Source organism: Neisseria sp. HMSC066H01 (assembly GCF_001837375.1).
Taxonomy (GTDB): Bacteria; Pseudomonadota; Gammaproteobacteria; order Burkholderiales; family Neisseriaceae; genus Neisseria.
Genome location: NZ_KV832195.1, coordinates 60,657 through 116,288, shown reverse-complemented (window position 1 = coordinate 116,288; position 55,632 = coordinate 60,657). Strand labels below are relative to the sequence as shown.

The following is a 55,632-nucleotide window of genomic DNA, read 5'->3' as shown; positions in this document are numbered from 1 at the left end:
AAATATCGGTTGCGGCCGTCTGAAAAAGTTTCAGACGGCCTCATCAGTCGTCAAGGACGGCCGGTTAAGCCAGAGCTTCCTTAATGATGTCTTTCACTGCCGTCGCATTATTAGGGACAACACGGACCCGTTGTGGCAGATTTTCCAAGCCTTCCAATGCGGCAGGGCGGGGGATGGAAACTTCTCCGACCGCTTCATGGATGGTGGCTTCAAATTTGGCGGCCAGTGCGGTTTCGAGGCAGACGATGGTTTCGCCGGCTTCGCGGACTTCACGGGCAACTTTGACGCCATCGGCTGTATGCGGATCAATCAATTCATGATCTTGCTCGTAAACCTGTTTGATGGTGGCAAGGCGGTTGGCATGGGTTGATTTGCCGGAAACAAAGCCATATTGTTGATGTACTTTGTTTAAGGCAAATTCCAAATTGAAGCCTTTGCCGGAGGCTACTTCCGCCCATAAGGTTTGGATTTCGTCCGCATCGCGGTCCATCAGGTCAAACACAAAACGCTCGAAGTTGGAGGCTTTGGAAATATCCATGGACGGACTGGAAGTAACGTGGGTATGTTCGCTGTTGCGCGGACGGTATGCGCCGGTTTTGAAAAATTCGTCCAATACGTCGTTTTCGTTGGTGGCGACAATCAAGCGGTGGATGGGCAGGCCCATTTGGCGGGCGATATGGCCGGCGCAGACATTGCCGAAATTGCCGCTTGGTACGCAGAAGCTGACTTTTTCGTCATTGCTCGACGTGGCGTTGAAATAACCGGCAAAGTAGTACACGACTTGGGCGACGATACGGCCCCAGTTGATGGAGTTGACTGTGCCGATATGGTATTTGGCTTTGAATTCGGCATCGTTTTGTACGGCTTTGACGATGTCTTGGCAGTCGTCAAACATGCCTTCAACGGCGATGTTGTGGATGTTGGCATCTTGCAGGCTGAACATTTGCGCGCGTTGGAATGCGCTCATTTTGCCTTCCGGAGACAGCATAAAGACGTTGACGCCTTTTTTACCGCGCAGGGCGTATTCGGCGGCAGAGCCGGTATCGCCGCTGGTGGCACCCAAGATATTGAGTTCTTTGCCTTCTTTATTCAATACATATTCAAACGCATTGCCCAAGAATTGCATGGCCATGTCTTTGAATGCCAAAGTCGGACCATTGGACAGGGCTTGGATTTTGATGCCGTCTGAAAGTGTGCGCACCGGAGTAATGGCTTTGGTACCGAATACTTCTTCGGTGTAGGTGCGGTTGATAATGTCGCGTAAATCATCAGCAGGGATGTCGGTGGCAAACAGGCTCATGACTTCAAACGCCAGCTCGGGATAGCTGAGTGTGCGCCATTGGTCTAAAGTAGCTCGGTCGATTTGAGGGTATTGCTCAGGCAGCATCAAACCGCCATCAGGAGCCAAACCCATCAATAAAACTTCGCTAAATTGCTTGCGTGCGGTCGCACCGCGGGTGCTGATGTATTTCATGGTTTCTTCTCTATGTATTTAAAATTCAAATAGAAAGTCAAAACGAATTCAGACGGCCTTGATGTGAAAAAAGGCCGTCTGAACGATTATTTGTAGAGTCGTTTGAAGCAGGCGGTAACCGTTTTTGCGGTAACGGAAGCAATGGCCTGTTCGCGGGTTGCCGGACTCAATACCTGCATCATTTCGGTTGCAGTCAATTGGTTTGGTGCTTCTTCGCTGGCGCAGCCGCAGATTTTATTTTCCCATTCGGCTTGTTTTTCCGCGCTCATGGCCAAAGCAATGACGCGCCATTCGTTACGTTTGTTCAATTCGGTACGGCATTGGCTGTCTACCGCCATTTTCACTACGCTGCTGCCGATACCCGTACCGCTGCCCAAACCGCCGAAAGAGTCGCCGCCGGTAGCGCATGCACCCAATAAGAAAACTGATGTAACAGCTGCCAAAAGAGTTTTTGAAGTCATGATGTTTCCTGTAAGCAAGGCCGTCTGAAACGCCCGAAGAGTTCTCAAAATAGCATGTATTATACCGTAATGCGGCCCGATATGTGAGTTTGCGAAACTGCCGTATAATGCTAGCGAGTTTTCTTTTCAATCAGCCAGCACGAAAGCCGCTATGTCCGACCTTTTCGCCCGCCAACCCGAAGCCCCTTTAGCCGAACGCCTGCGCCCGCATTCTTTAGATGATGTCATCGGGCAGCAACACTTAATCGGCGAGGGTAAACCTTTGCGCGTGGCGGTGGAAGGCGGAAAGCCGCATTCTATGTTGCTGTGGGGGCCGCCGGGCGTAGGCAAAACCACGCTGGCACGGATTTTGGCGCAGAGTTTCAATGCGCAGTTTCTGCCTGTTTCCGCCGTATTTTCAGGCGTGAAAGACATACGCGAGGCTATTGAAAAGGCTGAAATTGCTCTGCAACAAGGGCGAGCGACGATTTTGTTTGTTGACGAGGTACACCGCTTCAACAAAGCGCAACAGGACGCATTTTTGCCTTATGTCGAAAGCGGCTTATTAACCTTTATCGGCGCGACCACGGAAAACCCGTCATTTGAAGTCAATCCGGCATTGCTCAGCAGGGCGCAGGTTTATGTCTTGCAATCCTTGTCTTCAGACGACCTAAAAAAACTGATTGCTAAAGTATTGGCTTTGCCCGAATACCAAGACTTTACGATTGAAGCGAATGCGCAAGAATTGCTTGTGAATACCGCCGATGGTGATGCGCGTAGATTGTTGAATTTATTGGAACAACTTTTACGTGCTGCCGATACACGCCGTCTGAAAACCTTAACCGCCGAATTTCTCGCCGATAGTTTGGGTGCGCAAATCCGCCGTTTTGATAAGGGTGGCGAGAGTTTCTACAATCAAATTTCCGCATTGCACAAATCCGTGCGCGGTTCGCATCCGAATGCCGCGCTGTATTGGTTCTGCCGTATGCTCGACGGCGGTACCGACCCGCGCTATCTCGCCCGCCGCATTGTCCGCATGGCATGGGAAGACATCGGCTTGGCTGATCCGCGTGCCTTAACGATTGCCAATGATGCCGCCGCGACTTATGAGCGCTTAGGCTCGCCGGAAGGGGAGCTTGCTTTGGCTCAAGCCGTGTTGTACCTTGCCGCCGCTGCCAAATCCAATGCAGGCTATAAGGCATACAACCAAATGCGCCGTTTCGTCAAAGAAAATGCCAGCGACGAAGTGCCCGTCCACCTGCGCAATGCACCGACTAAGTTGATGAAAGAATTGGGTTACGGACGCGAATACCGCTATGCCCACGACGAACCAAACGCCTACGCCGCTGGCGAAAGCTATATGCCCGACGGTTTGGACGAGCCGGATTTCTACCAACCTGTCCCGCGCGGACTGGAAATCAAAATTGGCGAAAAGCTGAAATGGTTGAAATCCTTGGATGAAGATGCGCTGGATGATTAAAACAGTAAATGTGTCTCAAGTTTCAGACGGCCTTTGGCTATTTTGAGCCTAATAAATTGTTTAATATTGGCATTATATCTTTAGTTTCGCTATAATTTTGTCACCCTATTTTCTTGCCGAATAATCGAATACATAAAAAATCGCGGCTGCTGAACCCGATTTCCGAAACAAAATTAGAAAGCAGATAATGGACAATTTAGATCAAAGTCGTAGCCGTGCATGGCGACGACATCAAGAGCAACGCCCTAGTCATCGTGTACATGGCAAAAATCCTTTGAAATATAAACCTGAAAAAAAGTGGGATTTGATGTATCTCCGCAGCAATAAAATCAAACGTGCACAAAAACTGGGTTTTATTTATCCGTTCAGACAGCATGAATTTGATGCTGAATGGTTTGATTAACTCAAAAGATACATTTTCGATTCAATCGAGATGGTTTTCACAAGGCGGATACTTTCCGCCTTTTTTAATTTTTATGAATGCACTTTTTATTTGTAGTCGTAACCAATGGCGCAGTCCTACCGCTGAAACCGTATTTCGACGTTATCCAAATGTGCAGGCACGTTCTGCAGGGACCAGCCCCAATGCGCGGCATACTGTTTCCATAGATGATATTGCATGGGCAGATAAGATTTTCGTGATGGAACAAAAACATAAGAGCCGTCTGCTGGCACAGTTTCCCCGTGCTTTGCAATATAAGGAAATGATTGTTTTAGATATTCCTGATGATTACAGATACATGGATGAAGAGTTGATAGAAATATTGAAGGAAAGTGTCGTGCCTTATCTGTCTAGATAATGAGGTTTTCCTCAAGATTATCTGAAAAAAATATGACTTACTTCTAAGTAAAATTTATTCCAAAACATCATTTACTTCACGCATCACTGACAAATAAAACGCAAATCTAAAATCAAATTGAATTTTTCAGACGGCCTTTTCTGTTTGAATATTTTTAACCTATACCATACACATACTTTTTCATGAATATTTTTGAAGCCTTACTATTATTGTGCCTGCTGATTGTCATTAGCGCGTTTGTGTCCTGTTCCGAACTCGCGCTTGCTTCGGCACGCAAAATCAAATTGCAGGTCATGGCGAAAGACGGCGGCGATACGCGCGCGCTGGATGTGCTCAATATGCAGCAGCAGCCGGGCAGTTTTATTACCGTTGTCCAAATCGGTTTGAACGCCGTCGCCATTCTTGCCGGTATCGTCGGCGAGGCGGCAATACGTCCTTATTTTGGCAAGCTATTGGAGAATGCAGGCAGTTGGGGCAGCACAGTTGCCTCTTTGTTGACCTTCTCGCTGGTTACAGGCAGCTTTATTTTAATTGCCGACCTGATGCCCAAGCGTATGGCAATGACCCATCCCGAAGCGGTGGCGGTACGCATTGTCCGTCCGATGATGTTTCTGATTTTTATCTTAAAACCCCTTGTCTGGGTTTTTGACGGGTTGGCAAACACAATATTCAAACTCTTCAAAATCTCAACCGTCCGTCAGGAGCAGCTGACCTCGGAAGATATTTATGCCGTCGTTGATGCAGGCGCTCAGGCTGGTGTGTTGAAAGAGCAGGAACACTATCTGATTGAAAACATTTTTGATATGCAGGAGCGTAAGGTAACTTCCACCATGAGCACGCGCGAATACATTGTCTATTTTGATAAAAACGACAACAGCGATACCGTGTTGGAAATGATGTCCGACAAACCGCACAACAAATTCCTCGTATGCGACGGCGATTTGGAACGCGTCATCGGCTACATCGAATCACATACGCTGCTGACCTTGTTTTTAAAAGAAAAAGACGTCCGCCTGACCGACAAGCGTGTATTGCGCAAAGTCTTGTTTATTCCCGACACGCTGTCGCTTTATGATGTGTTGGAGACCTTCAAAACTTCCGGCGAAGACTTTGCCGTCGTAGTGAACGAATACGCGCTGGTGGTCGGCGTGGTAACGTTGAAAGACGTGATGAGCATTGTGATGGGTGAGCTGGTCAATACCGAAGAAGAGCCGCAAATCATCCGCCGTACCGAGGACACCTGGCTAGTGGACGGCGCGACCCCGCTCGCCGATGTCATGCGTGCGCTGGATATCGAAGAGTTTCCCGATTCGGAAAACTACGAAACCATCGCCGGCTTTATGATGTATTCCCTGCGCAAAATCCCGAAACGCACCGATTTTTTGGTTTATGCCGGTTATAAGTTTGAAATCATCGATACCGAAAACTTGAAAATCGATCAACTTTTGGTTTCCAAGCAAGAAAATGTGGTGGGGAAAATGTAACGGGTTGCTGGGAATATTTGAAAAGAAAATTAAAAAATAAATAAAAAGGAAAAAATATTATGACAACTAATGAACCTCAAAAATACGCCCGCAGCCTGCACGCACCCATCAGCCTCGGTACCACCTCTGACGACCGCTTTATGCCGCGCGGCTTTCTTTCATATTTTGCCTCGCTGCCGAAATTGGTTTTAACCGAAAAATTAGATGGGCAAAACAACTGCTTTGCCGCACACGGCCTCTATGCCCGTAGTCATACTGCGCCTACTCAGCATCCGTGGGATAAACCTTTGCTGCAACGATGGCAGCAAATCAAAGATGATTTGGGCGATCTCGAACTTTTTGGCGAGAATATGTACGGCATTCATTCGATTGCCTATTCTCAATTGGAAAGCTATTTTTATCTATTCGCCGTCCGTCGTGGCGGACATTGGCTTTCATGGGAAGAGGTTAAATTTTATGCGCAGCTGTTTGATTTTCCGACTGTGCCAGAAATTCCCATTGTGCAGCCTCTTGCCGACTTTACCCAAAAATACGCCAATGAAGATATTGCTTTAGCGCAATGGCTGGCCGCTAATTTGGGAGAGTCGTGGACGGAGAGCGTACAAACTGCCGGCAAACTTGGCGGCTACGATCCGAATACAGGAGCAGCATGCAGCGAAGGTTTTGTTATCCGTAACGCCGCTGATTTTGCCACCAACAACGGCAACCTGCCTGTTCAATCCAATGAATTCGACAACCTTTTCAAATTGGTACGAGCCAAACACGTTAAAACCGATGTTCATTGGACGAAAACTTGGAAGCCTGCCCATCTTATTGATTACGACAAATACCATTGGCAAAGCTGGCAGTTTCAGACGGCCTGAAGTCCAATTATTCAATAATAAGAAAGACAACCATGTGGACATTCCCATATTACATACCCGGCCAACTTCCTGATTGGCAAGCCTTAGAACGTCGTTTCAGCTGGTTTGTCGATATGAAAAACGTTCCCCAAGATCCTGAATGGCATGCCGAAGGCGATGTATTTACGCATACCAAAATGGTGTGCGAAGCCCTTTTAAAACTGCCCGAGTTTCAAGCGATTGATGAACAGGAGCAGCATATTCTGTTTGCTGCCGCTATGTTGCATGATGTGGAAAAACGCAGTACGACCAAGCGTGAAATAGAAAACGGCAAAGAGCGTATCGTTTCGCCGCATCACGCAAAAAAAGGCGAGCATACCGCCCGTACTTTGCTGTATACCGAACTTGCCGCTCCGTTTGCCGTAAGAGAAGCAATCGCTAAACTTGTACGTTTGCACGGATTGCCCTTATGGGCGATTAACAAGCCTAATCCTGAGCGAGCCGTCATAGCAGCCAGTTTGCAGGTTAACACTGCGTATCTTGCCATGCTTGCTAAAGCCGATGTTTTAGGCCGTATATGCTGCGATCAACAGGATATTTTGCTGCGCATTGATTTGTTTCGTGAACTCTGTGAAGAAAATGCTTGTTGGGGCAAGGCGCGTACTTTTGCCAGCGACTACGGACGCTATCTCTATCTTAACGGCCGTAGCGAAATGCCGGATTATCAGCCATTTGATGATCGGACCTTTGATGTATACGCCATGTGCGCCATAGCAGGTAGCGGCAAAGACAGTTACATCAGGCAACATCTTGCCCATTTACCCATGCTGTCGCTGGATGAGATTCGCCGTGAGCGCAAACTTGATCCCGCAGATTCCAAACATACTGCCGAAGCAGTGCGTTTGGGTAAAGAGCAGGCAAAAGAATACCTGCGAGCCCGTACGTCATTTGTCTTTAATGCGACCAATCTTAACCGCGATCTGCGCAGCAAATGGCTGCCGATGTTTGCCGATTACGGTGCACGCGTGCATCTCATTTATTTGGAAGTGCCTTACACGCAATTACTATCGCAAAACCGTAACCGCGAACATTCTGTGCCGAATGATGTGTTGCACCGCATGATAGAAAAGCTGGAAATCCCTGATTACAGTGAAGCGCATACAGTGGATTTTGTGGTTTCTTCTTAACAGGTAAAAGGCTTGTAATCAGGCCGTCTGAAACAATCCAATGTTTCAGACGGCCTTTTTATGAAATTAAAAATTGCTAGAGCTAAGACAGAGGTCTTTATTCGCAATTTAAGCCTTTTGTTTTTTCAGCGAATGTATCCATGGCAATTTGGCACATGCGTTCACGTTGGCCTACGTCGGCGGCAGGCAGGATTTGGCGCAGGTATTTTGTGTTGTCGCGTTGGAACGATGCTTTATCGCCTGCTTTTTGGTAACACGCATCCGCACGGGTAAAGTATTGTTGGCAGATTTTCGGCAACTCTTCAAAGGACAAGGGTTTGCTTTTGTGCATGCCGTGTGCGGAGACGGAGAGGGAGGAAAGGGCGCACAGCGCAATGATTAAGGTTTTTGAAATGGTTTTCATGGTCAGCCTATTTATTGAAGTTGTTTAAATCAATTGTTCGCCCCAATGCAGCTTTTGGCGCAGGGTTTTGAAGTATTGGTAATCGGTGGGATGGAGGACACGCAAGGGGTTGTGATAGCGGCGGATGATGATGCGGTCGAAGTTTTGCACGTCGATATGGGATTGTCCGTCAAAATGTGCGCGTGCGTCGCCGCTTTTGGTAATGAGGATTTCGATTACGCTGGTGTCGGAGATGGCAATCGGGCGATTGGTCATGGATTGCGGGCAGATGGGCACGAGTGTGAAGGCGTGCAGACCGGCCTGCATGATGGGACCACCGGCGGCAAGCGCGTAAGCAGTCGAACCTGTCGGTGTGGAAATAATCAGGCCGTCCGAACGTTGGGTATAGACAAATTCTTGATTGATAAAGACTTCAAATTCGATCATTTGGCCTGCGCCGCCACGAGACAGTACGGTGTCGTTGAGGGCGAGGGCGCGTTCAATCGTTTCGCCGTCACGAATGATGCTGGCTTCGATGAGGATGCGTTCTTCGGGCAGATATTTGCCCTCTAGTACGGGGCGGATGCCCTCAACCATGGTGTCGCGTGAGATTTGGGTGAGAAAGCCCAAGTGGCCTTGATTGATGCCGATGATGGGGACGGCGCGCGGGGCGACTTCGCGGGCGGCGGAGAGGAAGGTACCGTCGCCACCGAGCACAATGACGAGGTCGCAGTATTTGCCCAGCTGGGCTTTGTTGACGGTTTCGCAGTAGGCGGAATCTTGGATATAGACGCAGTGTTCTTCTACGCTCAATTCATCCAGATAGATGGTGAAGCCGTTTTCGCGCAGAAAAGAAACCAATGTGTGGACGGTATCTTGAATTTCGGGCGTATTGGGACGCGTAACGATACCGATGTTTTTAAATGGGCTTTTCATGTAATAGGCCGTCTGAAATTAAGTATTTAATCTATCCAGATATCGCGCTCGAGGCAGTCGAGGCGTTCGTTTAGGCGGGCAACGTCGTCACGCAGTTTGTCCACTTCTTCCAGCCATGCGGCAAGCGTGGCTTGGTCGATAACAGGGGATTCGGGTTCGCGAGAAAAGTCGCTGATTTGTTCGGCAATGCTTTTGCCGATTTTTTTCATGGTGCGGCCGATGTCGCCGGCACGCGAGCTGATGCTTTCTGCGGCCACATGACCGAATATCCGCGCCAAATCTTCGCTCGGATAATAGCGCAGTCCGCCCAAAATAGGAAGGACGGACATGCCCAATACCAAGTCGCCTTCGAGGCTGATGTCACCCACGCCGGGCTGGCCGCCTTGGAGGATTTTTTGGATGGCGCTGTTGTGGAATGTGATGTTGGTGTCAGCGGTTTCGTGTGCGGTTTCAAGAAAACCTTGTTCGCTGATGCGTCCGGTCAGTCTGAAACCGGTCAGGCTGATGCAGATGATGCTGCCTGCAAATTCAGACAGCTCTCGCTGTTGCTCCGGATTTTGCTGTATCAGGTGGTTGATAATGGGAAATAGGGCGGACATGGTTTACTCTAAATGCCGTCTGAAACGGATGAATGGGTTGAGTCGCAATTTTACAGGCTTAGCCCGTCTGCGCAAACGGTATTTACAATTTTGCCGTTGCTTTCATCATCAACGATGAAATCAGGAGCCGGCAGGCTGAGTTTGGCTGCTTCGGCAGTATAAAATTCGGTCCGGCTTGGGTGGCGGGGTTCGACAATATTGCGGATACGTTTGCCGTCTGCTTGGCAGGCCGTCTGAAAAAGGACTTGGACGGCCAAGTCTTTATGAAGGATATTGACGGGTTGGTTGCCGCCTTGAATGCGTGTTTTTTGAACCAGCTTGGTAACGGGATGACGGTCGGCAGAGTAAAGTCCGCCCAGTCGCAATATGTCGATATGGGGGACGGCACTTTTCAGCAAGGCTTGCTCAACCTCGAGGATTTGACGGGCGGATTCGGTTTGCGGATCGGGCGGCGTGGTTTCATCGCATACGCGTGCTTGGTCGCCATACACGCTGGTGCTGCTGGTAAAGATGATGTGTTGTACCTTGCATCGCTCGGCAAGCTGAATCCATTTTTTCAGGGTATCGGCGTAGTGGTTTAATGACGAAGGCGGAAGCAGGCAGAACCATGTCGGCTTGTTGATATGGTTTTGCCACAATGCCGAATTGTGAAAAATATCGTCTTGATTCAAATCGATGATGTCGAGTTCAATCGGCAGATTGATGTCGTCGGAGGTCAGGTTGCGTTTGACGGCGGCTACCTGACTGCCTTGCTCATAACATTTTTGTGCCAGCGGCAGGCCGAGATAGCCTAAGCCGAGAATGGAAATATCGGGAAGGTGCATAAAGAAAGCATCCGAAAATTAACAGGCCGTCTGAAAATAGCTTTAACTTGGTTAAAGCCACGTTTTCAGACGGCCTTTGTATGGAAAAATTAATGGTTGCTGCCGATTTTTTGGTCGAATTCGGCACGGTGTTCCGGCAGGAGGTAAGGGCGCAACAGACTGAGTGTGCGGCTGATGCCCCGTACTTTGGAATCTTCGGTCAACTTGGCGCGGCCGCGCAGGGAGCTATCGAAGTCGAACCAGTATTTCGTCACCATCCACATATTGACGGCAAGGTCGTTCATGGCGGTTTGGTCTGCGCTGATGATGTTCAGCCCGTTGAGCTGGGTCAGCAGGTTGACCAACAGCGGGGAAACTTTGGCTTGGGTAAAGGTATTGTGTTCGCCCAATAATTCGGCACTGCGGGCAAGCAGGGTGTTCACATCGCTGAAAAGGAAACGGTATTCCCACATCACATCATAAATACCGGCCATGTAGTTGATGGAGTCTTCCACATTAGACGGCAACACGGCTTCGTTAAGATAGGCAAGCAGGGCCTCGCTGTAACGTTTGAACAATTGGACGATGATTTCGTCTTTGTTGCGGAAATGGTAGTAGAGGTTGCCCGGGCTGATGCCCAAATGGGCGGCAATGTGATTGGTGCTGATATTGCGCTCGCCTTCTTCGTTGAACAAGGCGAGGCTGGCATTGATGATTCGTGTGTAAGTGTTGACTTTAGCAATGCGCGGCATGGGATACACTCCTTTGTTTTATAGGCTGTATGAAGTCGGCAGCCAGTTGGGTTCTGCGTGTAATTCTACCTGAAATTGAGTAAATACTGTATTACAAACATATTGTGCCAGCTGGCGGATATCTTGCGCGGACGCGTTGTTTTTATTCACCAAAACCAAAGCCTGCCTGTCATGCACGGCCGCACCGCCGATCTGATGGCCTTTCAGACGGCATTGGTCAATCAGCCAGCCGGCCGCGAGTTTGACCGAACCGTCAGGCTGCGGATAGCGTGGCATATTGGGGTATTGTTGCAACAAATCGGCCGCTTTTTCAGAGCTGACAACTGGGTTTTTAAAGAAACTGCCGACATTGCCAAGTACGTTAGGATTAGGTAGTTTACTGTTGCGGATTGCACACACTGCATCGGAAACATCTTTGGCCGTCGCCTCGCGGCCTTGGCTCAGTTCGGCAACCGCTGCCGCCAAATCGCCATAGCCCAAGTTCGGCACAAAATGCTCTTTCAACGCAAATACAACCGAAACAATCACATAACGGCCTTTGCCTTCCTGTTTGAACAGGCTTTCACGATAAGCAAAATCGCAATCGGCATTGGAAAGCTCGACAAAGGTTTCCGTATTCAAATCAAAGCAGCGGACGCTATGGATAACATCTTTGACTTCAACGCCGTATGCGCCGATGTTTTGTACCGGAGACGCGCCGACCGTACCTGGAATCAGGCTGAGGTTTTCCAGCCCGCTTAAACCCAGTTCAACCGTATGCAAAACAAAATCATGCCAAATTTCCCCGGCCTGCGCTTCGATATAAACCAGGCCGTCTGAACGCTCAATTTCGCGTATTTCCTTGTTTTCCATATGCACAACCAGACCGGCGTAGTCTTCCATCAAAAGGATATTGCTGCCGCCGCCGAGCCATAAAACAGTATCTCGGTTGAACTCGGGCAGCCGGACGATGTCGCGCAACTCGTCGGCATGTTTGAGTGCAACAAATGCTTGGGCTTGGGCTTTCAGGCCGAAAGTGTTGTAAGGGGTAAGGTCGGTTTGGTATTGGATGGGTTGCATGGGTTTAACTTTAAAACAGGAATTCGTTGATTAAATAGCGTAGTCAGTGGAGAAAGACTGCTTGTATTTTCAGACGGCCTTATGTGATTTGACCATCTCTTTACTACAAAGCTCCAAGCACCATACCAATGCGATGGCGGCAATCGTTAGTGAAACGGTCAGCGCGGTCCAGAAACCGTAAATGCCCATATCGACATGATAGGCAAGCAGGTAGCCGGGCAACAGGCCGCAACCCCAGAAAGCGACGGCATGGATGAACATCGGCATTTTGGTCACTTTATAGCCGCGCAGCGCATATGAAGCGATACATTGTGTGGCATCTGCCAGTTGGAATAGGGAGGCGAAAAATAAAACAGTCGCGGCAATGCCTAATACTGCCACATCGTTGGTGTACATACCGGCCAACTGAAAGCGAAAGATGACCAAGAGCAGTGCGGTGCAGGTGGCAAGTACCCAGCCCAATACCAGCGAAACGCCTGAAATATAACGCGCCCGCAGAAATTCTCGTCTCCCGAGAGAAAAGCCTACGCGTACCGTGCTTGCAGAGCCAACGCTTTGCGGAACCATATACAAAATGCCCGACAGGCTGATGACGACTTGTTGCGCGGCAACATAATCCTCGCCGAATGGCGCCACCAAAAAGACGATAAACGAAAACGCGCTGGCTTCTAGAAAATAAGACAAGCCGATGGGTGCGCCGATTTTCCAAATTTGTTTGAAAGCCGCCAAATCGGGTTTACCGATTTTTGCCGTCAAACCAAACGGACGGAAGAATTTTTCTTTGGCGATATAAAGCCACAAAGCCAATGCGCTGAACCAAAATACCGCCGCTGTTGCCACGCCGCAACCTGCACCGCCCAAAGCAGGCATACCGAATTTGCCGTAAACAAACACATAGTTCAGCGGCACATTCAACACAAATGCCGCAAAGCTGACCAACATAATCACGCGCGGACGGTTCAAGCTGGAGGCATAAGCATGCAGGGCGCGGTGTATCATGGCGGCCGGCATTGCCAAGCTGGTAAAGAGCATATATTGCGCCATCGTGTCTTCGACATAATCGTTCAATGTCAGCCAATGACGGAACGGCGTAATCATCGCCCACATCAACAGCATGCCGAATACGCCCAAACACAAACCAAACCAAATGCCCTGCATTCCTGTTTTGCCGACTTCTTCGGTTTTACCCGCGCCGTATAACTGGGCAATCATCGGGTTTAATGCCGCCATCACGCCCATAAAGGTAATGTAAATCGTAGAAAACGCGCTGCTGCCCAGTGCCACCGCGGCCAAATCTTTCTTGCCTGCGCCACCGGCCATTACTGTATCGACAAAACCAATGCCCACTTGTGCCACTTGCGCCAACAGCATAGGCAGGGCGAGGGCGGTAAGCAGGCGGGTTTCTTTTAAGAAAACAGGAAAGGCAAAGCGGTTGAGGTTCAGTAGCATAATGTGTGCGGTTTGAGGACAAAGGCCGTCTGAAAACGGAAATTTAAAATTATAAAGGGTAATGTTTGTACACAGACAAAGATTGGTTTAATCGCTAAATTTTTCAGACGGCCTTAAATGTCGGATGTCTTTTGACGGCTTCCAACCAACTGTCCGGCGTTTGAAACTGCATCAGGCCGTCTGAAAGCGAAACTGCGGCTTGGGTAGTCGAAGCGCGGGTCAGCTTTTCATTGGTTTCGGCATCGTAAATGGTGTAATCGATACGCAGGCAGCTTTCGATCTCGACGATGTCCATATCAACGCGGATTTTTTGGCCGAAACGGGCAGGGCGGATGTATTTGAGGTTCATCTGCACAATCGGCCAGCTGTACCCTTGCCGTCCCATTTCGTTGTAGTCATAACCGATGGAAGACAGAAAAGCGCAACGTGCGGTTTCAAGGTATTTGACATAGTTGCCGTGCCACACGATGTGCATGGCATCTACATCAAAAAAAGGAACTTCGGTTTCAAAGCTGTGTTGGCAGTAGATGTGTTTTTTCATGGTTTAAAAGAGTAAGTGTGATGGTTTCAGACGGCGTCTTCGCCCCAAAAATCATAAAAATTGAACCATTGTAGCGGATTTTGCGCACATTCTTGCGCCAAAATGTCGGCAAAACCCTGCATCGCGTCTTTGACGGCGGCTTCGCGGTTGCCGCGTTTCCAGCTGGAAGTATCGGTAAAGCGGCGCAGTTTCAAATGATGGCGGCCGTTTTGTTTGACGCAAAACAGCGTGTTTACTTGCGTTTTTAAAAGCGAAGCCAATAGCCATGCGCCTTGCGGCATAGGGGCGGTGTGGCCTAAGAAATTAATATCGGCGGTTTTCTCGCCGCGTACAGGTACGCGGTCGGCTGCGATGGCAATCCATTCGCCATCTTCGATACGGCGGTTCAATTCCATCATCAGGGTGGTGTCCAAATCGGTTACCTGAATCAGGCGGATATGTTCTGCGCCGGCTTTTTGCAATGCCTCGTTAAATGCCTGCGCGTGTTTGCTGTGCACCAATACATTGAGTCTGAAATCTTTATGGTGCGACACCAGCGCACGGCAAACTTCGGTATTGCCCAAGTGCGAACAGGCAAAAATCTGGCCGCGTTCGTTGCGTTTGATTTGCGAATAGATGTCGTCCGGATCTTCAATCACCAAATCTTCATAACGGATTTTGCGTTGCCACACGGCAAAACGGTCGCAAACTGCTTCGCCAAATGCAACGAATTGTTTGAATACGCTGTGTTTCGGCAGGACGGTATGGGGAAAGGCCGTCTGAAGACGGGTTTGATAGCGTAAGACATGACGGCGCGGTTTGGGCGCGGTTGCATAAAAATACAGCACCACAAACCAAATACACGGTCTCATCAAAAAGGCCGGCAGATAGCGCACCATCAATGTGGTCAGTGCGAGAAACAGGCGGCTGCCGCGTTCGGGTTGTGCCGCCCAATGGGTTTGTTTATGGTCGGTCATGGTTTCAGACGGCCTTTCCGAAAACTTTGCCCAATCGGTGTTTCAACATACCGAAAAACAGCCGTGTGTGCATTTTGCTGATGCGGACATTGTCGGCAAAGGCATCGAAGTGGGACACGCCGTCGGCGGCGTATTGGACGGGCGTTTTAATCCAAACCGGTTTGACGTCGCGCCAGTACAGGCGGATAAGGATTTCCGTGTCGAAGTCCATACGGTCGCCTACGGTTTCTTCGCGGACGACGGATAGCGCGGGTGCAAGCGGATAAAGGCGGAAGCCGCACATGCCGTCTTTGATGTCGCATGACCAAGTGTGCAGCATATTCCAGAAGTCGGTAATTTTGCGTCCGTAAAGCCGTGCTTTGGGCGCGTCGTCGCCGTATTGCGGCCAACCGCAAACAACGGCTTCGGGATTTTGTTCCGCAGCAGCAAGGAGTTTGGATGTGTCGTTTAAGCAGTGTTGGCCGTCTGCATCAACCTGCAAGACGTGGGTATAACCATACTCTTCGGCGTATTCCAAACCGGTTTTGACCGCTGCGCCTTTGCCGCCGTTGATGGGGCGGTAAAGGACATCGATGCCGTCTGAAACCAAAGCCTGCAATACAGGTTTGCATTCTTCGCGTGAACCGTCGTCCACAATTAAAACGTTTAAACCGAAGCCGCGCATGGTTTCGGCAACGTGGCTGATGGTGGTCGGGTGGTTGTAATGTGGAATGAGGGCCAGGGTTTTCATCAATATTCTTTAGGCGACGTTAACACAATGCAGAGTATAGCAAATAAACATGCCATAGCGTTTGAAAAGGCCGTCTGAAACGGCGAGGACAAAATCTTTGATTTCGTTTTTCACTGTTTCAGACGGCCTTTGGTATGCTCTTAATTCAGCATTGTACATAACCGACATCAAGGCATAAATCATGGAACTCGTTGAGCGTGCTACGGTGTCCGATGCTGATGATGATGCTGTCGGGCAGTTTTTGTTTTAAAGCACGGTAGAGCATGGCTTCGGTCGGTTCGTCCAAGGCGGCGGTGGCTTCGTCGAGCAGGATGACTTTAGGCTGCGAGAGCAGGGCGCGGACGAAGGCGACGCGTTGCAGTTCGCCCGGGGAGAGTTTGTGTTGCCAGTCATCGGTTTTATCTAATTTATCGACCAGATAACCTAATCGACAAGTATTCATGGCTTCGGCTAACTCGGGGTGATGATGGTCAATATCGGGGTAACAAATCGCATCGCGCAGGCTGCCTTGTGCCGTGTAGGGGCGTTGCGGCAGGAATAGGATGTCTTGATGCGGCGGATGGCTGACTTTACCACTGCTGCCGAAAGGCCAAAGTCCAGCCAGCGCGCGCAGCAATGAAGTTTTACCGCAACCGCTCGGGCCGCGTATCAACAGGGAATTGCCGCTTTTGAGGTTGATGTTGATGCCGTCTAATAAAACTTCGCCGTTGTGGCGGTATAGGGCGACGTTTTCTAAGATTAGGCCGTCTGAAACTTCGGTAAGGTCGGGTTGCTGCGCGCTGTGTTTTTCTTCCGTGCTCAGCAAAAAGCCGTACAGACGTTCCAGTCGGGCGCGGTAGGCAGTGAATTTGTTGTAGAACATCCGGAAGAAAGACAGCGCGTTTTGCAGTCGTGCGAAGGCTTGGACGGTTTGCTGGATGTCGCCGATTTTGATTTGTCCGGCAAACAGGCGCGGGGCTTGCAAAATAATGGGAAAGAGCTTGATGCCGTTGGTAAACATATCATTAAAGCCGCTCAAGCAGACGCTTTGGCGGGCGATGCGCCAACGGTTGCGGATGATGGCTTTGAAGCGGTCGGCAAGCTGGTCGTGTTCGTGTTTTTCGCCGTTGTAAAACGCGACGCTTTCCGCATGGTCGCGCACGCGGACAAGGGAATAACGGTAGTCGCCGTTGAGTTTTTCGTTTTCATAATTAAAACGAATCAAAGGGTTGCCTATCCACATGGCGATAAAGGTCGCCAAAATCACAAACATATAGACAAACCAAACGATGCCGTGCGGAATGTTGATGCCGAACACGGTCAGGATGCCCGCCAAGCCCCACAAAACAACGGCAAATTCCAGCGAGGTAACGACCGAATTGACCATGCCGCGCACAAATTCAATGGTCGAAGCAATGAATTCCTGCGCGTCCTGTTGGATACGCTGGTCGATATTGTCCGGCGCATGGCGGCGCATTTGCAGGCGGTAGTAGTTTTTGTCGGCAAGCCAGCGTGAAGTCAAAACTTCATTGAGCCGCTCCGACCATTTAATCGCCAAGCCTTGATCGAGAAAGTCGTTGACGACGTTGTTAAACGCCCGTATCAACACCACGCCCGCATTCATCGCTGCAAACATCCAAAACGCGGAGGCATTCAAATCCTGCATCGAGTCGTAAAGCCCTTTGGACATAAAGGTACTCAACACATTCAGCCGCACTTCGGTTAACAGCAGCGTAATCATCGCCGTAATCAGCAGCAATACTTTAACTGCACTTTTCGGCGTCAGGCAAAGGCGCAGGATATAGCTAAACTCGCGCCCGAAGCGCGTGTTGCGTGCAAAAAACAGAATCACCGCCGAAGCTGCGGCGACCATCAACAAGGTCTGCACCAACCAAGACGGTGAGGAATAAAGCTCGGTTTGCCATTTTTGCATGGGTGTATTCTCTGAAAGGGTCGTAAAGGCCGTCTGAACGGACGGCAAATTTATTGAATTATGATCACTATGAAAATAGTTTTTCAAACTGTTGTATTTTTGTATTTACAAACAGTTCTTATTTGTTTTTGTGGAAAGTAGGAATCTTATCAAATATAATCGCAAAGCTAAATTACTTTATAATTTTTTACCCGATATAAGAATTATTAATATTTCAATTCAGAAGGAATTAATTTATGAACAGCAAATTAGCCCTGATGCCGCTTTTGATTATGAGCGCATTTTCTTATGCCGCCGATGAAGCGACACCCGAAACCCCCGTGCAACAGCAGTTGCAGGAAGTCAATGTCCGCGCTGACGCCAAACGCGTCAAAGCCGCCCGTTCTTATTCCATCGCCAGCGACGGCGACTTGCGCGACCGCGTGAACTTGGGACTGCTGGGCAAGGCAAATGCCTTTACAGCACCAATTACAGTCGTCAATTACGACGAAAAAGTATTGGAAAACAACGCATCCCGTACATTAGTAGATACAATCGCCAAGAACGATGCCTCTACCATGCAGTTCGGCGGTGAAAGCAACACCATTCAAGGTGTCTATGTACGCGGTTTGCAACTTGATGCTCGTCAGTTTAGTATCAATGGTTTAGCAGGTCTTTATTCTTATTATCATACCCCGACTGCGGGTGTTTCTTCAGCACAGTTGATTAAAGGTGCTTCAAGTTCCACTGTCGGCATGGATCCTGAAGGTGCGGCAGGTTCTTCCGTCAACATTGAAACTAAAAAAGCATCCGATGAAGGCAACCGAAAAATCGGTTTAGCGGTTTTCAGTAAAAACCGTACCGAAGGTGCAATCGATATCGGTCAGCGTTTTGGTGAAAACAAACAATTTGGTATCCGTTTCAATGGTAAATACCGTCAAGGTGAAACGGCACGTAAAGGTTATAAGGAAGATAATCAGGAATTTGCATTAAATACAGATTATCGTGGTGAGAAATTACGCCTGTCTTTCGACTCGATGTATAACCATCGTAATACAGAGGGTGGTCGTGCTCGTATTCATGAAATGCAGAATCTTGACTTTGCTATGCCTGCCGCACCAAGTGGTAAAACTTTACTTGTCCCGTCTTGGCAGGAGCAAACTACCAAAACTATCACAAACGCACTGACGTTTGAATACGATACTGATTACAATATGCAGATTAGTGGTGGTTTGGGCTATATGGAGTCTGTGTATAAAGGTTCGTTTACACAACTTCTCATGAAAAACCGTGCAAATGGCGGTAATTTGGGTAATTACACGGCGCAGGCTGCACAACCGTTTGAATTCCTTTCACGCACAACTAGTGGTAATTTGAAAGCTCGTGGTGAATTTGAAACCGGTCCAGTTGTTCACAATTGGGCGACCTCATTCGATTACATCAAACGACACCGCGACCACGATCAGGGAGCGCGCAACGGGGATGCTTTGGATACCAACATCTACAACCCTGTTTTCCCTATTACCCACCGCGATAATCCTGCCAATATACAAGGAACAGAACATACGACTTATGAGACCCCCAGCCTTGCAATATCCGATACTTTGGGTTTCGCTGATAATACTATCCGTTTAACCTTGGGCGGACGTTATCAATGGGTAAAACAAACTGCTCATCCAAATTTGACAGGCAATGCAAAAACTGATGCAAGCCGCCGCTCCTCTACTGTGAAGTTCAGCAAAAAACGGTTTAGCCCGATGTTTGCAGCAGCTTGGGTGCCTAATACCGGTATGGTAGTGTATGGAAACTATATGCAAGATTTGGAACCGGGTGCGACCAATGAGGATACTGGAGAAATGTCCAAACCTCGTGTCAGCAAACAGATTGAAATGGGAGTGCGTAAAAACTGGGGTGATGTCGTAACCAGTCTGAACGCTTTCCAAATCGTCCGTCCTGGTTATTGGCGAAACACGCAAGAGCAACATGGTAAAGAAATCAACCGTGGTGTTGAGTTTAATACGTATGCCAACCTAATGAACAAAACCCTTCGTCCGAGCTTTGGTATTATGTATCTGAAAGCGCAGTTGAAAGATTATCCGCGTTACAATAATACTTTAACGAACGGTAATCAGGTTGCAAGTCCGCGTGTTATCGCTAAAGCAGGTATTGAATGGGATACGCCATTTGTCCAAGGTCTGACTTTGAAAAGCAATATCCAATACTACGGCAAGTCTTTCCAAGATACGGAACGCCAATATAAACTGCCTTCCTACACCTTGGTTGACGTAGGCGCGCGCTACAAAACTAAGCTGGGCAAAAATACTTTGACCGTCAGCAGCTCGGTAGAAAACCTGTTCAACAAAAACTACTGGCAGGTACAACGCGGCCAATACGACCGCAGCTTCGCCGTTGTCGGTATGCCGCGTACTTATTGGCTGAAAGCGGAATTGGATTTCTAATCTGATTTCGGTTTGACCGTAATAGCAGGCCGTCTGAAAGGGAATGATAAAAAGCAAAAATTTGTTTTTTATCCCTTTTCAGACGGCCTGATTTGATTGCCTTATGTTTTTTGCTTGAAAAATCTTACATGTTTTTTATGGATTTCACGCGAAACAAGGTTAATATTCCATTTTCACAATACATTATTCGAGAAGACATATGAAAAAATCCATCAAACTCACCCTGTGCGCCCTCGCACTGTCACTTTCCGTGCAAGCGCAAGCGGTTACCCATGCCGTGATTGAAACCAATATGGGCAACATCCAACTGGAGTTGGATGAAGTCAAAGCGCCGAAAACTGTTGCAAACTTTGTCAATTACGCCAAAAAAGGTTTTTACGACAACACGATTTTCCACCGCGTTATCGACAATTTTATGATACAAGGCGGCGGATTTACCGAGAAAATGGTTCAAAAATCCACCGATAAAGCCATCAACAACGAAGCAGACAACGGCTTGAAAAATAACGTCGGCACCATCGCCATGGCGCGTACCGGCGATCCGAATTCCGCAACCAGCCAGTTCTTTATCAATACGGCCGACAACGACTTTTTGAATTTCAAAAGCAAAACCCCTCAAGGCTACGGCTATGCCGTTTTCGGTAAAGTTACTTCCGGCATGGACGTTGTCCGTAAAATCAGCAAAGTGAAAACGGCGACACGCGGTTTCCATCAAGATGTACCGACCGAAGCCGTGATTATCCGCAAAGTCAGCATTAAATAATTTTGAATGCTTGAATCCAAGCAACAGGCCGTCTGAAACATTCAGACGGCCTGAATTTATTTATTTGATAATAAGCGGCAATTTGGGCGATAATTCAGCATCTACTATTTAAGGAGTCGATTATGCAAACCCGCCTGCCTTTTTTCGGCGTTGTCCGTGTCAGCGGTGAAGACAGAGCTTCATTTCTTCATGGCCAATTATCCAATGATATTAATAATTTAGCTTCTGGTCAGGCATGTTACGCCACATACAATACGCCTAAAGGCCGTGTGTTGGCGAATATGCTGGTCGTCAATCGCGGAGAGGATTTACTGTTGGTCATGGCGCAAGATTTGACCGAAGCCATCGTCAAACGCCTGAGAATGTTTGTCTTGCGTGCAAAAGTCGTCTTCGAGCTGATGCCCGATTTGGCAGTCAGCGGCGAGTTAGCAGACAATGCAGAGCCTCATCCTGCTGCCGAACCGCAACTGTCTTTTCCGGCCCAAATTCAAGCAAACACCGTAGAAATCGCCTTGCCACACACAGGCCGTCTGAAAATTTCAACAGCCGAAAACGCAGCCGAATATCAAGCAGAAGCCGAAAACGCGTGGAACCTGCACGAAATCCGCAGCGGCTATCCGTGGATTTGCGCCGCAACCAAAGAAGCGGCCGTTGCCCAAATGCTCAACCAACACATCATCGGTGCCGTCCATTTCCGTAAAGGCTGCTACCCCGGCCAAGAAATCATCGCCCGCGCCCAATACCGAGGCCAAGTCAAACGCGGTCTGGCCGTATTAGGCGGCGATTCTTTAGAAGCCGCCGGTATTGCCATCAAAGTCGGAGAGGAAGAAGCAGGCGTCATCCTCAATACAGCACTGACTGAACAAGGCAGCCTCAGCCTCGCCGTTATCAAGTTTTCCGCAGCAGAAGCAGCATTGACCGATGCAGACGGTAATGCTTTGAAACAGGAAGCACTGTTTTTTACGGTTGAGAAAGATTGATTGTTAGATGATTGAATAAAAAGCTTAAATATTAGCTTGAAATGAAAACAGAAAGGCCGTCTGAATTTCAGACGGCCTTTGATATTGAGTTTTGTTGGTACATGACCCAAGCTGCGTTTGCTGCTGACTGGATTACGGCATGGTTTGGAATCATTCGGTAGCAACAAAAAACGCGTGCGTGCGTACCGTACATACCCTAAGTTTGCATCGTTCGCCGGTAGTGTGTGTGGGTATGTCCACAACACATACGACTAACGGGGACGCAGGCTACAACTTGTTTCAGGAATTTGCATATGAGGCGAGAATATCATTATTTCATTTCCTTCCTTTTTAGTTTGAGCAGAATATCTCAAGGAATATAATATATTTCTAAAATTTCCATACATATCTTTAATCTCCTTAACTGCATCATAAGAGACTATCCAAAACTTCAAATTGCTAGCCAACAAAGCATCTCTAATCTCAATATGATCTTGATGAGTATAGAAATTTCTATACAATCCTTGTCCTTTTATGTAATACGGAGGATCCAAATACATGAAACTATTATTACAATAATTAGGTAAGAGCGATCTTATCAATTTAGCGCTATCTAAGCTAGTTAATTTGATTCTATCTTTTTTCCGAGCAATTTTTTGTATACGATTAATAAGGTCATCTTTATTATATCTAGCATCTAACTTCCATTTCCCATCTTGCTTATACCCTCCAATCACACCTGCTTTTAATATTCCTGAACGATTTGTTCTGTTTAAAAAGAAAGTCGCAAATCCTAGTTCTAAATGTGAAACATCTGTCCCTTTCTCTAATATGGATCGTTGTTTATTCCATGTATCCATATCTACCTTTGTATCTTTAATTAAAGAACATAAAATATCAGTTTCATATAAAACGGAATGCCAAAAGCTATAAATAGCAATATCAATATCATTTATATGTATTGTTTGTACATATTCTTCCAGTAGAAGTTCTAATGCAATTCCTGCTCCTCCTGCGAAAGGTTCAATATAATTTTTATCAAATAGGTCATTAATCTTAATAATTTCTTTTAGATAAAATGCTAGTTTACCCTTTCCTCCAGGATAACGTAATGGCGTATAGTATTTCATATTTTCTGCAAATAATAGTTATTCAGACCAAATTGCTTTTAATAAAGGTTCGAAATTATCCCACTCACGATTCAAAATATCTTTTGATGGAAGTAAGTGTTGATTATGAACATATTGTTGCAGTGTACCACTTGCCTTTAATTTATCTTTTGCAAATGCATTTATTGCTGAAATTTGAGTTTGGCTAAGTAATTTTTTCTCTTTTAAATAAGCAGAACACATCTCAACTTTATCATATAATCCAGGATTTCTTGTCTGGTCTTTTGGCTTTATTTGTTTTTCTTCTATGAATTCAGATACTGATAAATCAATAAAGACTCTTAGCATGACAGCAATGGAATAAGGATGCACGTCATGAGTCATTTTATTTTTCAATTCTTGAAAAATAGCCGAGCATTTTTTATTACCCCTAAATGAAAATTTTGTACTTATTGGAATTAATGAATTTCTGGCTGTATTATCCTTATTTGTATTTGTCCTTTTTCTCTTACCACTATCTTCATTATGTTCATAATCGTTATGCCTTGATGAATTATTGGGTTTTGAATTATCATTGTTATTTTCTTTATCGCCTGTATCATTTTTAGTTTCGCTCTGAAAACCGTTATCATTTCGTAGCTCTTCTCTATTTTTAAAAGCATCATCAAGTTTCCATGCTTTTACTTCAATCTCAGGATTACCAATACCAATCTGATTTAAGAATTCCTCTCTATCAGAAACATTATAAATCCTTGATACATTAAAATCAGGTTTATTATTGCCTGGTGAAATATAAACCATCTCTCTAAGTATTAAATTTAATTTAGCTAGAAAAGCTTCATATGGCAAGGTGGAATATAAGAAACTATTGACCAATGACAGACCAAATTTTTTTTGTGTATTTTTGTCAAATAAGCGACTTAGATTAGTAGCATAAATATATTTTTTATATTCTAAAATGTGCTTATAGTAGTCATGATGATCTAGAATAAATTTATAAATCTGTGATTGAATAGAAGTTTTCCCATGCTTAGCATTGTATCTATCAATTTCGGGCGTAGTCCATCGTTCGCGGCCTACGCCTTTATTATCACCTGTATGTTTTAGTGAAATCCAGTGATTATATTCTTCTTCATTTTCAATCACTACACATCGAATATTTTGTAAATTTTCAACTCTAGCTATCTTTTCTAGTTTTAAGAACTTCTTCTGAATAGTTTCCTTTTCTGCAATAGTGGGCTGTTCCAGCAATTTTAATGCAGTAGCTCTACGATTTCCTTCTAAAATGATATAAAAGTTTTCTTTACCTTCTTCTGTACACGGACGAACAATCATATTTTCAGAAGGATCTAATCCATTTTCAATAATGTCTTTTGCTAAATTAAAAATCTTTTCGCTTTGTAAGTCTAACATTAAATTTATAGCTTCTCGTTGGTTAGAAACCTCTCTAGTAAATCTAGGATTATCTAAATCCAACAACAAATTACTTATTTCTATATGTTCAATTTTATTCATAGTTCTTCTCTAAAATTATTTAGAATTAATCTGCGACCTTTGCAATAATATAAGTTACTAAAATCTTAAATTTTGTTGACAGATTATTTTGCAAAGGTCTCAATCTATTTTAGATCATACCAACTTGCCGCTTACCCAATCTTCCACGCTTCCTAGCATTTCAGGCAATTTGTCGGCATCTGTACCGCCGGCTTGCGCCAAGTCAGGACGGCCGCCGCCTTTGCCGCCGACTTGTTCGGCTGCAAATTTAACCAGATCGCCTGCTTTGACTTTGGCGGTCAACGGTTTGGATACGCCTGCACACAGGGAAACTTTGCCGTCGTTGACTGCGGCGAGCAATACGATGGCTTGTTCTGATTTGCCGGTCAAATCGGTCACGATCTCGCGCAGGGCTGCGGCATCGGCTTCGATTTGGGCGGCGACGAGTTTGGCTGCGCCCAAGTCTTTTGCGTTGTCCAAGAGTTTTGCACCTGCATGGACGGCGAGTTCGGCTTTGGCGCGTGCCAATTCTTTTTCCAATGCTTTGGCGTGTGCTGCGCCTGCTTGGATTTTCGCCAGTACGTCTTTTTCGGTTTGGGCTTTGGTTTCGGCAATAATGTCTTTAACCAAACGCTCTTGCTCTTGCGCCCATTTGAGTGCGTTCAGGCCGGTGATGGCTTCGATACGGCGTACGCCTGCGGCAATACCGCCTTCGCTGATGATTTTGAAGAGGCCGATGTCGCCGGTGCGTGAAACGTGTGTGCCGCCGCACAATTCGGTAGAGAAACCGCCCATTTGCAGTACGCGCACTTCGTCGCCGTATTTTTCGCCGAAGAGCATCATGGCGCCGGTTTTTTGGGCATCTTCCATGCTCATAATGGCTGCGTTGACGGCAACGTTGGCCAAGATGGCTTCGTTGACGCGGCGTTCTACTTCGGCGATTTCTTCGGCAGTTACCGCTTGAGGATGGGAAATGTCGAAACGGGTGGATTCGGCGGTAACCAAAGAGCCTTTTTGTTCAACGTGTTCGCCCAATACATCGCGCAGGGCTTTGTGCATCAAGTGGGTGGCACTGTGGTTGCGCATATTGGCATTGCGGATTTCGTCATCCACTTTGGCGGTAACGCTGTCGCCGACTTTCAGACGGCCTGAAGTTTGTACTCCGAATTGGCCGAATACGGCTGCTTTGATTTTTTGGGTATCGCGTACTTCAAAGCGGTTTTCGCCTGCGAAGATATAGCCGACATCGCCGACTTGACCGCCGGATTCTGCATAGAACGGGGTAAAGTCGATAACGACGGCACCTTCGTCGCCTTCGTTCAATTCGTCGACTTGCTCGCCGTCTTTGTAAAGGGCGAGGACTTTGGATTCGGTTTGGCGTTCGCTATAACCTTTAAACTCGGTATCCTGACCTTCGTAAGGCAGTTGGGCGTTGGCTTTGAAACTTTGTGCGGCGCGTGCGCGTGCGCGTTGGGCTTCCATCTCACGCTCGAAGCCTGCTTCGTCCAAGTCGATGCCCAGTTCGCGCGCCATGTCGGCGGTTAGGTCGTAGGGGAAACCGTAGGTGTCGTAGAGTTTGAAGATGTGTTCGCCGCCGATAACGAGTTTGCTGTTGGCGATGTTGTCCATCAAGTAGGTGTTCAAGGCTTCGGCAAACGGTTTTTCCGCGTCGGGAATATGGGCGGTTTCCAAAGCAGCCTGCAAATCGATATACATGCCTTCGTTCAGGCTGCCTGAAACTCGAGGACGGATAACGATTTGCTTTTTGCCCGGAGTAACACGGGAAGCGGCGGTAAATTCCACACCATCTGCGGTTTTCAATGTCAGAGGTTTGCCTACACCGTCTTGCGGCAACAAGCTTTCCAGTTTCAGGAATTTCATGCCGTTGAGCACTTGGTTGAACAAGCCCATGCCTTTTTCCAGCGTTTCGCCGAAGCGGCTTTCTTCCGCGCGCAAGGCTTCCATAATCTGTGTCTGTTTCTCTTTCAACTCAGGATACGCGGCGCCCATTTCTTTCACCAAATCGGGCACGAGTTTGTAGAAAAACGCCTGTTTTTGGCCTAGTTTGTAACCGTGGCGAACGGCGCGGCGGATAATGCGGCGCAATACGTAGCCGCGGCCTTCGTTGGAAGGCAAGACGCCGTCTGCAATCAGGAAGGAGCAGGAACGGATGTGGTCGGCGATGACTTTCAGGCTGGGTTCTTCCATGCTGAATGGCGCGCCGGTTTCGCGGGCAACGGCTTTGAGCAGGTCTTGGAACAAGTCGATTTCGTAGTTGCTGTGAACATGTTGCATGACGGCGGCCATGCGCTCCAAGCCCATGCCGGTATCGACGGAAGGCTTAGGCAGCGGATTCATATTGCCCTGTTCGTCGCGGTTGAACTGCATGAATACGCAGTTCCAAATTTCGATCCAGCGGTCACCATCTTCTTCAGGGCTGCCCGGAATACCACCCCAGATTTCTTCGCCGTGGTCGTAGAAAATTTCGGAGCAAGGGCCGCAAGGGCCGGTGTCGCCCATTTGCCAGAAGTTGTCGGATGCGTATTTCGCGCCTTTGTTGTCGCCGATGCGGACGATGCGCTCGGCAGGCATGCCGATTTCGTTCAACCAGATGTTGTAGGCTTCATCGTCTTCTGCGTAAACGGTCGCCAAGAGTTTTTCTTTAGGGATGTTCAGCCATTCGGGAGAAGTGAGGAATTCCCAAGCGAAGTGGATGGCGTCGCGTTTGAAGTAGTCGCCGAAGGAGAAGTTGCCCATCATTTCAAAGAAGGTGTGGTGGCGTGCGGTGTAGCCGACGTTTTCCAAGTCGTTGTGTTTGCCGCCTGCGCGTACGCATTTTTGCGCGGTAGTGGCGCGGTTGTAGGGGCGTTTGTCAAAGCCGAGGAACACGTCTTTAAATTGGTTCATGCCTGCGTTGGTAAACAGCAGGGTCGGGTCGTCGTGTGGCACGAGCGAGGAAGAGCGGACGATGGTGTGGCCTTTAGATTCGAAAAATTTCAGGAATTTTTGGCGTAGTTCGGTGGTTTTCATAATGTCTCGATAAAATTTTGTACAAAGATTTCAGACGGCCCGGACGGCGCGTTGAGATTAAAAACGAATGGGCGTTATCTTACCGCAAAACCATATTTCAAGCTATCGGCAGAAAGGTTTTAAGTTGGCGGCAAGCTGTCTTTCAGACGGCCTCAAGCGGATCGATATCTTTTAACAATGAAGCCTATCCGCCCCGGCTTGCCTGCTTTATAATGCCTTTCTCTTTTCAACCGGATACGCAAGGAATGATAATGGCCAAACATCTGTCCCTCATCGTACTGACTGCGCTGGCATTGGCCAGCTGCGGCGGCTCGGACAAAAACTCTGCCGACAAGGCGGCGCAAACCGATAATCAAAAGGTATTGAGCATTTACAACTGGTCGGAATATGTCGATCCCGAGACGGTTGCTGCGTTTGAGAAAAAACACGGTATCTCAGTAACTTATGATGTATATGACAGCGATGAAACGCTGGAGAGCAAGGTATTGACCGGCAAGTCGGGTTACGACATCGTGGGTCCTTCCAATGCGTTTGTCGGTAGGCAGATTAAGGCAGGTGCGTATCAGAAAATCGACAAATCCCTGATTCCCAACTATAAAAACCTCAATCCACAATTAATGAAGTTGATGGAAGGCGTTGATCCGAACCACGAATATGCCGTTCCATTTTATTGGGGGACTAACACTTTCGCCATCAATACCGAGCGTGTGAAAAAGGCTTTGGGTACGGACAAATTACCGGACAATCAATGGGATTTGGTGTTTAACCCCGAATACACGTCCAAACTCAAGCAATGCGGCATCAGCTATTTGGACAGCGCGGCGGAGATTTATCCTATGGTATTGAACTATATGGGTAAAAATCCAAACAGTAGCGAAACGGCGGATATTAAGGCGGCTACGGAAGTTTTGAAGAAAAACCGTCCGTACATCAAGCGTTTTACCTCGTCCGGTTTTATCGATGATTTGGCGCGCGGCGATACGTGCGTAACAATTGGTTTTGGCGGCGATTTGAACATTGCCAAACGTCGTGCCGAAGAAGCGGGCGGCAAGGAAAAAATCCGTGTGATGATGCCGAAAGAAGGCGTGGGGATTTGGGTGGATTCGTTTGTGATTCCGAAAGATGCCAAACATGTGGCCAATGCCCATGCATATATCAATGATTTCTTAGATCCTGAAGTTGCGGCGAAAAACGGCAATTTTGTTACTTATGCGCCGTCCAGCAAACCGGCTCAGGAGCTGATGGATGAAGAGTTTAGAAACGACAATACGATTTTCCCGACTGACGAGGATTTGAAGAACAGCTTTATCATGGTACCCATCCAGCCGGCGGCGTTGAAATTTATGGTCCGCCAATGGCAAAGCGTGAAAGCAGGAAAGTAAGCTGATTTGACCATATTAAGGCCGTCTGAATGGTGTAACCGAAATTTTTAATTTCGTTTTACGGCTGTTCAGACGGCCTTTGGTTTGTGTCAGACTGGCTTGGATAAGGTTTGAAAAAAACAAAGGGCGTGTTTATCAATCACGCCCTTTGTGTTTGCTTCAGACGGCCTTAGAATTTCACGCCTTTATGCAGGGCGACGATGCCTGCGCTCATGTTATGGTAATCCACGCTGTCGAAGCCTGCATCCAGCATCATTTGTTTCAAGGTTTCTTGGTCGGGGTGCATACGGATGGACTCGGCGAGGTATTGGTAGCTGTCAGCATCTTTGGCAATCAGTTTGCCCATAATCGGCAACAGTTTGAAAGAGTAGAGGTCGTACACGCCTTCCAAGGGTTTGTACACTTTGGAGAATTCCAACACCAGCAAAGTACCGCCCGGTTTCAATACGCGGTACATTTCTTTCAGCGCGGCATCTTTGTGCGTCATGTTGCGCAGGCCGAATGCGACGGAAACCAGATTGAAATAGTTGTCGGGGAATGGCAATTTTTCAGCGTCTGCCAACGATACGGGCAGAATCATGCCTTCGTTGAGCAGGCGGTCGCGGCCGACGGTCAGCATGGAGGAGTTGATGTCTGTCAGCCAAACTTCGCCTTCTTTGCCCACACGTTTTGCCCAGCCTCGGGACAAATCACCCGTACCGCCGGCGATGTCCAATACTTTGTCGCCTTTTTTCAGGCGGGCGGTATTGATGGTGAAATGTTTCCAAACACGGTGCAGACCGCCGGACATTACGTCATTCATAATGTCGTAGTTTTTTGCCACGGAGTGGAAGACTTCGGCAACTTTGCCTGCTTTTTCGTCTTCGTCAACGGTAGTGAAGCCGAAATGGGTTTTGTGGTCGCTCATAGTGTCTGCCTTCTTAAAATAATACGGATTCAGATATCGAATACGTCGAAATCGCCAACCACTTTCGACGCGGGAAATATAGTTTGTGCCTGCCGCTCCAGCATCAGGCGTTGTTCTTCTTCGGTATAACGTGCGTTGATGTGGGTCAGGTAAAGTTGTTTCACATTGGCCTGCAAAGCCAGCTTGGCGGCATTGGATACGGTTGAATGGAACACTCGTTCCGCTGTCTCTTCATCGCCTGCCGCAAAGGTTGCTTCATGCGCCAAAACGTCTGCGTTTTGCGCGGTGCGTACTGCCTGCGGACGGGCTTGGGTATCGCCGAAGATGGCTACCATCCGTCCTTTTTTGGGCGGGGAGAGGGACGCTTTGCCGTCAATCGTCCTTCCGTCATCCAAACTTACGGTCTCGCTTTTTTCAGACGGCCTTTCCGCCGCAACCACCGCTACCGCAGGAATGCGTGTGTTTAGGTTTTAAGTCTTCGGCACTTGGCGTTCTGGACGCGCCGGCTTTTTGGAGGCGGTCGAGATAGTCTTGCCAAAGCGCGTCTTGATTGTGCGCCAGTCGGTAGAGATAGTCCCAATCGTAAAGGCCGCTGTCGTGTCCGTCTGAAAAAGTAATTTTCAAGGCGTATTGGCCGACGGGGTCTAAATCGGTAATGCTAACTTCGGCTTTGCCTGTTTGCAAAACATCCTGACCTGGGCCGTGTCCGCGCACTTCCGCGCTGGGCGAGTACACGCGCAGGTATTCGGCAGGAAGGCTCTTGGCACCGTCAACATAGATCAAAGTCAGTACGCGCCGCTCTTGCTGGAGGCGGATTTCTTGTGGAATTTTATCGGCTTGGGTCATGTCATGCTCCGTTCTTTTTACGCAAATAGGCAACGCGTACAGAAAAAATACCGCCAAGTACGGCAAACAGCACGATTGCGTAGAGTGAAAACCGTATCAGGCCCACTTGTGTGTCCGCCGTCAGCCCCAAGGGCAGCAACATCACGGCAACGAACAGTAAAAATGCGGCCAACATGGCGGCAATGCTGGCAAAGGCATAGCGGGTATTGGCTGCTGTTTGCGGATGTTTGGTCATATTGGATAGCTTGCCGTAGGGTGATGAGGCGGTATTTTATCAGTTTTTTGGTGCTTCATGCCGTCTGAAAACGGCTTTATTTCCATAAATAAAGCGTAATGGCGCGCCTGTCTTCGCCTTCGGGCATTAAGCGGATGCTGCTGCCTTTGCTTCCGTTGACACGGATAATGATGCCGCCGGCCTGCCGCTCGATGATGTCGAGTTGGGTGTCGCGGTTCATGCGGTAGTTGTAGCGTTCGCATTGTTTCAAGCACCAAAAATCCTGCCAATGGATAAAATATTTTTGTCCGGATTCGATGGCCAGCGTTTCGCCGCCTTTGACGATGAAGTAAGGATAATCGGGTTTTTGCGTGCTGAATGTCCATTCGGCCGTTCTGTTTTTTCCGTTTTGACGGTATTGGAACACGGCACGGTAGTCGGTGTCGTATTCCAAGGGCTGTAAAGGAAACAGCGCAAATTGGCGTTCGGTCAGGAGGCGGTTTGGGTCATTATCTTTATCTAAGATTTTGACGTCTTTGATTTCTTTTGTGTCCTGATACAGTTTGAACGAACGCATTTTGACCGGGGGCGATTGTTCGGAGAAGGCGATGCTAACCGGATTGCCGGTCATTTCATAATGCGGCATAGGGTCGGGACGCTCGCCATGGAAAACCGGCGAAGCGAAATTGCCTTGCGGATAGGTGATGTAAGGCCGGAATTTGCGGTTGGAAATTTCATCCGCATAAACAATGGCATGGCCATGACAGGCATCTTGATAAAACGAACGGCTGAGGTCGGATAATGGGCGGTTTTTTTGGCAGAGGCTGTTGAATCTGCTGTCGCCCTGATTGATGCTCAACGCGATTTGTTTGCCTTGCGATTCAAATGCTGCACCGGCCTCGTCGATATTTTGATCGAGCAAGGAGAAACGGTGGTAAATCGCTGTCATCAGGTTGTCCAGCTGATGTTGGGCAGGCAGGTGGTCGTTGATTTTTTCGTTTGGCGGATGTTGGCCGGTGCTGACGTTTTCGTGCACGCCTTTATAGGCATAACCGGCTTTGCGCGTGCGGTCTGATGGACGTGGGCCTGTGTAAAAGGGATTGCGCGTATTGTGTTCGTCATGACCGTCGTCAGGATTTTGCAGAAGATAGCGGGCATGATTGCGCGCGGCGCGTTCGAGTGTGGCCGAGTGCGCCAGTGCGGGCAGGTTGGCTGAAGCGCGGAGGAAGTTTAAATACGCCAAGGCGTCAAAATCGGCAACGGCGGTACGATTTTGCGGCGCTTGGGCGTAGATGAGCTGGTCTTCGGAATAGCGGTGGGTTTCGTAGTATTGGAATATGCCGAGGGCGACGGCAAAACCGCCCAGCCAGTAAAGAATATGTTTCATTATATATGCTGCGTTCAGACGGCCTTGAGCTACGGCTCTTTCCCCTTGAAACTCATGCTGCTGAATGATTATTTTGATGGCGGTTTGACTTGGAATGCTTCAGGATGGGATTTGAAATATTCGACAGCGACAAACCCGCCGCCAATAATAAGCAACAGGGCAATGGCCATGCCGATCATCGCTAAAATGAATTTGTCCATATTGGTCCGTTTGAATGAAGGCCGTCTGAAACACGTGGAAGCGTTCAGACGGCCTTAAAGTCAGGTTAATTAACGTTCGATTTGCGATACGTCGCGTACTGCGCCTTTGTCGGCGGAAGTCGCCATCGCGCCGTAGGCACGCAGGGCTGCGGAGACGTAGCGGTCGCGGTTTTCCGGTTTCCACGCTTTGCTGCCGCGTGCTTCCATCTCGGCACGGCGTGCGGCAAGCTCTTCATCGGAAATGACAAGGTGGATGCTGCGGTTTGGAATGTCGATTTCGATGGTGTCGCCTTCGTGTACCAAACCGATGGCGCCGCCTTCTGCCGCTTCAGGCGAAGCATGGCCGATGGACAGGCCGGAAGTACCGCCGGAGAAGCGGCCGTCGGTCAGAAGGGCGCATTCTTTGCCCAAACCTTTGGATTTCAGGTAAGAAGTCGGGTACAGCATTTCTTGCATGCCCGGGCCGCCTTTAGGGCCTTCGTAGCGGATAATGACGATGTCGCCGGCGACGATTTGGTTGCCCAAAATGCCTTCGACAGCGTCTTCTTGGCTTTCAAATACGCGGGCGCGGCCGGTAAATTTGAGGATGCTCTCGTCCACGCCTGCGGTTTTCACCACGCAACCGCGCTCGGCGATATTACCGAACAATACTGCCAAACCGCCGTCTTGCGAGTAGGCATGTTCGACATCGCGGATACAGCCTTTTTTGCGGTCGAGGTCGAGGGTTTTCCACATACGGTTTTGTGAGAATGCCTGAGTGGTGCGCACGCCGCCGGGCGCGGCTTTGAAACGCTCGATGGCATGGGTGTTTTCAGGGTTGGTCACGTCCCATTTTTCAATCGCATCTTTCAGGGTCGGCGCGTGGATGGTGTACACGTCGGTGTGCAGTTTGCCTGCCTTGTCCAATTCTTTCAGGATGGCGAAAATGCCGCCTGCGCGATGCACGTCTTCCATGTAGTAGTCGTGATTGTTTGGCGCGGTTTTGCAGATGCAGGGCACAACGCGGCTCAAGCGGTCGATGTCGGCCATTTTGAAATCGACACCGGCTTCGTTGGCAACAGCCAACAGGTGCAAAATGGTATTGGTAGATCCGCCCATGGCGATGTCCATGGTCATGGCGTTTTCAAACGCTTTTTTGGTAGCGATGCTGCGCGGCAACACGGTTTCGTCGTCTTGCTCGTAGTAGCGTTTGGTGATTTCGACAATCATGCGGCCAGCTTCGAGGAATAATTCTTTGCGGCCTGCGTGGGTAGCCAGATAAGAACCGTTGCCCGGCAGGGAAAGGCCGAGTGCTTCGGTCAGGCAGTTCATAGAGTTGGCGGTAAACATGCCGGAGCAGGAGCCGCAGGTCGGGCAGGCGTTTTGCTCGACTTCTTCGACTTGTCTGTCGCTGATATTGTCGTCAGCCGATTCGATCATGGCATCGATCAAGTCCAAACGACGCTCGGGCTGAATATTAGCCACGCCGATAACTTTACCGGCTTCCATCGGGCCGCCGGAAACGAAGATGGTCGGAATATTCAGGCGCATGGCGGCAATCAGCATTCCCGGGGTGATTTTGTCGCAGTTGGAAATGCACACCAGCGCGTCGGCGCAGTGGGCGTTGACCATGTATTCGATGGAGTCGGCAATCAGGTCGCGGCTGGGCAGTGAGTAGAGCATACCGCTGTGTCCCATGGCGATGCCGTCGTCAATGGCGATGGTGTTAAATTCTTTGGCAATGCCGCCGGCTTTTTCGATTTCACGGGCAACCAGTTGGCCCATATTGTGCAGGTGCACATGGCCTGGGACGAATTGGGTGAAGGAGTTGGCAATGGCGATAATCGGTTTGCCGAAGTCGGTTTCCATGACGCCGGTCGCACGCCACAATGCGCGCGCACCTGCCATATTGCGGCCGTGGGTAGAGGTTTTGGAGCGGTATTCAGGCATTTTTGTTCCTTTGTTTTATGCTGAGGCCGTCTGAAATAGGCTGGTTGGTTGGCGGCCCGTTGTAGAAATAACTCGGTATTTTATACCAATTACGAGCGATGAAGCACGCTATTTTGTAATAAAACTAAACTGTGTTTGCTTCACCTGAATTTGCTGCTCATTCTTTCAGACGGCCTGAAGTTTTCTTAGGATAAAACGCTGTCTTTCTCAGTTGCAAAAGATGTTGGCATCAAAAAGTGATATGATAGGGAACTTCTCACACTTTTAAGGATAAGACGATGAAAAAAATCATGTTTGCATTGTGTTCGGCCATGTTGGCTTCCGCTGCGTCCGCCGCTGTTTATAAAGTGGACGAATTCCATGCCAATGCCCGCTTTGCCATCGACCATTTCAACACCAGCACCAACGTCGGCGGTATTTATGGTTTGACCGGTAATTTGGAATTTGACCGCGCCAAACGCCAAGGCTCTATCGATATCGTATTGCCTTTGTCCAAACTGCAAACCGGTTCTGACCACTTTACCCAACACTTGAAATCTGCCGATATTTTCAACGCGGACAAATACCCTGAAATCCGTTTTGTATCCACCAAATTCAATTTCAACGGCAAAAAACTGCTTTCCGTTGACGGCAACCTGACCATGAACGGCAAAACTGCACCGGTGAAACTCAAAGCCGATAAATTCAACTGCTACCAAAGCCCGATGGCAAAAGCAGAAGTGTGCGGCGGCGACTTCAGCACCACCATCGACCGTACCAAATGGGGTTTGGATTATTTGGTAAGTGCCGGTATGAGCAAAAAAGTTAACATCAATATCCAAATCGAAGCGGTGAAACAATAATCCTGCTTGATTTCAAAATAAAGGCCGTCTGAACAGCTTAGGCAGAAATCGTTGATTTCGTTTATGCCTGTTCAGACGGCCTGATGATTAAAGGCGTTTAGGATTCTTTATTTTTATCGGCTTTGGCTGCCCAATAAGTTGCCAGAAGCGAGCCGGAGATATTGTGCCACACGCTGAACAATGCGCTGGGAACGGCAACGACCGGCGCGGCGGCAAAGTGTGCGGCGGCAAGCGCGGCGCCTAAGCCCGAGTTTTGCATACCGACTTCGATGGCCAGCGTTTTTTGTGCATCATAAGGCAGGCCGGTCCATTTGGCGGCAAAGAAGCCGAGCAGATAGCCGATGCCGTTGTGGAGTACGACAACCGCGAAAATCAGCAGGCCGCTTTCAATAATCTTGCCTTTGCTGGCACCGACGACCGCGCCGATAATCAGCACGATGGCGGCAACGGAAACCAGCGGCAGCGCGTCGGTCAGTTTTTCAGTTTTGTTGCCCAAGACTTTATGGACAATCAAGCCTAAAACGATGGGGAACAAAACCATTTTGACGATGGACATCAACATACTGCCCGCTTGGATTTCCAGCATTTCACCGGCAAGCATCAGGAAGATGGCGGGGGTCAGCAATGGGGAAATCAGGGTGGAAACCGATGTAACGGCAACCGACAAAGCCACATTGCCGCGCGCCAGATAAGTCATTACATTGGAAGCCGTACCGCCCGGGCAGCAGCCGACCAAAATCACACCGACTGCGATTTCGGCAGGCAGGTTCAACAGCTTGGCCAGCAGATAGGCAGTTGCCGGCATGATGGCGAATTGTGCAATCACGCCGATGATGACGGCTTTAGGGCGTTTGAACAAAATATCGAAGTCGGAAGGTTTGAGCGTCAAGCCCATGCCGAACATGATGATGCCCAGAAGCCAAGGAATGTAAGGGCCGACCCATTTGAAGGTGTCGGGTGCGAAAAAAGCGATACCGGCAAAGAGCGCCGCCCAAAGGGAAAATGTTTTTCCAATAAAGTTGCTGATTTTATTGAGGATACTCATGATAATATGTTGTGAAGTTGTTTTTAAGGGAAGTCAAGGATACACGTCTTAACCTTAATTTGCAAAATGACTTAAAAATAAACCAGGCCGTCTGAAAATAGAGATTGATTTTCAGACGGCCTGCAATTTGTATTTATGATATAGACAGTATTACTCTTTTGATAAAATATTGCGCAGCCATCGGGCGGCAGGTGCGATTTCTCCGGCGAGCATCCCGGTTTCGATTTGGCTGCTGTGTTTGATGACATCGGCTGCCGCGCCATGCAGCCAAACGCCGGCACAAGTGGCCTGGAATGCCGGAATGCCTTGTGCCAGCAGGCTGCCGATCATACCGCTTAAGACATCGCCGCTGCCGGCGGTAGCCAATCCGGCATTGCCGCTGGTGTTGGTATAGGTCATGCCGTCAGTTGCGGCAACTAATGTATGATGGCCTTTCAATACGACGGTTGCGCCATATTTTTGGCTGATTTCGGTTACGGCTTTCTGTCTGTCGGCTTGAACTGATTGGGTATCGGTACCGAGTAGGCGGGCGGCTTCGGCCGGATGCGGTGTCAGGACGATATGTTTGTACGATTTGAGGCGTTCGGCTAATTCGGGAGAACGGGCCAGCAGTGTCAAGGCATCTGCATCGAGCAATAAAGGCCGGTCATGGTGTGTCGACAGGATTTTGGGCAGCAGTTTCTCCGATAATCCGTCCAAACCGAATCCGCAGCCGATTGCCCGTGCGCTGACATCGTTGCGCTCCATCAGTTGGGTCGCAGTGGCAAGCATGATTTCAGGGCGTTCGGGAATGATGGCAAAAGGCAGCGTAGCTTGGTTGAAACCCGCCCAAACCTTGCCGCATCCTTGATACATCGCGGCTGTGACTGCTAAAACCACCGCACCGCTCATTCCCGTTGCGCCGCCGATAATGGCAAGCGTGCCATATGTGCCTTTGTGCGATTCTTGGACGCGGGGGCGAAATACGTCGGGAAATGCTAAGGCCGTCTGAAAGGCCTGAAGCGATTCGGGAAGCGTGTAGATGGGCTGCATGGCGTAACCTTCCAAGATAAGAAATTTAATTTTAAATCAGAAAGTAAAAGGTAATGAAGCAAAAAATAAAAGTTTGGGATGCACCTACGCGCCTGTTCCATTGGCTCTTGGTGTTATTGATGGGATTTATGTGGTACAGCGCCACCCGAGGCGGCGATTTGCTGGTATGGCACTTGCGCGGCGGCTTGTTGATGCTGGCGTTGGTGGCTTTCCGCTTGTGCTGGGGGATATGGGGCAGTGATACGGCAAAATTCAGCCGATTTGTGCGTCCATTTTCCGAAATCCGCCGCTATACGCAAGGCCAGATGCCTGAAGGCGAATTGGTCGGTCACAATCCTTTGGGCGCGCTGATGGTCATCGCTTTATTGGCCGCCTTGGTTTTTCAGACGGCCACAGGCTTATTTGCCGCCGATGAAAATACGTTTACCAATTCCGGCTTTTTGAATCATTTGGTCAGCGAACACGCCGGTACGCTGGCGCGAAAAATCCATGTCAATTTCTTTAATATTTTGGCTGTTTTGGCGGGCGTACATATCGCGGCTGTTTTGCTGTATCGCTTTGTGAAAAAACAGGATTTGATTACGCCGATGATGAGCGGCTTTAAAACCATTGATGCTAAGCAGCCTAAATTGGCCGGAATGGGACAACTGCTTGCCGCTTTGTTGGTAGCGATTGCGTTAGCGTGTGCAGTATGGATGTTGCGCGGCTGATGTTTTAAGGCGGATACCCAAAAAGAAACCGACCCCGATAGCTGCAATGGCTGTTGGGGTCGGTTTCTTTTTAGGGTTTAAAAGATGATGTTCAGACGGCCTTAACGCAACGCAAGATGCTGTGTCCGCGGCCGATGCCGTCTGAAATTTCCGCTACTTTCAATCCGGCTTTTTCAACGCAACGGATCAGGTCTTCGGAATGGAAGATTTTGCTGTTGCCGTTGGCCATGGCAGTGAAATACAGGCTGGTCATGGTCAGGCAGTAGGCGGCGGTTTCATAGCGTTGCCTGTCCCAGAAAGGTTCCATGATGTAGAGGCTGGTGTTTTCGCTCATGGATGCAGCGGCGCGTTGAAGAATGCTGGTGGCTTGTTCTTCGGTGAAACAGTCCAGGAATTGGCTCATCCAAATTGCGTCAAAACCGGTTGGGAACGGAATTTCAGGATCAAGCAGGTTGGCCGGATGGGCGTGGATACGGTCTGCGCCGTTTTTGCCTTTGGTCGCTTCGCGCATCAAGCCGATTTGTTGCGGCAGATCCATGATGGTGACTTCGACTTCGGCATTGTGGTTGACGCATTGCTCCGCCCAGCGGCCGGTATTGCCGCCGACATCGAGTAGTTTTTTAACTGGTTTGGCGAACACGGTGTTGAGCGCTTCGGCGAAGGAGTTGTCGGAATAATAATGGTCGAATGCAAACCATTTTTCCTGCGCGATGCTTGGCAAGGAAGACAAGCCTTCGTAAATGGTCGGCCAGTCGCCGAATACTTTCAGGCCTTCGGGCTTGCCGGTTTGCAGGGTTTTTTCCAAATCAAACATGCCTAGGTAGCAGATTTCTTGTGTGAAATCCATATTGACGCGGGCCATTTTGTCTTTGAGGACAAACCAACCGGCCTTGCTGATGAAATAGCGATTGTCGCGAGTCAAGACAGTGCCGATAGACAGCGAAGCTTCCAGCAGGACTTGTGCCGCGTAGTTGCTGATTTTCGCTTTTTCAGCGATTTCGGCTTGAGTGAGGCCGTCTGGATGGTCGTTCAGCAGGTCCAGAATGCCAAATTTCACCATCAGGCGGGAAACTTGGAACACAATCGGTGCAAAAGCGATTTCTTGAGCCAGACGTTGAGCCTCGCCTGCGGACTGGTGTTCGTGGGAGTAGCGTTGTTCTAGGGCGGGGAAGAGTTGCATATTGTTGGTTTTCCACTAAAAAGTTAATAGGTATATTCAGACGGCCTCAAACACAATCCGTCCTGATGCACACGGATGCTCTCCGTTGTTGATTTTAAAGCTCAGTTTATTTTTACCTTCATCGTATTTCAGCTCTACCGACACTTCATCGTGAGGACGGATAAACTGCTGATATTTTAGATTTTCGATGCGGATGATGCGCTGTTTGCCCCATGGCTGGGGCGCGATCAGGTTGCGCACCCATTGCAGCTCGACCACGCCGGGAACCAGCGGGAAGGTGGCAAAATGGCCGCCGAAATAAACCAAATCCAAAGGCACGCGGCTGATGAAGGTTTCGCTATTGGTTTCATCGTCAGATGATGTTTTCGACCAAACGGGCGAAGTTTGGGCAACGGTAAAGGCCGTCTGAAAATCCGCCGCGGCGATTTTGGCTTGGGCGTTGCGCGGCAGGCTGTCGGTAAAACGCCAGTAGCGCGGCAGGGCGATGGTGTCCTGCGTGGCAGCCAGATGGCGTTTGAGCGTATCGGCGACTGCAGCGCGGCCTTTCTCGCGCAAGGCGGCGATACCGTCTGCGTTCAATGCCGCCCATATGGCAATGCGTTGGTGTTGCGGATGACGGCCGCAATGGGCGTCGGCAATCCAAGGATGTTGTAAAAGTTCGTGTTCGATTTGGGTCAGCGACACGCGTTTGTCCTCAAATTTAATAATGCGGTCTTGGCGACCGAGTAACAGAAAACCGTCATCTTGCGGCTCGATCAAATCGGCTGTTTGACGGCGTTCGGGCGACCAAGGCGAAGAAGCCCACAGTGCGCCTTCTTCGTTTTGCCCGATTTCCACGCCTTCGAAAGGCTGCCATTCTTGGCGTTCGCAACGTGAGGCAATCACACCGGTTTCGGTACTGCCATAAACTTCAAACGGGCGGACGGCAGCCTGTTGCAGCAAATCCGCCGTGGCTGCAGGCAATGCGCCGCCGGCCGAGACAATGCCTGCAATTTTATGGCCGATACTCTGCCAGTTGCGGTTTTCTCCCAAGCGGTTGAGTACAGCCGGGCTGGCAATCCAAACTACTTTATCATGTGCGGCCGTGCTGGAAAGCAGGTTTTCCGGATAAACCGCCTGCTGTCGCTCCATAGTCCAACCCATTGTCAGCGCGAGTGCGAAGCGGAACGTGAAGCCGTAAAGGTGTTGCGGAATCACGCTGCCGACCACGGTTTCACCGTGTTGTCCAAATGGCAGCGTATTTGCCAAAGTCAGGGCTTCTGCCTGCATTTGCGCGGCGGTTTTCACAATAATCTGCGCTTCGCCGCTGGAACCTGATGTTTTCAGCCATGCTTCGGCATGGTCGGGAATCAGATGGTTTTCAGGATAGGTGCTCAGCGCTTCCGATTCTGTTTTAGCTAATACATCAGGCAAGTGCCAGATGTTCAGGCCGTCTGAAGTCAGCTTTTTATCTGTTGAATCTGTTAAAAACACTTCTGCCGTTTTCCTCCATTCCAAATTGTCTTGCGCCAAATTGGGCAACAATAAAACCTTTCCGCCCGAATGCCACACTGCCAACACGGCACAGGCGAACAGCGCGGCATCGTCAAACCACAACGCAGCCGTTTGCACGCCTGCCTGTTTCAGACGGCCTGACAGATGGAAAACCGCACGGTTGAAATCAGCACGCGTCCAATTCGGATGGGTGGCGATAAGGTCGTGTTGGGGTAGGTTGGGGGATAGGATTCGGGTTAGGTGCATGATGGTTCTAAGGTTTTATAATTTCGATGTATTTGCCTTGGTTTCTTCTTTGATTTGTGCCAAGCATTCATCGTATTGTTTGTTTGTCGTTTGGCGTACCAATTCGTAATCATTTGCCTGCCACTCTTCCAATGAATGGCTTTCACTTCTTTTGAAGCAATGGAGTAAGCGATCGGTTTTGCCGCTTTGTCCGTCTACCAAAAGGCTGACTTCATTGTTCAGAAAGAATCGGTCTCGTTTATTGAATTTTTCATAAACCAAATAGAAACGACCCGGTTGGACAAATAGTTTTTTATTGGCACTATTGCCTTTAAATGACCATTTTGCCGCCCAAGCCCGAACTTTGGGAGAGAATTGTTCAAAAACGGGATTCGCAAAATTCGGTTCAATAGGCTTCCCGCTTAAATTGTGTTTGCCCAGCAGGTCAGGGCCTTCATATCCAATATGACCGCTACTACCGGCAAGAATGAATAATGCAAAAGTTGCTGTAAATACGGCTGTTTGTGCAGCCCTTGCTTTTACCGTATTGGATTTCTGAATAATCATCAAATTCATGCTGCTGGTTGTAGTATCGTCAGAATAACGATTGTGTATTCGGTCAATGACGGTCAGGTTTCCCGAGCGTGTTTTGATGGTGTGGCTGGCAACTTCCGTATAATTTTTCTTGTATTCGGCTTCCGCCTTTTCTTCAGGGGATAAAGGCGTTTTAGACGTCGAAGAGCATGCGGTAAATGTGAAGGAAATCAGGGTAAGTAGGATAATTTTCTTCATTATGGTTATTCGTCTAATTGATGAAATATTTTTAATGGATTAAACCTTCAAAACCAATTTCCGATAAATCCACTCTCCGGCAAATAAGATTCCCATTAACACATACGACACGATGCCTGTATAAGCCGCCCACCAATCGTAATATTGCAAGCCTGCCAAAATGGCGGCGGTTGCGCCGTTGAAGATAAAGAACGCGCACCAGATTTGCGTAACGCGCCGAGTGTGGCGCACGCCTTCGGGCGGCAGGTCGGGGTATTGCAGTCGGGCGAGGCGTTCGATAACGGTTTGTTTGGCAAACAGGCTGCCGCCGAAAACGGCAAGCATCAGCGCGTTGACGGCGACGGGATACCAATACATCGAGTCAGGCCGTCTGAAAACCAGTACCGCCGCAAAAAAAGCGGCAAGGATAATCGCCGTAATGCGTTGTGCCGTGGTTTGCGGCATGGCGGCGCGTATCAGCCATAACACACACATGGCCGCTGCAAGCCAGAAAAATGCGCCGTTTTCCCTACCGTAATACCATAGGAGCGGATACGCGAGGCTGGCAAGGGTCAGTAGGAGTTTTCCTAATATTTTCATGGTTGCGATTGATTTTCAGACGGCCTTGCGGATTGACAAGGCCGTCTGAAAATATGCTGATTCAAAGCAAAATCAGGAATCTTGTTGTACTTTCAATACCGCTTGAACCACGTCTTCTACGGTACGCACATTACGGAAGTCTTCGGCTTGCAGTTTGCGGCCGGTTTCGCGTTTGATGTGGTCGATAAGGTCGATGGCATCGATGCTGTCGATTTCCAAATCTTCGTAGAGGTTGGTTTCGGGTTTGATGCGCTCCGGTTCGATTTCAAACAGGTTAACCAGTGCATCGGTCAGCAAGGTGCGTACTTCTTGTTCGGTCATCTTCTCTCTCCCTTATGCTTGGCGGCTCTTGATAAACTCGGCCAGTGTTTTGACGTTGGCGAAGTTTTCGCGCAGGTTGTCGTTTTCACCGTCGAGCTGGAAGCCGAAGGTTTTTTGTACGGCCAAACCAAGTTCCAATGCATCAACCGAATCCAGACCCAGGCCGTCGTCGCCGAAAAGCGGATCTTCGCTGCCGATGTCGGCAACGGTAATGTCTTCCAGACCTAAGCTGTCGATGATTAATTGTTTGATTTGGTTTTCTAAATTGCTCATGTGGTTTTCCTTGTAAAATAGTCTTGCAGGTATTCGTTTAAACGCCTTGCGGCGATGGGCAGGGGTTTTTCCGCCAGCCATTCTTCCGGCAGGATGTCGTCGCCGACGGTAATTTCATAATGAATTTTTTGCGGCGGGATTTTGTACCACGGTTGTCCCTTTTTAAAATTGGGCGGCGTCATCTTGATGCACACGGGCGTGATGACCGATGCGCTGCGCAAACCGAGCGATACGGCACCGCGGTGCATTTTAACCTGTCCGTCCCAACCTGTGCGCGTGCCTTCGGGGAAAATCAGCATACTTTGCCCGCTTTTGAACACGGCGTCGATTTCTTCCAACATTTCCATGCTTTCGTCGTTGGGAATGTAGCCTGAAGCGATAATTTGGCTTTTCATACTGGGGTTGTGCAGCAGGTCTTTTTTGACCAACACGTTCGGGTCGGGGAAGTGGCTGATCAGTAAAACAACATCCAAAAGCGAGGGATGGTTGGCAAGAATGAGCTGGCCGGGTCTGCCGAGTTTTTCCAAGCCGTTGAAACGGACGCTCAATACGCCTGACCATTGCAGGTAGCCGACGAAGAAACGCCAAACTTTGCCTATCATGCGTCTTGCTTCAAGTTGGCGTTTGATGTCGCCTTTGGTCGATTTGAGCGTATAGGGCAAAAGTGCGATTTTGAACAATACGCCTGCAACGCCGAAGAGGATAAAGCCGAAGAGTGTGGCAAAAAAGCGACGGAAATAGTCTAAAGTCTTCATGCGTTTTTCTGCCAGTGCCAGTTTCTGCCGATATAGTGTTGCGTGTGTTGTCGGCCGTCTGAAAGCAGGAAGCGTACCCACTCCAAGCTGCTCCAATAGGGCTCGACTGTTGTATCGTTAGGGTTTTCAGACGGCCTTGCGGATGTGGTTTCCAAGCTTAAGGTATAGTCTTCGCCCTTTGTGATTACCAGTGCCAATGCATAGGCAAACGGCGCACGTGTAGCCAGGACGGGATAGTCTTCGGACAAAGGATCATCGGCAACAATCACTAAAACGGATGGCGCGCCGTCTTGCAAAAGTGCGAATGCCTCAGTCAGTGCGGTTTCAAAGGAATCGGCGGCAACGGCCAACGCGGTATGCTCACTCATGTCTTTACGCAACATCGACCATTGCCCAATCGTCGCGTTGTGGACAGACAGGCCGAATGAGGTCGGCGACACGGTATGCGTGTTCAAAAGCTCTTGCCACAATTCAAAACTGCGGTTGCTTTCGCCGTCGTGCGAAACGTACACCGGTACGCTTTCGGGATATTGGTCGGCCAGATTCCATGCGGCATCGCAAACCAAGCGTGCCGCTTTTCCCAGGCGGCGGCGTTGCATAGGAGGCAAAAAGGAGAGCGCGGGTTTGCACTCCGGCAGTGAGGCGGTGTCGAGTTTTCCCTGCGCCCAGTCCTGCCATTGCTCCGGCGTACTGATTTTGCTGGAGGAGGCCTGCCATGCGGCGATATTGAAGCTGAAACGGCAAACGTTTTGAGGCATGATGTCTTTCAATGTTTTACATTTTCATACATTGTAATGAAATGGGTTAGTAAAAGCTAGGCTCTGTTATAATGCATATTGTAACGTAATTTATTCCCGGATGACATTTTATGCCTTCAATACCGAGTGCCCCGATTTATGATGTGGCCCCGCTGCTTCCGCACAGCGGACATATGGTGCTTATCGACTGTGTGAAAGAATTTGGCGATGACTATACGGTTTGCCGTGCGCCGGTTGGCGATAAGCATATTTTGCTGCAGGATGGAGTGTTGCCGTCTATGGCTTATATGGAATTGATGGCGCAGGGCATAGGCGCGTTTGCAGGCATTGAGGCTTTAAAGGCCGGAGAGCCTGTACGCTTGGGTTTTTTATTGGGAACGCGTAAGCTGGATTTGTTTGCCGATTCCGTGCCTGTCGGTACTGAGTTGGAAGTCAGGGCGCATGTGTCCATTCAAGATTTGGGCGGCATGGGCGTATTTGATTGCGAGTTGCGCTGGACGGATGCGCCGGAAGATGTGAAGCCTCTGTTGCCGTCGGACGGTTTGCTGGCAAAAGCCTCTTTGAATGTGTACAGTCCGAAAGACGGTCAAATCATTTAAACCGTTTACAAGGCCGTCTGGAAAGACAAAGATTCAGACGGCCTGTCGATATAGTGAGAAAACGTATGAGTGAAACTATTTTAATTACAGGGTCTAATCGCGGTATCGGCAAAGCCGTCGCACTTGGTTTGGCGCAGGACGGCTTTGATATTGTCGTCCACTGCCGCAGCCGCCGTGATGAAGCGGAAGCTGTAGCGGAAGAAATCCGTGCGTTGGGTAGAAATGCGCGCGTGTTGCAGTTTGACGTGTCCGACCGCGAAGCCTGCCGTGAAATTCTGACTGCCGACATTGAGGCAAACGGCACATATTACGGCGTGGTGCTGAATGCCGGCCTGACACGAGACAATGCGTTTCCTGCGTTTACTGATGATGATTGGGACTTGGTGCTGCGTACCAATTTGGACGGTTTTTATAATGTGTTGCACCCTTTGACCATGCCGATGATTCGCCGCCGCAAAGCCGGACGGATTGTATGCATGGCGTCGGTGTCTGGTTTGACGGGCAACCGCGGTCAGGTCAATTACAGCGCGTCCAAAGCGGGCTTGATCGGCGCGGCAAAAGCCTTGGCGGTTGAGTTGGCAAAACGAAAAATTACCGTCAACTGCGTGGCGCCGGGCCTTATCGATACCGATATTATCGATGAGAACGTGCCTGTCGAAGAAATCTTAAAGGCCGTCCCTGCCGCGCGCATGGGATTGCCCGAGGAAGTAGCGCATGCGGTGCGCTTTTTGATGGATGAGAAAGCGGCGTACATTACGCGCCAAGTGATTGCTGTGAACGGAGGTTTGTGTTGAATACCAGAAGAGTCGTAGTAACAGGTATCGGCGGTATTACCGCCTTCGGCCGTGATTGGCAAAGTATTCAGACGGCCTTTAAAGCCGAAAAAAACGCGGTCAAATACATGGACTGGAGCGGACGCTTTCCTGAATTGGAAGCGCAACTGGGCGCGCCGATTGAAGGCTATTCCCCTCCAGAGCACTGGACGCGCAAGCAGCTTAGAAGTATGGGGCGCGTGTCGCATTTGTGTGTCGATGCGGCAGAGCAAGCCTTGACGGATGCGGGTTTGCTGGGCGATGAAAGCATTACCGACGGCCGTATGGGCGTGGCGTGCGGTTCGTCTGTCGGCAGTACCAAAGACATCGGCGATATGGGCGAACTTTTGATAACAGGCACATCGCGCAATTTCAACGCCAATACTTATGTGCGCATGATGCCGCATACGACTGCCGCCAATATCGGCATTTTCTTCGGCTTGAAAGGCCGCATTATCCCGACTTCGAGCGCGTGTTCGTCCGGTAGCCAGGGCATAGGCTATGCCTACGAAGCCATCAAATACGGCATGATTGATATGATGCTGGCTGGCGGAGGCGAAGAATTTTGTCCGTCCGAAGTGTATGTTTTCGACTCGCTCTACGCCGCCAGCCGCCGTAACTGTGAACCCGAACTGACCCCGCGTCCTTACGACAGCGGCCGCGACGGCTTGGTCATCGGCGAAGGTGCAGGGATTTTTGTATTGGAAGAATTGGAACACGCCCGTGCGCGCGGTGCGAAAATCTATGCCGAACTCGTCGGCTACGGTGCCAACAGCGACGGCAGCCACGTTACCCAACCGCAAAAAGAAACCATGCAAAAATGTATGGAGCTTGCGCTGAAAGACGCCGGTATTACGCCTGATAAAATCGGCTACGTCAGCGGCCACGGTACGGCGACCGAAAAAGGCGATATTGCCGAAACATTGGCGACCGAGGCCGTGTTCGGATTCATCCCCATGAGTTCGCAAAAAAGCTACCTCGGCCATACACTCGGCGCGTGTGGCGCGTTGGAAGCCTGGTTCACCATTGAAATGATGAACAGCGGCTGGTTTGCGCCGACCGTCAATTTGGAAAACATCGATCCGCGTTGCGGCAAGGTGGATTACATTCAAACAGGCGGACGTGAAATTCAAACCGATTATGTAGTCAGCAATAACTTTGCCTTTGGCGGCGTCAATACTTCGCTGGTGTTCAAACGTTGGCAAGAATAATCATTGCTTGATGTTATGATTAAAGGCCGTCTGAAACTTATCTGGAGTTTCAGACGGCCTTTAATTTATTTACGGATTGAGCCGCTTTTGGATTTTATTCGTTTGTTTTCTTCTGATTCAAATCCACCAGCCTTGTTCCGGCCAAGAAGTCGTAGAGGAACTGGCGGTCGGGATGGAACAGGGCGAAGCCCCATGGCAGGATGAGCCAAATGAGCGCGGCGCCGAATGCGCCTTTGGGCGGTATATTGAGCAGATGACGCAATCCGGCGTAGGCAAGCAGGGGGATGAAGACAATAAAAATGCTGGCCCAAATAAAACGCAGGCGCAGTTGCGGCAGGGGCGGCTGGGTATCGTTTTTATCGGCCAAGCCGATTTTCCATGTCTGCATGGCAAGGGTTTGGCCTTTTTTGTGCCAGTTGGCGCGGAAGTAGAGCCACCATGCGTAGAACAGAATCAGGCAGGTTGCCAGCATGGACAGGCGCGTGGAAACGGGATTGAGAAAGATGGCGGCAATACCGGCTGCAACGGCGGCAATGCTGGTCACGGCGCCGGTCAGCAGGAGTTCGTAAACCAGTGCGGCGAGGCGGCGTTTGAGTGGGGCGGTGGGAAGGTGGGTCATAATGCGATGGAAACGGAAATGGGTTTGATGGCAATAAAAACAGGCCGTCTGAAACGGAGTGGGATGTTCAGACGGCCTGTTACTGTCGGGATTAGCGATGTGGACGTTTTTGACCGCGTGCCTGTTGGGCAGCCATTTGGTTCATTTCCTGACGGGTCGGACGTTTTTTAAAGATGGCGTGCGCTTCGTCAACGGAACATTTTTGCGACAGGCAAACCAAGGTAATCGCGTCTTTTTGATGTTGGCCGCCGCTGTGGTACATGCGGCGCAGGTTGGCTTCGTTGATACGGCCTTTTTCCGGATCGATGTCGAATTTTTTCAGGCGCTCGAGGAATTGGCGCTGCTGACGGCGCGAAGTCCAAACGAAACCGCCTGCGGCAGCGGCCACGATGATGACGGCCAACAGGATGGCCAGCGGCCATGAATCGACGATCAGAACGATGATGAGGCTTAATACGGCAGTGGTCAGCAGGGCCAGGCCGCCGATGCGAAGTTTGGTTTTATTATCCATATGGTTGGTGTTTCCTTGTTTTTGCTGGAAGAGGCCGTCTGAAATGCGAGGTTCAGACGGCCTGAATTTGAGTTTACGCTATTTTACAGTATTTTCTGTTTTTGGGGCGTATTGCGTGCAAGTTTCTTGACGCGCGGCAACGGTTTCAAGCGGCCAACGAGGTAACGAGCTGTTTGAACTCGGTCCATGCATCGCCTTCTTCCGCGCCTTTGATGATGCGGTCGATTTTGGCGCAGGTTTTGAGCGCGTCGAGCAGGCGGTTGATGGAAATGCGTTTGGCCGCCATCGGTGCAAGGGTCTGTTTGTCGCCCCATAAGCGCAGGCTGTTGCGCAGGCTTTGGATGTTTTGTCCCTGCTTGAGTGCGGCAGTGAGGCGGATTAGGGTGCGGATGTCTTCGGCAACAGCCCACAACAGCAAAACCGGCTCTTCGCCTTCTTCTTCCAAACCGTCCAGCAAACGGGAAACGCGCAGGGCATCGCCTTTCATCCATGCGCCTGCCAGTTGGAATACGTCGAAGCGGGCGACGGTGGCAACTGCGGCTTCTGCGTCGGCAATATTGATCAAATGGCCTTTTGGGTGGAGCAGGGCGAGTTTTTCGATTTCCTGACGGGCGGCCAAAAGATTGCCTTCGACGCGCTCGGTAAACAGGGCGAGTGCTTCAGGTTCGATGTCCAAACCCTGCTGTTTCAGACGGCCTTGTATCCATTGCGGCAAAGCATGTGGCGCAACGGCTTTGGCTTCTAAGACAATGCCTTTGCCTGCTAATGCGGAAAACCATTTGGACTGGATTTGCGCTTTTTCAAGCTTGGGCAGGAGGATGAGCGTAACCGTATCTTCGGGAAGGCGTTCGGCGAAGGCTTGCAGGGCATCGCCTCCGTTTTTGCCGGGTTTGCCGTTGGGAATGTGGATTTCCAGCAGTTTCAAATCGGCAAACAAACCTGCGCTGCCGGCGCTTTGCAACAGATCGTTCCAGTCAAAATTGTTTTCGGCGGTATAGACTTCGCGGTTGAGATAACCTTGTTTTTTTGCGGCTGCGCGCAGCGTATCCAAAGCCTCGATGCGCAACAAATCCTCTTCACCGTGGATGATGTACAACGGCTTGAGCGGCGTATCGGGGCGCAGGCTCTCAATGGGCGCGGCAGCCATTATTGCGCTTTCAGGAAAGTCAGGCGGCGGACGATTTGATCTGCGGCGTCGATGCGCATTTCAGACCAAATGGCTTCTTCCTCTTCCTGTTTGCCCAAGACTTCGCTGTCGGCGTAGTCCATGGTGCGGTGAACCTTAACTTCCATCGGTTCGCCAACCGGTTCGCCGTTGCGGAAGGCTTGTGCTTTGACGGTCATGGCCAGCAGGTATTCATTGACTGCGGCGGCGCGGGTGATGGTGTAGATGTCGCGGCGTTTTTGAAAGTCGACAACGCGTAGGGTGATTTGTGATTCGGCTTCGCTAACCGGATGGCCGTCGGCACGGCGTAAGGCATTTTCCAGCGCTTTTTGCATGACGGCTCCGCCTTCTACATGCCAGTTCTGATAAGGCAGCGGCTGAGAAGTCACGCCTGTGCCTTTCAGGTGGAAACCGCAAGAGGCAAGCAATAGGGCGAGTGCGGGCAATAGAATTTTTTTCATTGGATATTCCTTCGTTGAAACCGGTTACGGTATCGTCGGATTATAACGAATAATGTTTAGGCCGTCTGAAACCGTAAACGGAAAGTATTTCAGACGGCCTTGTCTTTGATGGCGTAAATCTTATTTTTCCAACCAAATCAGGCTGACCATGCGGCCGGTTTGTCCGTCGCGGCGGTAGGAGAAGAAAGTATCACGTTCCAAGACGGTGCAATGGGTGCCGCCATAAATCATGTTCACGCCTTCGCGGTGCAGAACCATGCGCGCCAAAGCGTAAATGTCGGCAAGGTATTTGCCGCCGCCGATGTCTTCAAACGCATTGGTAGCTTCCGGCATGGGTGTGCAAAACGCATCAAATACATCTTGTCCCACCTCAAACGCATCAGGGCCGATGGCAGGCGCGAGATAGGCCATGATTTCCAGCGGCTCAACATTCATTGCCGCAATGGTGTTTTGCAAAACACCGCCGGCCAAACCGCGCCAACCTGCATGGGCTGCTGCAACCACCGTCCCTGCTTTGTCGCAAAGCAAGACGGGCAGACAGTCGGCAGTCATTGAAGCGCAGGCGACTGTACCCGTCGTATCCACCGAGGCATCGGCGTCGGGCGTATTGCCTAACGCTTCGGCGGCGTTCACAACAATGGTGCTGTGGATTTGATTGAGGTAGGCAACGGGCAGGCCGACTTGTTCCTGCACGATTTCACGGTTGCGGAGCACGGCTTCCAGATTATCGCCGACGTGCGAACCGACATTCAGGCTGCGGTACACACCTTCGCTGACACCGCCGTTGCGCGTGGTAATAAGCGTTTTAACATTGGCAGGGGCAGGCCAGTCGGCAGTCAAAAAGTTCTTGCCTTGGGGGGCGAGGTTTAGGGTATCTGTGATGGTTTTCATAATCTTTGAATCGCTGAAATATTGGAACGGATTGATTTCAGACGGCCTGAAATAATATTTTAGGCCGTCTGAAAAATGGGTTTAATCCCTTACATAAACGACTTCGACATCGTAGTCGTCTTCATTCCAATCGTCGTCATCGTCCGTACCGAATTTCTCCTGCCATTCTTCTTCATTACTTAAAGACGAATCCAAACCGGCTTCCAAACGCAGGACGGAAAGCAGGTGGTACATATCGTCAGGCATAGGCGCTTCAAAGGAAACAGTTTCGCCGGTTTTCGGATGGACAAAGCTCAAGCGGTAGGCATGCAGGGCTTGGCGCGCGCCAAGGGCTTTAACGGCTTCTTTAACCGCGTCGCTGCACGGGTGGCGCAGGTTGCCGTAAACAGGGTCGGCAGCCAGCGGATGGTTGGCTTCGCGCATATGGACACGGATTTGGTGTGTGCGGCCGGTTTCGAGTGAGCATTCGATGTAGCTGTGTGCCAGATAACGTTCCAACACTTTGACATGGGTAATGGCAGGTTTGCCGCCGAATTTGACGACTGCCATTTTCAGGCGGTTGTGCGGATCGCGGCCGATTTGGGTTTCGATTTTGCCGTCAAAAGGAACGATGCCGTTGGCGATTGCGCGGTAAATGCGTTTGACTGTGCGCTCTTGAAGCTGTTGAACCAGTGAGTTTTGCGCCGGCAGGGTCTTGGCGACCACCATCAGGCCGCTGGTTTCTTTGTCGAGCCTGTGGACGATGCCCGCACGCGGCACTTGGCTTAATTCGGGACAGTGCGCCAGCAGGCCGTTGAGCAGGGTGCCGCTCCAGTTGCCTGCGGCAGGGTGGACGACCAATCCGGCCGGTTTGTTGATGACGATGACGGTATCGTCTTCATAAATGATGTCCAAATCCATCGGTTCGGGCGTGAACGCGAGGTTTTCTTCGCTCGGACGTACCGTAACGGCAATCAATTCACCGCCTATCATTTTGTCTTTGGGTTGAGCGGGCTTATCGTTTACAATGACTGCACCCTCTTTAATCCATGAACTCAGGCGGCTGCGCGAGTAGTCGGGCATGAGTTTGGCCAATACGGCATCCAGCCTTCCGCCCGCCATTTCGAGCGGAACGGTCAAATTAACACAACTTTCTGTTTCAGGGGATGACGGAAAGTCTAAATCATCGCTATAATCGGCTTCGTTATCAAAGGAAGTATTCTGCATGAAAAAAATTCTTTTAGTAGTTTCTTTAGGTTTGGCACTGAGTGCCTGCGCAAATAAAGGCACAATCGATAAAGACGCCCAAATTACTCAAGATTGGAGTGTGGAAAAGCTTTATGCCGAAGCGCAAGACGAGTTGAACAGCAACAATTATACGCGAGCTGTCAAGTTATACGAAATTTTAGAATCCCGTTTTCCAAACGGCCGCTATGCCCAGCAGTCCCAGTTGGATACGGCGTATGCCTATTATAAAGACGATGAGCCGGAAAAAGCCTTGGCTGCCATTGCGCGTTTCCAACGCCATCATCCGCAACATCCGAATATGGACTACGCGCTGTACTTGAAAGGTTTGGTCCTGTTTAACGAAGACCAGTCTTTCTTGAACAAGCTGGCTTCCCAAGACTGGTCCGACCGTGACCCGAAAGCCAACCGCGATGCTTATCAGGCGTTTGCCGAGCTGGTGCAACGTTATCCAAACAGCAAATACGCTGCCGATGCAACCGAACGCATGGCCAAGCTGGTGGACGCTTTGGGCGGTAACGAAATGTCTGTGGCGCGTTATTACATGAAACGCGGTGCTTATGTCGCGGCGGCCAACCGTGCACAAAAAATCGTCAGCCGTTACCAAAATACCCGTTATGTCGAAGAAGCTTTGGCGATGATGGAATTGGCGTACAAAAAACTGGACAAGCCGCAACTGGCAGCCGATACGCGCCGCGTTTTGGAAACCAACTTCCCTCAAAGCCCGTTCTTGCAACACGAATGGCGATCTGACGATATGCCTTGGTGGCGTTACTGGCGTTAAGCGTCGGGTTGTTCAGGCATGAATAAGGCCGTCTGAAAATGATGCATCTATGCATTTGGTTTTCAGACGGCCTTTGTTTTTAATGTTTTTTTACGTTTCCTGCAAACAGGGTGCAAAATTTGTTTTAATATGGTAAAGTCTGATTTTAATAACTCGACGGTTTGAAGCCGTCACTCAGGGGCTGTTTAAATTTAAAATCAGTTTTGTTGAAGCCGCATCGGATTTGCTATTGATGCATTCAGGAAAATTTCAGTCGTCAGGCTGGTTTGGTTTTAAATTTAAGCAGCCCTTTGTGTTTACAAAAAACAGAGGTAGATTCTCATGAAGTCTTGGCAGCTTCCTGAACACGTCGCCGACGTATTGCCGACCAATGCGCGACAATTGGAAAGCGCCCGTGAGCGGCTGTTGGCTTTGTTCCGCGTGCATGGTTACGAATTGGTGCAGCCGCCATTGATGGAATACAGCCATTCCTTATTGACGCATATCGATGCCGGTTTGTCTTTGAAAACCATTTTAGTCGTCGATCAGCTCAGCGGCCGTCAGCTTGGTATCCGTGCGGATATTACGCCGCAGGTGGCGCGCATTGATGCCCACTTGCTTTCCGCCAATCAAGGCATCAACCGTTTGTGTTATGCCGGCTCGGTGCTTCATGCGCGGCCTGACGGATTGCTCAATATGCGCGAGCCTTTGCAGGCCGGTGCGGAAATGTACGGCTTGGAAGGTATTGAAGCGGACATCGAATTGATTGATTTGATGCTGAAAAGCATGAAAATTGCCGATATGGGCGAAGTTTTGCTTTCGCTGGGTCATATCGGTGTATTCCGTGCTTTAGCAAATGCCGCTCATTTGGACGAGCAGCAATCGGCAACCCTGTTGTCATCGATGCAGGACAAAGATGCCGAGGCTGTCAGCCAGTTGGTTAAAGAGTGGAAACTCGACGGCATGTGGGCAAAAGCGTTTTCACTGTTGCCCCGACTGTACGGCGGTCGCGAAGTGCTGACTTTGGCCCGTGAGAAATTACCGGAATTATCCGCAGTCAGTGCGGCGCTGGATGCATTGCAGGCCGTATGCGATGCGTTCCCAAATCAAAAAGTGCATATCGATTTATCGGAATTGCGCGTTGACAATTACCATACCGGCTTGCTTTACGCGGCCTATGGTTCAAATCTTTATGATGCCGTGGCACGCGGCGGCCGTTATGATGGATTGGGCGGATACTTCGGACGCGCGCGTCCTGCTGCCGGATTCAGTTTTGATTTGCGCAGCTTCATCGGCCGCCTTCCCGCTATCGGACGGGAGTCCGTGGTGGCGGTCGATGTCAAAGATATGCCTGCGGCTCAAGAAGCGGTAGATGCTTTGCGCGAACAAGGACAATGTGTCGTTATCGATTACGGTATCGGCTACAACGGTTCGGAAGAGGTTACAGGCCGTCTGAAACAAGTGGACGGCGTTTGGAAAGTAATCGATTTGAACGATTGAGTTTTATTTTGAAATTTTGTATCTGAAATAAGGTTAGATAGCTATGGCTAAAAATGTTGTCGTAATCGGTGCCCAATGGGGTGATGAAGGCAAAGGTAAGATTGTTGACTGGCTGGCGGAAGAAACCAGCGGTGTTGTACGTTTCCAAGGCGGCCACAATGCCGGCCATACTTTGGTTGTCGGCGGCAAAAAAACCATTTTGCGCCTGATTCCAAGCGGCATTTTGCATGAGACTTTGGACTGCTTCATCGGTTCGGGTGTCGTCGTTTCTCCTGAAGCATTGTTGGGTGAAATCGACGAATTGAACGCCGCCGGTGTGGAAAACGTTGAAGGCCGTCTGAAAATTGCGCCGACCTGTCCATTGATTCTGCCTTACCACATTGCGCTTGACCAAGCACGCGAAGCTTCCCGCGGTAAAAGCAAGATTGGTACAACCGGCCGCGGCATCGGCCCGGCTTATGAAGATAAAGTTGCCCGTCGCGCGATTCGCGTGGTGGACTTGTTGCACCCTGAAAAACTGGTTGAAAAACTGGAAGCTGTTTTGGCTTATTACAATGTCCAGCTGCAACACCTGCACCGTGCCGAGCAGGTAAAACTTGAAGACGTGATGGCGGTCATCGAAAAAGTTGCGCCGCGCATTACGCCGATGATTACCGATGTTTCCCGTGTTTTGAACGAGAAAAACCGCAAAGGCGAAAGCCTGTTGTTTGAAGGCGCACAAGGTACGTTGCTGGACATCGACTACGGTACTTATCCGTTTGTAACTTCGTCCAACTGCTTAGCTGGTGCCGCTTCTGCCGGTGCAGGCGTGGGCCCGCAAATGCTGGATTACGTTTTGGGTATTGTTAAAGCCTATACGACTCGCGTGGGTTCCGGCCCATTCCCGACTGAATTGTTTGACGAAGTAGGCGCAGGTTTGGCTGAGCGCGGTCATGAGTTCGGCTCCGTAACCGGTCGTGCGCGTCGTTGCGGTTGGTTTGACGCGGCTGCGTTGAAACGCTCTATTCAAGTTAACGGTATTTCCGGCATGTGCATTACCAAGCTGGACGTAATGGACGGTATTGAAAACATCAATATCTGCGTAGGTTATGAATTGCCTGATGGCAGCAAAACCGACATTCTGCCTTGCGGCTCCGATGCGGTAGAAACCTGCAAACCGATTTACGAAACCATGCCGGGTTGGAGCGAGTCGACTTTCGGCGTGAAAGAGTACGACAAACTGCCTGAAAACGCTAAAGCTTATCTGAAACGTATTGAAGAAGTGTGCGGTGCGCCTGTGGCTATTGTTTCAACCGGTCCTGACCGCGAAGAAACCATCGTTTTGCATCATCCATTTGCTTAATTGATGAAGTGAATAAAAGGCCGTCTGAATATTTCAGACGGCCT

At 49.6% G+C, this 55,632-nt stretch carries 57 protein-coding genes; 18 read left to right on the top strand and 39 right to left on the bottom strand.

Translation table 11 applies throughout. The features are described 5' to 3' along the window. Positions 1-64: 64 nt before the first annotated feature. Positions 65-1,474, bottom strand: coding sequence for a threonine synthase (gene thrC / locus HMPREF2551_RS07430; protein WP_003746333.1), 1,410 nt, complete (start codon positions 1,472-1,474; stop codon positions 65-67). Between the two features lie 86 nt (positions 1,475-1,560). Then, entirely contained in the window at positions 1,561-1,935 is a 375-nt protein-coding gene (locus HMPREF2551_RS07425; RefSeq protein ID WP_070814546.1) for a hypothetical protein, read from the bottom strand. 151 nt (positions 1,936-2,086) lie between these two features. Here HMPREF2551_RS07425 and HMPREF2551_RS07420 point away from each other — a divergent pair, with 151 nt between their 5' ends. The 6 genes from HMPREF2551_RS07420 (at position 2,087) to HMPREF2551_RS07395 (ending at position 7,707) form a co-directional block, all read left to right on the top strand. Then, positions 2,087-3,394: a replication-associated recombination protein A gene (locus HMPREF2551_RS07420; RefSeq protein ID WP_070814547.1), complete on the top strand. Its 1,308-nt coding sequence runs from the start codon at positions 2,087-2,089 to the stop codon at positions 3,392-3,394. A gap of 187 nt (positions 3,395-3,581) precedes the next feature. Next, positions 3,582-3,797, top strand: a complete 216-nt coding sequence (locus HMPREF2551_RS07415; protein WP_004519973.1) for a hypothetical protein — start codon at positions 3,582-3,584, stop codon at positions 3,795-3,797. Beyond that, entirely contained in the window at positions 3,769-4,194 is a 426-nt protein-coding gene (locus HMPREF2551_RS07410) for a low molecular weight protein tyrosine phosphatase family protein (protein WP_231550755.1), read from the top strand. The genes HMPREF2551_RS07415 and HMPREF2551_RS07410 overlap by 29 nt, the downstream gene beginning before the upstream one ends. Before the next feature lie 182 nt (positions 4,195-4,376). Beyond that, positions 4,377-5,678 (top strand): polyamine export protein PaeA, encoded by a 1,302-nt coding sequence (locus tag HMPREF2551_RS07405; protein WP_070838195.1) that lies wholly within the window; start codon positions 4,377-4,379, stop codon positions 5,676-5,678. 59 nt (positions 5,679-5,737) lie between these two features. Next, positions 5,738-6,541 (top strand): RNA ligase family protein, encoded by an 804-nt coding sequence (locus HMPREF2551_RS07400; RefSeq protein WP_070814549.1) that lies wholly within the window; start codon positions 5,738-5,740, stop codon positions 6,539-6,541. A 32-nt stretch (positions 6,542-6,573) separates the two neighbouring features. Next, complete coding sequence (locus HMPREF2551_RS07395; RefSeq protein WP_070838193.1) at positions 6,574-7,707, top strand: AAA family ATPase; 1,134 nt, start codon at positions 6,574-6,576, stop codon at positions 7,705-7,707. A gap of 97 nt (positions 7,708-7,804) precedes the next feature. Here HMPREF2551_RS07395 and HMPREF2551_RS07390 read toward each other — a convergent pair whose 3' ends face one another. The 11 genes from HMPREF2551_RS07390 to HMPREF2551_RS07340 form a co-directional block, all read right to left on the bottom strand. Then, positions 7,805-8,110: a hypothetical protein gene (locus HMPREF2551_RS07390; protein ID WP_070838191.1), complete on the bottom strand. Its 306-nt coding sequence runs from the start codon at positions 8,108-8,110 to the stop codon at positions 7,805-7,807. Positions 8,111-8,134: 24 nt separating this feature from the next. Next, a complete protein-coding gene (locus HMPREF2551_RS07385; protein WP_036491160.1) occupies positions 8,135-9,025 on the bottom strand; it encodes an NAD(+) kinase in 891 nt (296 codons plus the stop codon). 26 nt (positions 9,026-9,051) lie between these two features. Beyond that, complete coding sequence (locus HMPREF2551_RS07380; RefSeq protein ID WP_070838189.1) at positions 9,052-9,624, bottom strand: ubiquinone biosynthesis accessory factor UbiJ; 573 nt, start codon at positions 9,622-9,624, stop codon at positions 9,052-9,054. A 50-nt stretch (positions 9,625-9,674) separates the two neighbouring features. Next, positions 9,675-10,448 (bottom strand): SDR family oxidoreductase, encoded by a 774-nt coding sequence (locus HMPREF2551_RS07375; protein WP_070838187.1) that lies wholly within the window; start codon positions 10,446-10,448, stop codon positions 9,675-9,677. Between the two features lie 89 nt (positions 10,449-10,537). Further along, entirely contained in the window at positions 10,538-11,179 is a 642-nt protein-coding gene (locus tag HMPREF2551_RS07370) for a TetR/AcrR family transcriptional regulator (RefSeq protein WP_036491149.1), read from the bottom strand. Positions 11,180-11,197: 18 nt separating this feature from the next. After that, positions 11,198-12,238 (bottom strand): UDP-N-acetylmuramate dehydrogenase, encoded by a 1,041-nt coding sequence (gene murB, locus HMPREF2551_RS07365; protein ID WP_070838185.1) that lies wholly within the window; start codon positions 12,236-12,238, stop codon positions 11,198-11,200. 69 nt (positions 12,239-12,307) lie between these two features. Then, the gene (locus tag HMPREF2551_RS07360) at positions 12,308-13,687 is read right to left on the bottom strand and encodes an MATE family efflux transporter (protein ID WP_070838184.1); all 1,380 of its coding nucleotides are present in this window, start codon (positions 13,685-13,687) and stop codon (positions 12,308-12,310) included. A gap of 103 nt (positions 13,688-13,790) precedes the next feature. Further along, a complete protein-coding gene (locus tag HMPREF2551_RS07355) occupies positions 13,791-14,228 on the bottom strand; it encodes an acyl-CoA thioesterase (RefSeq protein ID WP_004519960.1) in 438 nt (145 codons plus the stop codon). Between the two features lie 26 nt (positions 14,229-14,254). Further along, entirely contained in the window at positions 14,255-15,184 is a 930-nt protein-coding gene (locus HMPREF2551_RS07350; RefSeq protein WP_070838183.1) for an LpxL/LpxP family acyltransferase, read from the bottom strand. A 4-nt stretch (positions 15,185-15,188) separates the two neighbouring features. Beyond that, on the bottom strand, positions 15,189-15,914 hold the full coding sequence (locus tag HMPREF2551_RS07345) for a glycosyltransferase family 2 protein (RefSeq protein WP_070838181.1): 726 nt from the start codon (positions 15,912-15,914) through the stop codon (positions 15,189-15,191). A 145-nt stretch (positions 15,915-16,059) separates the two neighbouring features. Next, entirely contained in the window at positions 16,060-17,826 is a 1,767-nt protein-coding gene (locus HMPREF2551_RS07340; protein ID WP_070838179.1) for an ABC transporter ATP-binding protein/permease, read from the bottom strand. 236 nt (positions 17,827-18,062) lie between these two features. On the opposite strand from HMPREF2551_RS07340, the gene HMPREF2551_RS07335 reads away from it, so the two are divergent. The 3 genes from HMPREF2551_RS07335 to HMPREF2551_RS07325 all read left to right on the top strand — a co-directional run bounded on the left by HMPREF2551_RS07335 (position 18,063) and on the right by HMPREF2551_RS07325 (position 22,007). After that, positions 18,063-20,264, top strand: a complete 2,202-nt coding sequence (locus HMPREF2551_RS07335) for a TonB-dependent receptor (RefSeq protein ID WP_070838177.1) — start codon at positions 18,063-18,065, stop codon at positions 20,262-20,264. Positions 20,265-20,463: 199 nt separating this feature from the next. Next, the gene (locus HMPREF2551_RS07330; protein ID WP_004519955.1) at positions 20,464-21,027 is read left to right on the top strand and encodes a peptidylprolyl isomerase; all 564 of its coding nucleotides are present in this window, start codon (positions 20,464-20,466) and stop codon (positions 21,025-21,027) included. Between the two features lie 122 nt (positions 21,028-21,149). Then, positions 21,150-22,007, top strand: coding sequence for a CAF17-like 4Fe-4S cluster assembly/insertion protein YgfZ (locus HMPREF2551_RS07325; protein WP_070838175.1), 858 nt, complete (start codon positions 21,150-21,152; stop codon positions 22,005-22,007). Positions 22,008-22,258: 251 nt separating this feature from the next. On the opposite strand, the gene HMPREF2551_RS07320 is transcribed toward HMPREF2551_RS07325, so the two are convergent. From HMPREF2551_RS07320 to alaS, 3 genes are all read right to left on the bottom strand, one after another. Next, entirely contained in the window at positions 22,259-23,116 is an 858-nt protein-coding gene (locus HMPREF2551_RS07320) for a DNA adenine methylase (protein ID WP_070838173.1), read from the bottom strand. A gap of 18 nt (positions 23,117-23,134) precedes the next feature. Beyond that, complete coding sequence (locus tag HMPREF2551_RS07315) at positions 23,135-24,610, bottom strand: ParB N-terminal domain-containing protein (RefSeq protein ID WP_070838171.1); 1,476 nt, start codon at positions 24,608-24,610, stop codon at positions 23,135-23,137. 114 nt (positions 24,611-24,724) lie between these two features. Beyond that, positions 24,725-27,619, bottom strand: coding sequence for an alanine--tRNA ligase (alaS, locus tag HMPREF2551_RS07310; protein WP_070838169.1), 2,895 nt, complete (start codon positions 27,617-27,619; stop codon positions 24,725-24,727). A gap of 251 nt (positions 27,620-27,870) precedes the next feature. On the opposite strand from alaS, the gene HMPREF2551_RS07305 reads away from it, so the two are divergent. After that, positions 27,871-29,001 (top strand): polyamine ABC transporter substrate-binding protein, encoded by a 1,131-nt coding sequence (locus tag HMPREF2551_RS07305; RefSeq protein ID WP_070838167.1) that lies wholly within the window; start codon positions 27,871-27,873, stop codon positions 28,999-29,001. A 169-nt stretch (positions 29,002-29,170) separates the two neighbouring features. Here the strand turns inward: HMPREF2551_RS07305 and ubiE are convergent, their stop codons facing one another. The 7 genes from ubiE to ilvD all read right to left on the bottom strand — a co-directional run bounded on the left by ubiE (position 29,171) and on the right by ilvD (position 34,484). Next, entirely contained in the window at positions 29,171-29,908 is a 738-nt protein-coding gene (ubiE, locus tag HMPREF2551_RS07300) for a bifunctional demethylmenaquinone methyltransferase/2-methoxy-6-polyprenyl-1,4-benzoquinol methylase UbiE (protein WP_003746386.1), read from the bottom strand. Positions 29,909-29,937: 29 nt separating this feature from the next. Beyond that, a complete protein-coding gene (locus HMPREF2551_RS07295) occupies positions 29,938-30,243 on the bottom strand; it encodes an MBL fold metallo-hydrolase (protein WP_070838166.1) in 306 nt (101 codons plus the stop codon). A gap of 79 nt (positions 30,244-30,322) precedes the next feature. Then, positions 30,323-30,754 carry a gamma-butyrobetaine hydroxylase family protein gene (locus HMPREF2551_RS07290; protein ID WP_070838163.1) on the bottom strand — a complete coding sequence of 144 codons (432 nt, stop codon included), beginning with the start codon at positions 30,752-30,754 and terminating at the stop codon, positions 30,323-30,325. Position 30,755: 1 nt separating this feature from the next. Further along, a complete protein-coding gene (locus HMPREF2551_RS07285) occupies positions 30,756-30,989 on the bottom strand; it encodes a hypothetical protein (protein WP_003746394.1) in 234 nt (77 codons plus the stop codon). A 76-nt stretch (positions 30,990-31,065) separates the two neighbouring features. After that, complete coding sequence (locus HMPREF2551_RS07280; RefSeq protein WP_070838161.1) at positions 31,066-32,355, bottom strand: CAP domain-containing protein; 1,290 nt, start codon at positions 32,353-32,355, stop codon at positions 31,066-31,068. A gap of 68 nt (positions 32,356-32,423) precedes the next feature. Next, positions 32,424-32,555, bottom strand: coding sequence for a hypothetical protein (locus HMPREF2551_RS10730; protein WP_282822698.1), 132 nt, complete (start codon positions 32,553-32,555; stop codon positions 32,424-32,426). 69 nt (positions 32,556-32,624) lie between these two features. Further along, positions 32,625-34,484: a dihydroxy-acid dehydratase gene (ilvD, locus tag HMPREF2551_RS07275; RefSeq protein ID WP_070838159.1), complete on the bottom strand. Its 1,860-nt coding sequence runs from the start codon at positions 34,482-34,484 to the stop codon at positions 32,625-32,627. Positions 34,485-34,762: 278 nt separating this feature from the next. On the opposite strand from ilvD, the gene HMPREF2551_RS07270 reads away from it, so the two are divergent. Continuing rightward, complete coding sequence (locus HMPREF2551_RS07270) at positions 34,763-35,326, top strand: YceI family protein (RefSeq protein WP_070589246.1); 564 nt, start codon at positions 34,763-34,765, stop codon at positions 35,324-35,326. 97 nt (positions 35,327-35,423) lie between these two features. On the opposite strand, the gene HMPREF2551_RS07265 is transcribed toward HMPREF2551_RS07270, so the two are convergent. Continuing rightward, positions 35,424-36,371 carry a bile acid:sodium symporter family protein gene (locus HMPREF2551_RS07265; RefSeq protein ID WP_003746401.1) on the bottom strand — a complete coding sequence of 316 codons (948 nt, stop codon included), beginning with the start codon at positions 36,369-36,371 and terminating at the stop codon, positions 35,424-35,426. Between the two features lie 150 nt (positions 36,372-36,521). Beyond that, entirely contained in the window at positions 36,522-37,403 is an 882-nt protein-coding gene (locus HMPREF2551_RS07260) for an NAD(P)H-hydrate dehydratase (protein ID WP_070838157.1), read from the bottom strand. Between the two features lie 53 nt (positions 37,404-37,456). Between HMPREF2551_RS07260 and HMPREF2551_RS07255 the strand changes: the two genes are divergently transcribed. Then, positions 37,457-38,113 carry a cytochrome b/b6 domain-containing protein gene (locus HMPREF2551_RS07255; protein ID WP_070838155.1) on the top strand — a complete coding sequence of 219 codons (657 nt, stop codon included), beginning with the start codon at positions 37,457-37,459 and terminating at the stop codon, positions 38,111-38,113. A gap of 91 nt (positions 38,114-38,204) precedes the next feature. Here the strand turns inward: HMPREF2551_RS07255 and HMPREF2551_RS07250 are convergent, their stop codons facing one another. The 8 genes from HMPREF2551_RS07250 to HMPREF2551_RS07215 form a co-directional block, all read right to left on the bottom strand. Continuing rightward, complete coding sequence (locus HMPREF2551_RS07250) at positions 38,205-39,293, bottom strand: FlxJ family methyltransferase (protein ID WP_049344231.1); 1,089 nt, start codon at positions 39,291-39,293, stop codon at positions 38,205-38,207. A gap of 36 nt (positions 39,294-39,329) precedes the next feature. Then, a complete protein-coding gene (locus HMPREF2551_RS07245) occupies positions 39,330-41,033 on the bottom strand; it encodes an ApeI family dehydratase (RefSeq protein WP_070838154.1) in 1,704 nt (567 codons plus the stop codon). 15 nt (positions 41,034-41,048) lie between these two features. Further along, the gene (locus HMPREF2551_RS07240; protein WP_070838152.1) at positions 41,049-41,804 is read right to left on the bottom strand and encodes a hypothetical protein; all 756 of its coding nucleotides are present in this window, start codon (positions 41,802-41,804) and stop codon (positions 41,049-41,051) included. Positions 41,805-41,843: 39 nt separating this feature from the next. Continuing rightward, a complete protein-coding gene (locus HMPREF2551_RS07235) occupies positions 41,844-42,383 on the bottom strand; it encodes a COG4648 family protein (protein WP_070838150.1) in 540 nt (179 codons plus the stop codon). A gap of 72 nt (positions 42,384-42,455) precedes the next feature. Continuing rightward, the gene (locus HMPREF2551_RS07230; RefSeq protein WP_003680823.1) at positions 42,456-42,704 is read right to left on the bottom strand and encodes an acyl carrier protein; all 249 of its coding nucleotides are present in this window, start codon (positions 42,702-42,704) and stop codon (positions 42,456-42,458) included. A 12-nt stretch (positions 42,705-42,716) separates the two neighbouring features. Further along, a complete protein-coding gene (locus tag HMPREF2551_RS07225) occupies positions 42,717-42,977 on the bottom strand; it encodes a phosphopantetheine-binding protein (protein ID WP_070838149.1) in 261 nt (86 codons plus the stop codon). Then, complete coding sequence (locus tag HMPREF2551_RS07220) at positions 42,974-43,732, bottom strand: lysophospholipid acyltransferase family protein (RefSeq protein ID WP_003746415.1); 759 nt, start codon at positions 43,730-43,732, stop codon at positions 42,974-42,976. The genes HMPREF2551_RS07225 and HMPREF2551_RS07220 overlap by 4 nt, the downstream gene beginning before the upstream one ends. Beyond that, a complete protein-coding gene (locus tag HMPREF2551_RS07215; RefSeq protein ID WP_049332540.1) occupies positions 43,729-44,490 on the bottom strand; it encodes a beta-ketoacyl synthase chain length factor in 762 nt (253 codons plus the stop codon). The genes HMPREF2551_RS07220 and HMPREF2551_RS07215 overlap by 4 nt, the downstream gene beginning before the upstream one ends. 110 nt (positions 44,491-44,600) lie before the next feature. On the opposite strand from HMPREF2551_RS07215, the gene HMPREF2551_RS07210 reads away from it, so the two are divergent. The 3 genes from HMPREF2551_RS07210 to HMPREF2551_RS07200 all read left to right on the top strand — a co-directional run bounded on the left by HMPREF2551_RS07210 (position 44,601) and on the right by HMPREF2551_RS07200 (position 47,112). Then, a complete protein-coding gene (locus tag HMPREF2551_RS07210) occupies positions 44,601-45,089 on the top strand; it encodes a hotdog family protein (RefSeq protein WP_143128521.1) in 489 nt (162 codons plus the stop codon). Between the two features lie 65 nt (positions 45,090-45,154). Continuing rightward, complete coding sequence (gene fabG, locus HMPREF2551_RS07205) at positions 45,155-45,883, top strand: 3-oxoacyl-ACP reductase FabG (protein ID WP_003746422.1); 729 nt, start codon at positions 45,155-45,157, stop codon at positions 45,881-45,883. Next, positions 45,877-47,112, top strand: a complete 1,236-nt coding sequence (locus HMPREF2551_RS07200; protein WP_070838147.1) for a beta-ketoacyl-ACP synthase — start codon at positions 45,877-45,879, stop codon at positions 47,110-47,112. Before fabG ends, HMPREF2551_RS07200 begins: the two co-directional genes overlap by 7 nt. 94 nt (positions 47,113-47,206) lie before the next feature. Here the strand turns inward: HMPREF2551_RS07200 and HMPREF2551_RS07195 are convergent, their stop codons facing one another. From HMPREF2551_RS07195 to rluD, 6 genes are all read right to left on the bottom strand, one after another. Beyond that, the gene (locus tag HMPREF2551_RS07195; protein ID WP_070838145.1) at positions 47,207-47,731 is read right to left on the bottom strand and encodes an RDD family protein; all 525 of its coding nucleotides are present in this window, start codon (positions 47,729-47,731) and stop codon (positions 47,207-47,209) included. 91 nt (positions 47,732-47,822) lie between these two features. Next, on the bottom strand, positions 47,823-48,242 hold the full coding sequence (locus HMPREF2551_RS07190; protein WP_003746427.1) for a hypothetical protein: 420 nt from the start codon (positions 48,240-48,242) through the stop codon (positions 47,823-47,825). Between the two features lie 145 nt (positions 48,243-48,387). Then, positions 48,388-49,389: a DNA polymerase III subunit delta gene (gene holA / locus HMPREF2551_RS07185; protein ID WP_070838143.1), complete on the bottom strand. Its 1,002-nt coding sequence runs from the start codon at positions 49,387-49,389 to the stop codon at positions 48,388-48,390. Continuing rightward, positions 49,389-49,868 (bottom strand): LPS-assembly lipoprotein LptE, encoded by a 480-nt coding sequence (gene lptE, locus HMPREF2551_RS07180; protein WP_070838141.1) that lies wholly within the window; start codon positions 49,866-49,868, stop codon positions 49,389-49,391. The genes holA and lptE overlap by 1 nt, the downstream gene beginning before the upstream one ends. A 120-nt stretch (positions 49,869-49,988) precedes the next feature. After that, a complete protein-coding gene (pgeF, locus tag HMPREF2551_RS07175; RefSeq protein WP_070838140.1) occupies positions 49,989-50,759 on the bottom strand; it encodes a peptidoglycan editing factor PgeF in 771 nt (256 codons plus the stop codon). A gap of 81 nt (positions 50,760-50,840) precedes the next feature. Next, complete coding sequence (gene rluD, locus HMPREF2551_RS07170) at positions 50,841-51,965, bottom strand: 23S rRNA pseudouridine(1911/1915/1917) synthase RluD (protein WP_049348199.1); 1,125 nt, start codon at positions 51,963-51,965, stop codon at positions 50,841-50,843. Here rluD and HMPREF2551_RS07165 point away from each other — a divergent pair. The 3 genes from HMPREF2551_RS07165 to HMPREF2551_RS07155 all read left to right on the top strand — a co-directional run bounded on the left by HMPREF2551_RS07165 (position 51,964) and on the right by HMPREF2551_RS07155 (position 55,588). Then, positions 51,964-52,767 carry an outer membrane protein assembly factor BamD gene (locus HMPREF2551_RS07165; protein ID WP_004519923.1) on the top strand — a complete coding sequence of 268 codons (804 nt, stop codon included), beginning with the start codon at positions 51,964-51,966 and terminating at the stop codon, positions 52,765-52,767. The genes rluD and HMPREF2551_RS07165 overlap by 2 nt on opposite strands. 321 nt (positions 52,768-53,088) lie before the next feature. After that, positions 53,089-54,246: an ATP phosphoribosyltransferase regulatory subunit gene (locus HMPREF2551_RS07160; RefSeq protein ID WP_070838138.1), complete on the top strand. Its 1,158-nt coding sequence runs from the start codon at positions 53,089-53,091 to the stop codon at positions 54,244-54,246. Positions 54,247-54,289: 43 nt separating this feature from the next. Further along, entirely contained in the window at positions 54,290-55,588 is a 1,299-nt protein-coding gene (locus HMPREF2551_RS07155) for an adenylosuccinate synthase (RefSeq protein ID WP_070838135.1), read from the top strand. The last annotated feature ends 44 nt before the right edge of the window (positions 55,589-55,632 follow it).

Excerpts from the sequence above, each read along its gene's own strand:
- thrC (WP_003746333.1), bottom strand. The coding sequence starts at position 1,474 with ATGAAATACATCAGCACCCGCGGTGCGACCGCACGCAAGCAATTTAGC.
- HMPREF2551_RS07425 (WP_070814546.1), bottom strand. The coding sequence starts at position 1,935 with ATGACTTCAAAAACTCTTTTGGCAGCTGTTACATCAGTTTTCTTATTG.
- HMPREF2551_RS07420 (WP_070814547.1), top strand. The coding sequence starts at position 2,087 with ATGTCCGACCTTTTCGCCCGCCAACCCGAAGCCCCTTTAGCCGAACGC.
- HMPREF2551_RS07415 (WP_004519973.1), top strand. The coding sequence starts at position 3,582 with ATGGACAATTTAGATCAAAGTCGTAGCCGTGCATGGCGACGACATCAA.
- HMPREF2551_RS07410 (WP_231550755.1), top strand. The coding sequence starts at position 3,769 with ATGAATTTGATGCTGAATGGTTTGATTAACTCAAAAGATACATTTTCG.
- HMPREF2551_RS07405 (WP_070838195.1), top strand. The coding sequence starts at position 4,377 with ATGAATATTTTTGAAGCCTTACTATTATTGTGCCTGCTGATTGTCATT.
- HMPREF2551_RS07400 (WP_070814549.1), top strand. The coding sequence starts at position 5,738 with ATGACAACTAATGAACCTCAAAAATACGCCCGCAGCCTGCACGCACCC.
- HMPREF2551_RS07395 (WP_070838193.1), top strand. The coding sequence starts at position 6,574 with ATGTGGACATTCCCATATTACATACCCGGCCAACTTCCTGATTGGCAA.
- HMPREF2551_RS07390 (WP_070838191.1), bottom strand. The coding sequence starts at position 8,110 with ATGAAAACCATTTCAAAAACCTTAATCATTGCGCTGTGCGCCCTTTCC.
- HMPREF2551_RS07385 (WP_036491160.1), bottom strand. The coding sequence starts at position 9,025 with ATGAAAAGCCCATTTAAAAACATCGGTATCGTTACGCGTCCCAATACG.
- HMPREF2551_RS07380 (WP_070838189.1), bottom strand. The coding sequence starts at position 9,624 with ATGTCCGCCCTATTTCCCATTATCAACCACCTGATACAGCAAAATCCG.
- HMPREF2551_RS07375 (WP_070838187.1), bottom strand. The coding sequence starts at position 10,448 with ATGCACCTTCCCGATATTTCCATTCTCGGCTTAGGCTATCTCGGCCTG.
- HMPREF2551_RS07370 (WP_036491149.1), bottom strand. The coding sequence starts at position 11,179 with ATGCCGCGCATTGCTAAAGTCAACACTTACACACGAATCATCAATGCC.
- murB (WP_070838185.1), bottom strand. The coding sequence starts at position 12,238 with ATGCAACCCATCCAATACCAAACCGACCTTACCCCTTACAACACTTTC.
- HMPREF2551_RS07360 (WP_070838184.1), bottom strand. The coding sequence starts at position 13,687 with ATGCTACTGAACCTCAACCGCTTTGCCTTTCCTGTTTTCTTAAAAGAA.
- HMPREF2551_RS07355 (WP_004519960.1), bottom strand. The coding sequence starts at position 14,228 with ATGAAAAAACACATCTACTGCCAACACAGCTTTGAAACCGAAGTTCCT.
- HMPREF2551_RS07350 (WP_070838183.1), bottom strand. The coding sequence starts at position 15,184 with ATGACCGACCATAAACAAACCCATTGGGCGGCACAACCCGAACGCGGC.
- HMPREF2551_RS07345 (WP_070838181.1), bottom strand. The coding sequence starts at position 15,914 with ATGAAAACCCTGGCCCTCATTCCACATTACAACCACCCGACCACCATC.
- HMPREF2551_RS07340 (WP_070838179.1), bottom strand. The coding sequence starts at position 17,826 with ATGCAAAAATGGCAAACCGAGCTTTATTCCTCACCGTCTTGGTTGGTG.
- HMPREF2551_RS07335 (WP_070838177.1), top strand. The coding sequence starts at position 18,063 with ATGAACAGCAAATTAGCCCTGATGCCGCTTTTGATTATGAGCGCATTT.
- HMPREF2551_RS07330 (WP_004519955.1), top strand. The coding sequence starts at position 20,464 with ATGAAAAAATCCATCAAACTCACCCTGTGCGCCCTCGCACTGTCACTT.
- HMPREF2551_RS07325 (WP_070838175.1), top strand. The coding sequence starts at position 21,150 with ATGCAAACCCGCCTGCCTTTTTTCGGCGTTGTCCGTGTCAGCGGTGAA.
- HMPREF2551_RS07320 (WP_070838173.1), bottom strand. The coding sequence starts at position 23,116 with ATGAAATACTATACGCCATTACGTTATCCTGGAGGAAAGGGTAAACTA.
- HMPREF2551_RS07315 (WP_070838171.1), bottom strand. The coding sequence starts at position 24,610 with ATGAATAAAATTGAACATATAGAAATAAGTAATTTGTTGTTGGATTTA.
- alaS (WP_070838169.1), bottom strand. The coding sequence starts at position 27,619 with ATGAAAACCACCGAACTACGCCAAAAATTCCTGAAATTTTTCGAATCT.
- HMPREF2551_RS07305 (WP_070838167.1), top strand. The coding sequence starts at position 27,871 with ATGGCCAAACATCTGTCCCTCATCGTACTGACTGCGCTGGCATTGGCC.
- ubiE (WP_003746386.1), bottom strand. The coding sequence starts at position 29,908 with ATGAGCGACCACAAAACCCATTTCGGCTTCACTACCGTTGACGAAGAC.
- HMPREF2551_RS07295 (WP_070838166.1), bottom strand. The coding sequence starts at position 30,243 with ATGGTAGCCATCTTCGGCGATACCCAAGCCCGTCCGCAGGCAGTACGC.
- HMPREF2551_RS07290 (WP_070838163.1), bottom strand. The coding sequence starts at position 30,754 with ATGACCCAAGCCGATAAAATTCCACAAGAAATCCGCCTCCAGCAAGAG.
- HMPREF2551_RS07285 (WP_003746394.1), bottom strand. The coding sequence starts at position 30,989 with ATGACCAAACATCCGCAAACAGCAGCCAATACCCGCTATGCCTTTGCC.
- HMPREF2551_RS07280 (WP_070838161.1), bottom strand. The coding sequence starts at position 32,355 with ATGAAACATATTCTTTACTGGCTGGGCGGTTTTGCCGTCGCCCTCGGC.
- HMPREF2551_RS10730 (WP_282822698.1), bottom strand. The coding sequence starts at position 32,555 with ATGGACAAATTCATTTTAGCGATGATCGGCATGGCCATTGCCCTGTTG.
- ilvD (WP_070838159.1), bottom strand. The coding sequence starts at position 34,484 with ATGCCTGAATACCGCTCCAAAACCTCTACCCACGGCCGCAATATGGCA.
- HMPREF2551_RS07270 (WP_070589246.1), top strand. The coding sequence starts at position 34,763 with ATGAAAAAAATCATGTTTGCATTGTGTTCGGCCATGTTGGCTTCCGCT.
- HMPREF2551_RS07265 (WP_003746401.1), bottom strand. The coding sequence starts at position 36,371 with ATGAGTATCCTCAATAAAATCAGCAACTTTATTGGAAAAACATTTTCC.
- HMPREF2551_RS07260 (WP_070838157.1), bottom strand. The coding sequence starts at position 37,403 with ATGCAGCCCATCTACACGCTTCCCGAATCGCTTCAGGCCTTTCAGACG.
- HMPREF2551_RS07255 (WP_070838155.1), top strand. The coding sequence starts at position 37,457 with ATGAAGCAAAAAATAAAAGTTTGGGATGCACCTACGCGCCTGTTCCAT.
- HMPREF2551_RS07250 (WP_049344231.1), bottom strand. The coding sequence starts at position 39,293 with ATGCAACTCTTCCCCGCCCTAGAACAACGCTACTCCCACGAACACCAG.
- HMPREF2551_RS07245 (WP_070838154.1), bottom strand. The coding sequence starts at position 41,033 with ATGCACCTAACCCGAATCCTATCCCCCAACCTACCCCAACACGACCTT.
- HMPREF2551_RS07240 (WP_070838152.1), bottom strand. The coding sequence starts at position 41,804 with ATGAAGAAAATTATCCTACTTACCCTGATTTCCTTCACATTTACCGCA.
- HMPREF2551_RS07235 (WP_070838150.1), bottom strand. The coding sequence starts at position 42,383 with ATGAAAATATTAGGAAAACTCCTACTGACCCTTGCCAGCCTCGCGTAT.
- HMPREF2551_RS07230 (WP_003680823.1), bottom strand. The coding sequence starts at position 42,704 with ATGACCGAACAAGAAGTACGCACCTTGCTGACCGATGCACTGGTTAAC.
- HMPREF2551_RS07225 (WP_070838149.1), bottom strand. The coding sequence starts at position 42,977 with ATGAGCAATTTAGAAAACCAAATCAAACAATTAATCATCGACAGCTTA.
- HMPREF2551_RS07220 (WP_003746415.1), bottom strand. The coding sequence starts at position 43,732 with ATGAAGACTTTAGACTATTTCCGTCGCTTTTTTGCCACACTCTTCGGC.
- HMPREF2551_RS07215 (WP_049332540.1), bottom strand. The coding sequence starts at position 44,490 with ATGCCTCAAAACGTTTGCCGTTTCAGCTTCAATATCGCCGCATGGCAG.
- HMPREF2551_RS07210 (WP_143128521.1), top strand. The coding sequence starts at position 44,601 with ATGCCTTCAATACCGAGTGCCCCGATTTATGATGTGGCCCCGCTGCTT.
- fabG (WP_003746422.1), top strand. The coding sequence starts at position 45,155 with ATGAGTGAAACTATTTTAATTACAGGGTCTAATCGCGGTATCGGCAAA.
- HMPREF2551_RS07195 (WP_070838145.1), bottom strand. The coding sequence starts at position 47,731 with ATGACCCACCTTCCCACCGCCCCACTCAAACGCCGCCTCGCCGCACTG.
- HMPREF2551_RS07190 (WP_003746427.1), bottom strand. The coding sequence starts at position 48,242 with ATGGATAATAAAACCAAACTTCGCATCGGCGGCCTGGCCCTGCTGACC.
- holA (WP_070838143.1), bottom strand. The coding sequence starts at position 49,389 with ATGGCTGCCGCGCCCATTGAGAGCCTGCGCCCCGATACGCCGCTCAAG.
- lptE (WP_070838141.1), bottom strand. The coding sequence starts at position 49,868 with ATGAAAAAAATTCTATTGCCCGCACTCGCCCTATTGCTTGCCTCTTGC.
- pgeF (WP_070838140.1), bottom strand. The coding sequence starts at position 50,759 with ATGAAAACCATCACAGATACCCTAAACCTCGCCCCCCAAGGCAAGAAC.
- HMPREF2551_RS07165 (WP_004519923.1), top strand. The coding sequence starts at position 51,964 with ATGAAAAAAATTCTTTTAGTAGTTTCTTTAGGTTTGGCACTGAGTGCC.
- rluD (WP_049348199.1), bottom strand. The coding sequence starts at position 51,965 with ATGCAGAATACTTCCTTTGATAACGAAGCCGATTATAGCGATGATTTA.
- HMPREF2551_RS07160 (WP_070838138.1), top strand. The coding sequence starts at position 53,089 with ATGAAGTCTTGGCAGCTTCCTGAACACGTCGCCGACGTATTGCCGACC.
- HMPREF2551_RS07155 (WP_070838135.1), top strand. The coding sequence starts at position 54,290 with ATGGCTAAAAATGTTGTCGTAATCGGTGCCCAATGGGGTGATGAAGGC.